The sequence below is a fragment of the Ereboglobus luteus genome, assembly GCF_003096195.1.
Lineage (GTDB): Bacteria > Verrucomicrobiota > Verrucomicrobiia > Opitutales > Opitutaceae > Ereboglobus > Ereboglobus luteus.
In genome coordinates, this window is sequence record NZ_CP023004.1 from 3,947,063 (window position 1) to 4,004,733 (window position 57,671).

The window sequence follows — 57,671 nt, forward strand, 5'->3', positions numbered from 1 at the left end:
CGGCATAATCACACGCTTCACAACGGCAAACGGCCTCACGACAAACCAGGTCACGCAGCTCACTCCGTCCGCAAACGGCGCGCTATGGGTCGCGGCCGGCGCGCTCCAGCAGATTCATTTCAACGACCTTGTAGCTGCCCACGAAAAAAACACCACGGCAACCATTGCGCACACACTCGCAAACGTCCCGGACGAACGCATCCTGGCGTTCACCGAGGATCATGAGGGCAGCCTTTGGTTATGCACTCGGGTCACCGGGCTCATGCGCGCCCGCATCACGCGCCATGAACACATCAACACCGGCAACGGACTTCCCGGCGACAGCGTCAAATCCATCACCACCGACGCCGAGGGCAATCGTTATGCCGCCGTTCGCCGCGCGGGCATCGTGAAAATCACGCCCGATGGCGACATTGAAAAACTTCCCGCGCCGCCCGCGTCGCACGGTTCCCAGGAAATTAATGATCCCGATGTCGTTCTTGCCGCCTCGGACGGCTCCATTTGGAGCATCTGGCAGCGCCGGCTCTACGTTTGGAAAAACAATGCCTACACGTTCATCGACGGCCCCGGCGACGCATTCGGAGTTTTTGAGGACAGCGATGGCATCATGTGGGTCGGCCGCTCCGACCAAGTCCTTCGCTACCGCGGCACCACGCCCATAAACGAAAAGCCCATCCCCATCCGCATCGCCGCAACCTTTGCCGAGGCGGCCGATGGCGCGCTCTACATCGGAAGTTGGGATGACGGCATCTACAAATATCACGAGGGCCGGCTTGCCCTCTTTAACGCCGGCGAAAACGGCGATTCGCCGCTTCCGGGCACGCGCGTGCGCTCGCTCTACATTGACGGCGCCGGGCGCCTCTGGGCGGGGCTCCGCACTCACGGGCTCTTTGTGCACCACGATTGCCGCTGGCACGGTTCCGACGCCCTCTCCCAAGCCGTCGCCGATCAGGTATCCGCCATGGTCGAGGACTCGGCGGGCAACCTCTGGCTCGGCACAGTTGCGGGAGTCATGTGGGCGCCGGTCTCCGACCTGCTCCAATCCGCGCGCACGGGGGAACCCGTGCAAAACCTCCACTCCCTCAGTGTGACGGATGACTTTGAAGCCGCGCCCGTCTGGGTCGGCGCGCAACCGGTTCTTTCGCGCACAGCCGGCGGGCATCTTCATTTCGCCACGCGCCAGGGCATCCTTTCCATAAACCCGGAACGACTGACCATCAATAGCACGCCGCCGCCAATCGTCATCGAACGCGTCACAGTCAATCAACAACCCATCGACACCAAAGCCCCCGGCATCCGTCTCACGCCCGGCACGCGCGACATCACGATTGACTACGCCGCCCTCAGCTACATCCGCCCCGCGCGGATCGCCTACAAACACCGCCTTGCCCCCCACGGCGACTGGGTGGACGCGGGCTCCAATCGCCGCGTCTCATTTGCCGATCTTCACCCGGGGCATTACACATTTGAAGTCACCGCCTGCAATGCCGACGGCGTCTGGAACACTCGCGCCACGGCATTTGCGTTCACCATCCTTCCTTTCTTTTATCAAACCCTGTGGTTTCGCATTGCGCTTCCCTGCGCGATATTCGTGGCGCTCGCCCTCATCGCCTTAACCATATACAAAACCCGCACCCGCCGCCTCAAACGCCGCGCCGCCGAACTTGCGCGTTACAACGCCGAGCTCGAAACCCGCATTCAGGAACGCACGCTTGAACTCACCCTCTCCAACACCGCCAAGTCCGAGTTTCTCGAAAACATCTCCCACGAAATCCGCAATCCCCTCAACGGCATCACCGGCCTCATCGACCAAATCGACGACGACCCGCACCGCCAGCGCACGCCAGCGCAACACGACCACGCCCGCGCGCTCAAGGCCTCCGCACGCCAGCTCAATCGCGTCTTCGAGGAAATCCTCAGCTTCTCCAAGCTCGAATATGGCTACATCGCCACCCACGAAACCCGGTTCTCCCTCGTGGAACTGCTCACGGATGTCCGCGACACCTTCGCCCGCCAAGCCGCCGTCAGCCGCAACACCATCCAGCTCAATCTCTCCGACATCGCCCTCGGCGATCTCTTCATCGGCGACGAGGCGAAAATCCGCACCATCATCGACAACTTCGTCGTCAACGCCATCAAATACGCCCCCGCCACGCCGATCACCATCACGCTCTCCATCACGGACCACGCCGATGCGGCGCCCTCCGACATCTTGATCGAAGTCATCGACCAGGGGCCGGGCGTGTCTCGCGACGAGCAGGAAATCATTTTCAAAAAATTCGCCCGCGGGGCCGCCGCGCGCCAGTCCGGCGTCACCGGCACCGGCATCGGCCTCGCCACATGCGCCGCCACCGCGCGCCACCTCGGCGGCAACGTCGGCATCGAAAGCCACGCCGGACGCGGCGCGACCTTCTTCCTGCGCGTTCCGCTGCGACGGGTTTCAAAGCAAAAAAAATCGGAAACCACCGCCACTGTTCCCAGCGCCAGCACCGATGACGATTCGCATAACCACGCCCTCATCGTCGAAGACCAGCACTATAATCAAATCGTCCTCGCGGGCCTCGTGAGCAAGCACGGCATCCAGCCCGATTGCGCCACCACTGCCACCGAGGCGCTCTCAATAATTGAAAACCGCCCCCCGGCGTGTCCCTTTGACATCATCTTCCTCGACATCGAACTGCCCGGCATGAAAGGCACGGAACTGGCGAGGCTGATTCGTGCCCGCCCCGACGGCGCCCACCCCGTCATCATCGGCACCAGCGCGCACGACAGCAACGAAACCCGCGCACGTTGCATCGACGCCGGAATGGATGACTTTCTGCTCAAACCCCTCCGCGCGCACACGCTCATGGCGACAGTCGAGCACCATCGCGCCAAACGCCAGCCGGGCAACGGCACGCCGAGCTCAAGCACCGCCGCCGTTGACGCTCCCGCGCCACACGCCACCGTCAACGACGCTCCTGACTCCATCGATTTCACGGCGCTTGACCTTTATGCCCGGCACGTCGACGGCGGCATGCCCGCGGCCAAACGCATCTTTGTCGAAAACCTGCGCACGGAGCTCGCCGCGCTTCACGCCGCTCACGCCGCCTGCGACACCGCCGCCACGACCCATGCGGCGCACCGCATCCGCTCGCACACGGCGCTCGTGGGCGCGCCAAACCTCTGTGCTGTCGCCGGCCGTCTCGAACGCGCCGCCCGGCAGGGCAAAACCGGCGACGCTGCCGCCGCGCTCATCGCTGAAATCGACCAACTCGCCGCCGCGCTCATCGCGCAACTCGAATGAGTCCGTCGCCCGAAAGGCGATTGATTGCTCGAACACGCTTGCACAAAAGGCGCGCACACATTCAATTTTTAAATGCAAAATACAGCAAACTCGCCAGTGCATTCACATCCGGCCGCGCACCGGCAAGGTTGTTAATCCCATACCAGAAGCAATCGGTCCGCCCTTGCGGACACCCCACCAAAACTCAATGAAGCATACCCCGTTTTTTCGATACGCCCTGCTGCCCGCATTGGCCGCCTGCGCGACGGTTTGCGCCCAAACGGAACAAGAGCAACAAGCGATCGTTCCGCTGCCCGTCTTGCGGATAACGATTCCCGAGCCGCCCTCGGCGAACACGATCGATTTGAAGGGAAGGGACAGACCGCGAACTCTTGCCGAGCGACGAGAGTTGATCATTGAGCAATCCATCGCGCGGATCGAAAAATACTTTCGCGCGCCGCGCACGGAAGTGGCGTCTATTTCAACAGACGGACGCCATCTGGCCTACTCGCTGCGCGATGCGGACAACATGGCGATCCTCGTGGTCGAGGCCGAGACCCCGTCCACGCTCCTGCTGTCGAGAAATGTGCTAAAGGACGAGGATGCCGTGCCCGAACGCCAGACAGGAAGCCGTTATACGACACCGGCGAAAATCAACCGGCTCGCATGGTTTGGCGAGCGCTTGATGATGGAAACAAATCGCGTGTTTGGAGCGAATCTCACGGGTGAGATTTTAACGCTGGATATCAAAACCGGAAATTCGGAACGGCTTGCGCATCCCAAGAAGATGACAATGGCCTTTTTCACCAATGACCCCAAGGTGCTGGCGCGCGAAACAAAAATGCGAAACGAAGATCGCAAACGCACGAGATCCAACACCTCGATCCCGGCGGAGCGGACGCTGGACGGTAATATCAGATACACCAGAAAAAACGCGCCCAGAGCATCCGCCTACGGACGGTTCCCCAGCGCGCAGGTGATCCCCCCGCAAAACGACTGGCGAATACCGACGAAACACGGCCGCGCGCCTTTGTGACGCATGGATTTTGCCCGGATGATCCCGACTCGATATTGCTGCGCACGACGAGATCCACGCTAACGCATTCCTACGGTTTGTATAAGTTGAACGTGGTGACAGGAAAAATGAAATCGATTTCAGAGGAGTCGCCCGGCGCGCAAACCGAGTGTCTTCCCGACCGTCAGGGGAAGGCCCGCCTCATCATGGAATACGTCCCGGCGGCCGAGCGAAGCAAAAGCCGCGAGCCATACCGGTATGACACGGTCAAAAAAATGCCGCGCTGGCGCGATCTCGATACGTTGGCGGCGGCAAATTCCGGCATCTCGGGCTTTGCCTTGCGCACGATAAAAGACCGGCAAAACTCGATTCCAATCGGCTTTGATACCAATCCCGACATACTGTATTACGCGTCAAATGTGGGTCGTGAAACTTATGGCATTTATGGGTTTAATATAAAAACCGGGGAGCGCATCGACCTTGTCCTGGAAAGCGAGGAAATCGACTTGATAAAACCATTGCCGTTCGGGAAGAATTTCCCCGATGAAGACATATTGATATTCGACCGCCACACGCAAAAGCTGGCCGGATTTCGCGTGGAGGGCCGGGACCGTGTGATCACTCGCTGGCTCTCGCCCGAATGGCAGGCCGTGCAAAAAACACTGGAGCTTTCGCTGCCGGGATGTTCCGTGACAATAATGGAATGGTCGGCAGACGGAACGCGGGTGCTTTTGCACTCAAGCGGCCCCGAGGACACGGGCACATATCATGTCTACCATCGCAATGATAAAAAAATAGTGTCGTTCGCGGAAAAAATGCCCTGGCTTAGCAAGGATGTATTGTATGAACGAAAAAAACTCAATTTCGGCGGCAGGGGCGGCATCATAAACGAGGCCATAATCACGGTGCCGCGGGAGTCGTTTGGCAGTAGCAAATCGTTTCCAGTCATCGTGGTGTTTCCAAAGGGCGCGCAAGACGCCCCACGCTACGAGTTTTGCGCGGAACCGCACGTCTTTGCGTCAATGGGATACGTGGTTCTAGAAATGCAATACCGGCGCCCCCCCGAAAAGGCTTTGATTACCAGCGATGTGATCCCTGCGCTGAACGAACTGGCAAAACACATGCCGGTGAACTTGAAGCGCGTTATTTTATTTGGCGAGGACACCGGCGCGGCCAATGCGCTGACACTTTTGCGCATGCAACCCGAGCGGTTCTGCGGAGCCGTGGGAATCAACGCGCGCGTGCCGGGAGTGAGCTATTTCCCGAAATCCCGAAAAATGGATGGAACTGCCATTCGCAAACGTCCGGGTGATGAGCGCTCAATTACAAAGCCCGTATATATACTCAACAACCGCCCTCGCGGCGGGCGCGTCACGGACTTGCAGCGGGCTGTTTATGAAAAAACAAAAGAATATGTCGGGACTTTGAAAAAGTCAGGCGTGGATGCCGCCTTCGATGATTTACCGGACGAATATTTTGAAAATCACTCGCAGGCAAAGGCTGCGGTTTTTGCAAATATAGAAAACTTTATAAACGCCGCCTCGGTGAACGCAAAGGTGGAGCTTGGCCCGATCAAGGTTGTTAAGACCATGTCCGCGGAGTCAAAATCGAAACGCAAACAATGATTCGTTTTCACATATAAAAATCGCCTAAAAGAGCGTTTACGCGAAACAAACAAAATTGATTGCGGGTTATTTTCGAGCCCGTGGGATTGATGTGCATGTCAGGGGCCAAGGTGCATCTCGGCCCCATGCGCATCATCACCGAGCAACGCGCCCGGCGCATTCCCTTCCGTTGAGCGAAAAAATCTTCATCCCGCCATCTCGCTCAACTTTTCCCCACGCCGCCCTCGGGCACCCGAGTAAAACCCTTCTCAATCGCGTAGCGGATCAACTGCGGCGTGCTGTGGATGCCCAGCTTCGCCATGATGTTCAGCCGGTGGTTCTTCGCCGTGCTCGCGCTGATCTTGAGTTTTTCCGCCACCTCGTCGTTCGACATTCCCTCGCCGATCAGGCGCAACGCCTCCTGCTCGCGATCCGACAAAATCTTGTCGAACGCGTTCGGATCCGCCCGCAACGACGCGCGCAACCGCTGCACCGCCGACGACATATACTGCCCGCCCGCCATCACCGTGTTGATCGCCTCGCCCAGCACCTTGATCGGCTGCTCGTTTTTGTCCAAAATTCCGTGCACACGCGAGCCCAGGGCCCGGTGCAGCGTCACCTCGTCGATGTGCGACGACAGCGCGATCACCTTCACACCCGGCGCGCGCGCGAAAATCTCCGGCAACAGTGCCAGCCCGTCCCCGTCCGGCAGCACCAAATCCAGCAATATCAAATCCGGCGTCCGTTCCGCGCACTCATCCAGCACACCCTTTGCCGAGCCAACCTGGCGCACGTCCGCCTTTGGAGCGACCTGCCTGCACGCGATGGCCAGCAGTTCGCGAACCATCGTTTGATCCTCAACGATCAACAAACCAAGGGTATTCGTATCAAGGGCGCACATACTTGAGCCGCACATTACCCTAAAACCCTCTCATATCCAGTAAACAATCCGCAAAAAATTAGGCCAACATATACAATCCGTCCAACTTGCGAACCGCGTCCGGAATAAGCCAAATTACCTACCACCATGCATTGAGAAACACATGAAAATGAAACATAAAACATCACAGCAATAATACTGGTGCGGACATCGGTTCCGCGCGTCCTCCGAAAGCACTCCTCATTCACAGCGCAATATCCCATGCCCTTCCGCCATCCCCCGTCTTTGCGAAATATCACGCCCAAGCTCGCCATCTATGGCATTTTAATCCTCATGCTTGGCGGCACTAGAGCTTTGTCGTCAACAAAGCTCCCCTCCTCGAAGGATCTTCTTTGGTATGACCGGCCGGCGGAGCAATGGGTCGAGGCGCTCCCGATAGGCAACGGCCGCCTCGCCGCCATGGTCTTCGGCGGCGTTGAACGCGAGCATCTCCAGCTCAACGAGGACACGCTCACCACGGGCGAGCCGCCGCCTGATTATCGCGCGGTGGATATCCGCAAGGATCGCGACCATGTCATTGCGCTCCTGCGTGACGGAAAATACGCCGAGGCCGACGAACACATCCGCGCCCGCTGGCTCGGACGCGGCCAGCCCAACTACCAGCCGATGGGCGATTTGTATTTGGAATTTAAATACACCGGGAGTGCGAAAAAGGAACGCGCCGCGCCGGCTGCCGCGGAGGATTTTCGCCGCTGGCTCGACCTTTCCACCGCCACCGCGGGCGTCTCTTTCACTCGTGATGGAGTGACCTATACGCGCGAGGTTTTTTCCAGCGCCCCCGACCAGGTTATCGTCGTTCGCCTCCACGCCAGCCGTCCGGGCGCGCTTGCATTTCGCGCCACGTTCGAATCGCCCCACCCCACCGCGCATGTCGCCCCCCTCGAGGCCGCCGGCGCCATGCCCGCCCAACTCGTCATGAACGGCCAGGTTCCAGGGTTCGCCTACAAACGCACCCTCGAATGGATCAAGCAACGCGGGGACGAGCACAAATATCCCGAACTCTACGATGCCAACCGCCAGCTCAAGCCGGATGCAAAACTCATCCAATACGCCGACGACGCAGGCAACAACGGCAAGGGAACTTACTTCCAAACCCGGCTCGCCATCAAAACCGACGGCGCCGTCGCGCCCGACGGCACGGCCTTGCGCGTCAGCGGCGCCACCGAGGCGCTCATCATCCTCAGCGCGGGCTCCAGTTACAATGGTTACGACAAAAGCCCTTCGCGCGAAGGCGTCGATCCCTCCATCCGCGCCATGCGCGACCTCTCCGCCGCCGCGAACAAAACCCATGCCATGCTCCGTTCGCGTCATGTCGCCGACCACCAAGCCCTCTACGACCGCGTCACGCTCCGCCTCGGCCCGGACAGCGCCGCTACAAACGCCGGGCAAAAGCCAACCGACGCGCGCATCGCCGCCTTCCGCGAAACAGACGACCCCGCGCTCGCCGCGCTCTGTTTCAAATTCGGACGTTATCTGCTCATCGCCGGTTCGCGCCCGGGAACGCAGCCGCTGAACCTTCAGGGCAAATGGAACGACCTCGTCATCCCCCCGTGGGCGTCGAGCTACACCATCAACATCAACACCGAGATGAATTACTGGCCCGCCGAGACAACCGCGCTCCCCGAGCTTCAAGGACCGCTTTTCGACATGCTCGCCGAACTCGCCGAGGCCGGGCGCCACACCGCCCGCAACATGTATGGCGCGCGCGGCTGGGTCGCGCATCACAACACCTCGCTCTGGCGCGACACTTATCCTGTCGATGGAAACACCCGCGCAGCCTGGTGGAACATGACCGCCGGCTGGTTCAGCTCGCACCTCTGGGAGCATTATCTCTTCAGCGGCGACAAGGAATTCCTCTCCAAAAAAGCATATCCCATCATGCGCGGCGCGGCGGAGTTTTACGCCGACTGGCTCATCGACGCGGGCGACGGCACCGGAGATCTTGTCACCGCGGTCGGCACCTCTCCCGAGAATATTTTCATCAGCGCCGACGGACAAAAAGCCGCCGCCAGCATGGGCCCCACGATGGACATGGCCATTGTCCGCGAACTATTCACCCGCACCATCGAAGCCTCAAAGGCTCTCGGCATTGACACCGAGCTTCGGGCCGAGCTTGAGGACAAGCTCGCCCGCCTCGCCCCCTACCGTGTGGGCGCGCGCGGACAACTCCAGGAATGGCGCGAGGATTTTGGCGAAAACGAGCCCAGGCACCGGCACCTCTCGCACCTCTACGGGCTGCATCCCGGCAATCAAATTGATCCCTACGCAACACCCGCGCTCCACCGCGCCGTGGCGCGCACGCTCGAACTGCGAGGTGACGAAGCCACCGGCTGGTCCATGGGCTGGAAAATAAACATGTGGGCGCGCATGCTTGATGGCGATCACGCATACATGATTATCCGCAACCTCTTCCGTCTCGTTGGCACGACAAAAACCAGCACCCGCGGCGGCGGCCTCTACCCAAACATGTTCGACGCGCATCCGCCCTTCCAAATTGACGGCAATTTCGGCTACACCGCCGGCATTGCGGAAATGCTCGCGCAAAGCCACGCTGGCGCGATCCACCTCCTGCCCGCGCTGCCCTCGGCCTGGCCCGAGGGCAAGGTCACCGGCCTGCGTCTTCGCGGCGGCTTCGAAGTCGACATCGAGTGGAGCGGCGGAAAACTCACCCGTGCCACGCTCCGATCAAAACTCGGTGGCAACTGTCGCCTGCGCACCTACCAATCAGTCACGGTGAAATCAAACAACACCGCCATCGCCGTCAGGCACTCCGAAGGCTCAAATCCAAACCCCTTCTACTCGCGAGTCGATCCCGGCGCGCCAAAGTTCAAAAACACCACCGCTCACCCCGCGCTTCCACCACCTCAGGCACACACCATCGATTTTGAAACCACGCCCGGCGCCGTTTACGAAATTCTTTAAACCCAATGACGAAAATCCCCGTCACGGGGAGACCGCGCCCGTCCGCCAGAAATTATTACGGCGGGTTTAAGAGTTGTGACGCCCTGACAGGACGCATTGGCATGCGGCAAATGATACACCATTTACGAATGGGATTACGGGCGCGACCCTGCCCGTTAAAAACCAAAACTCGATCGCAAATGGCATGACAAACAAGTAGCGCCCGTGCGTGCGCGGACGTCGGGGAAGCGGGGCACAACAAAGGGCGCGTTGTTTGGAACGCGCCCTTGGGTTAATCTCGGCTTGATACCTTGATTACCAGGCCCGGCGGTAGCCGAGCGTCAGCGACCAGGGGCGCTCGTAGTCCGAGGCCTTGTTGTATTCATAGTCAAAATACACCTGGCTGCGCGCGTCGATCAGGTAGCCCACGCCCGCTCCGGTCTCAAACCGCCAGCCGTCGAACCAGGGCTGGTAGCTGCGGCCTTCCACATGGACTTTGCCTCCGTGGCTGTCGGTTTTCACCATCGCCACTTTCACGTAGGGCTGCCACCGGCCGTAGTCCGCCCCTGTGCGCACTTGCCCGCGGTATTGCCACGCGTCCGAGTCGCTGATGCGCACTTCGAGATCCCGGCTCACTCCGTTCGACACGGTGTAGTCCGCCCCGTTTATCCAGGCCACCGCCACTTGCGCGGAGGGTTCCACCCAGTAGATCCCGTTCATGAAGCGCCGGCCGGCCTCCACCGAGATGCTTTGCACGTGGTTCGTGTATTTGCCGCGCGAGATGAAGCCGTCCACTCCGCGCGCGTTGAGTTCGTTGGTCGAGCGGCCGACTCGCAGCGTCGCGTCCACGAACCAGGCGTTGTCGTAGAGCCACAGGCCGTAGAGGCCCAGGCCGAGCGTGTTGGTGTCTCCGTCGCCATACTGGTTGCGCGAGTCGTCGAAGGTGCGCTCCGAGCGGCTCATGCCGAAGAACGCTCCCGCAACGAGCATCGCCTTTTCGCGGCGGAAGATCATGTCGCCGCCCGCCGTGATTCCGTAGCTGTCCTGCTCAAAGCTGCTGCCCGCGAGGTCCGGCGCGCCGTTGAGCCGGTAGTTGTTCACTCGCGCCCACACGTTGCCGCTCGAGGTCGGCAGGTTCACCCGGATTTCTCCGAGGCGCTTGTGCACGTTGTCCAGCCCGTAGTGCCAGTCCGCACCCATCACTCCGGCGGTCAGCAGGATCGCGTCGGCCGCGCGGCTGAGCGCGTCGCCGCCGGTCAGGTAATACGAGTCGCCGTTGGGCATGATCAGCCCGCCGTCGCCTTTGTAGAGTTTGTAGGTGTGCATGCCCGACTCCACTCCGTCGGAGTCAAACTCCGCGGTGCTGCCGACTCCGAGCTTGACGACTTCGAGCGCGTATTTGCGCTGCGGGTCGCTGAGCAGCGAGGGGTCGGTGGTCGGGTCGAAGTAAACGTAGTGCGTGCCGCTCGCCAGGCCGGCCACCGTGAGCGTGTCGCTCTTTTTGCCAACGAGGTCCACGTTCATGTAATGCGTTGTCGTGCCGTCGAGCTCGCCCGCAACCGTGAGGTTGGTGTAGGCCGTCGCCGTGCCGTTGTTCGTGCTGTAGCGGATCACGCCGTTGTCGCCGTAGAGGTTTTTGATGCGCTGGTTGTTGTTGTTCAGGTCCAGCGTGCCGTCGAGGAGAAACACGACGTCACTTTTGCTGATCGCGTTGGTGGTGCCGGTGCGCAGCGTGCTTTGAGCCACGATGGTCACGCCTTCGTAGTCTTGCACTTTTTGGATTGCGAGCGTGCCGCTGCCATAGGTCACCACGTTGCCCGAGCCGCTGATCACGCCGTCGTAGATGACTTCGTCACTGCGGTTGAAGCTGAGCCAAGCACCGTCGTCCACACGGGCGTTGGCCGCGATGGTGGAGGAATACCAGCCAGTGGTGTCGCCGCCGCTGGCAGTGCCGCCGATCACCAGTTCGCCGTTTTCAACGACGAGGCCGCCGTCGATTTTGTTCGCGCCGGTGAGGTGGGTCGTGCCGTCGCCACGCTGGATGAACACGCCGGCGCCGGTCACGGTGCCGCCGTAAACGAGGTCGTCGGCACGGTTGATCGTGAGCGTGCCGGAGTTGGCCACAGCGCTGGCGTCGTCGATCATGCCGGAGAGCCCGCCGCTGCCGAGTTGCAATTGCGCGCCGGTGCCGATCGTGGTCACGCCGGTGTAGGTGTTTTCGCCGGTAAGCGTCCACTCGCTGTCGTCGGTGAGGGTCACGTTGCCGGTGCCGTCGATCTCTCCGGAGAGTTCAAGGCCGGTTTCGGTGTTCGCCACGGTGAGCGTTTTGTCTCCGAGGCGGATGTTGCCCAGGCCGTTGAGGTTTTGCAGGCGTTGGTTGTTGCCGCCGAGGTCGAAGCCGGTGTCGACGGTCGCGAGGGTCACCTTCGTGCTGCTCGCGATCACGTCCGTGACGCCGCCGATAATCCAGGCCGACTCGTTGATGAACGTCGAGCCGGTGTAGTCGTTGCCGGTGTGCGCGAGGGTGATCGCCTCGGCGCCGCGGAATTCGAAGCCCGCGCCCGCGCCGGTGAGTTTCGCGCTGAGTGTCTTGTCCAGCGAGCCGGTCGGGTCGAGGATGATCATTTCGGTGGCGTGCACCGACTCGATCGAGATCAAGCCGTAGTTGAGCACGATGTCGCCGCCGCCGCTGCCGTCGGCTTTGTGGATGGCGTTGTAGCCGTAGCTGTTCACGCCAACCGGATTGAGGCCGTTCTGGCCGAAGCTGATCGTGCTGGTGCCGGAAGGCAATGCGTTGCCGTCGCTGTCAACCATGTCGAAGGTCGCGCCATCGTAAATGCTGCTGGTTGCGCCGTGCACGATGGTGCCGGAGAGCAGCGTGTCGGGAGGGATCACGTCCATGTCGAAGACGTTTTGGTTGAGTCCGTCGCCGGGGGGCAGCGGCGGGTTGATGCCCGAGAGTGTTTCGGTGTCCACGCCGATCTTGCTTCCGCCCGCGCTGCTCATGAGGTTGTCCACGTCGAGCCGGTAGGGCGGCAGGCCCGCGGCGGTCGTGTCGGTCTTGGCGAGGAGGGTGCCGCCGGCAAGGTCGAGCCCGCCGATGATGCGGTTGGCGTCGAGCGTGGTTTCGCTGTTGGCGTTGAGTTTGAGCGTCGCGTTTGTGAGCGCGGGTTCCGAGGTGGCGAGGTCGAAGACCGTCTTGTGGCCGTAGGCGCTGCCCACGCCGACCGTGCCGCTGAAGGCCGTGCCCATCGCGGGGTCGAGCGCGAAGGTGACGTCGGGCGCGTTGACGGTCGCCGTGCCGATCAGGTCGAGCAGGCCGTCGCCGGTGAGCGGGTTGACGAGCGTCGTCGTGCCGCTCGTGTTGGCCGTGCGCACTTCGAGGATGGCGTCGGCCTCAATGTTCACATTCGAGCCGTTGAGCTGGTATTGGTCCCAGTCAACGACGAGCTTGCCGGCGTCCACCGTCGTCATTTGCTGCGCCATGTTCAGGGTGAAGCTCTTGTCGAGTGTCCACGTGCCCGCCCCTTGCTTGACGAGCGTGCCGGTAAAGTCCGTGTTGCCGGTCACCGCGTTCGAGTAGAGTTGCTCCGTGCCCGCGTCGCCGTTGAGCGTCAGTAGCGAGGAGGCGCCCGCGATCCGCAGGTTGCCCGCCAGCGTGCTGCTGTTCCACAGGTTCACTTCGTTCGCCGCGTCGGCGTTGAGGTTGACCGCATAGTTGCCGCCGCTGATCACACCGCCGATGGTGTTGGTGACGACAACGGCAACGGTGTCGGTGACCACGCCGATGGTCGCGCCGGTGATGGCGCCTGCGTTCATGATGGTGCCGCCCGCGTCAAGGGAGATTCCGTAACCACCTTGGATCAGGCCGGTGGACTCATTTGTGATCGTGGCGTTGCCCTCGGCACTGATGCCGGTGCTGTTCGCGCTGATGATCGTGCCGCTGTTCGCAACCGTGCCGCCGCTTCGCAAATCAATCGCTAAGTTTGTCGCGCTGATGAGCGCGCCGGCGGCATTTTCCACCACCGTCGGCGCGTTGAGCCCATCCCCGAAAACGCCGGTGTTGCCCTTAATCGTGCCGGTGTTTTGCACCGTGCCGCCGAAAGCGAGTTGCACGGCGGCGGCGCCTTCGATCAAGCCGTCGTTGGTGACCAGGCCGGAGGCGTTTGCAATACTCACGCCGTCGTTACCAATGCCGAGAATCGTGCCGCTGTTGGTGACCGTGCCGCCAGCGTCAAGAAGCACACCGGTTTGGCCGGAGATCAGGCTGCCGGCGGTCGTGTTTTCTATCAGCGAGGACTTGCCGGCATAGACGCCATAATCGTTCGTGCCGATGATCGTGCCGCTGTTGGTCAGCGCGAGCGTGCCAGCCGTGTAAATGCCGCTCTGCGCGCCCTGAATCAGACCCGTGGATTCGTTGGTGACGACCATTGAGCCAGGCGAGTGGTTGCTGGAAATGCCGTCGCCGAGCAAGCCAAAAGACCGGATCGTGCCGGCATTGGTGACCGTGCCGCCGGCGGCCAATTTCACGCCTTCATTGGCGCCCTCGATCAGGGCGTCGGCGCGGTTGATAATGGTGGCCGGGTTGCCGGAGTAAATGCCGTCGCTGGTGCCACCCGTGCCGCGAATCGTGCCGGTGTTCGTCACCGCGCCGCCGTCGGCCAGCCGCACGCCGCTCTGGCCGCCCTCGACATAACCGCCGGTGTTTTCAACCTCCGCGAGGTCCTTCGAATAGATGCCCGCGCTGCCCGTGCCGATGATCGTGCCGGTGTTGGTGATCGTGCTCGAGCCCGCAATGTGCACGCCGGTGAGGCCGCCCTTGATGTAACCGCCCTCGTTTTTCACTTCGGCGTTGGTGCCGGAATAAATGCCGTAGGTGCCCGTGCCGAGAATCGTGCCGGTGTTGCGCACTTTGCCGCCGCCGCCCAGCCACACGCCGTTCATGCCGCCCTGGATTTGGCCGCCGGTGTTTTCCACCACGGTGATGTCGGCGTCGGCGTAGATGCCGCTGTCGCTGTCGCCAAGGATCGTGCCACTGTTTGTGACCGTGCCGCCTTGCGCGAGCTTCACGCCAGTCTGGCCGCCCTGGATAAGGCTGGAAGCGGTCGTGTTTTCAACCTCCACTGCGGCGTCGGCCTGAATGCCGTAGCTGGTGACGCCAATGATCGTGCCGCTGTTGATGACACTGCCGGTGTCGGTCTGGACACCGATGTCGAAGCCATCGATCATGCCGCTGTTGGTGACCGTGCCGCCCGCTGCGAGATTCACAGCGGTGCTTCCGATAATGTGGCCGCCGGTGTTTTCAACCAATGCCTCGCCACCGGCATCAATGCCGTAGTTGCCGCCATAGATCGTGCCACTGTTGACAACCGTGCCGCCTTGCGCGAGCTGCACGGCAGTGTTGCCGAAGATGTAACCACTGGGATTGTTTTCCACGTAGGCCGAGGGGTCGTCGATATGCACGGCGATGTCGCCAGCGTTGATGTCGCCAGCGTTGATGACGGTGCCGCTTTGCAGCCAGACACCATACTGTCCCACGTCGATCCAGCCGCCTGCGGCATTGGTGACGAGGGTTGAGATAGATCGGTTATCCGTTTGAATGCCGTATGTGTTCCCGCGGATGAAGCCGTTGGCGAGGTTGTCGACAACGACTCCGTCTTGCTCGATATAAATGGCGGCGCCGTTGAAACCTTCAATGGTGCCGGAATTGCTGACTGTGCTGTCCCGCCCAACCATGCCCATATCGGCAAGGACCACGCCATCCACGCCGCCTTTGATGAGACCGCCGGTGTTGTTGGTGATATCCACACGGTGCTCGGCATGGAGGCCCACGCCGTCCACGCCGATGATCGTGCCGGAGTTGGTGATTTCGCTGCCATCGGAGCTCATGCCGAGATACACTCCCGTGCCGGTGCCTTGGATGAGGCCGCGGTTGGCGAGATCCGCCCTGCCGTCGGAATAGATGCCGGTGGATTCATTCGTGGCGCTCGTGTCGATGCCGATGATCGTGCCGTCGTTGGCAAGATCGATCGATCCGGAGTTGTCCGTCTTGATTCCGTATTGGTCGCCTTGAATGAGGCCGCCAGTGAGATTGGTGCCCGTGACCACGCCGCCGGTGGCATGGATGCCTATGCTGTCGGCCCCGGTGCCAATGATCGTGCCGTTGTTTGCGAGGTCGACTCCGGTGGTATGTATGCCGGCTTCATTACCCTGGATGAGGCCGTGGTTGATCACGTTGCCGCCGTTGAATTGCGCGCCGGCTGTCTCGCCCTGAATGAGGCCGCGGGATTCGTTGGTGATGGTAACGGTGCTGCCGTCGACATGCACGCCGTAGCTCGTGGCGGCGTTCGTGCCGAGGATCGTGCCGGAGTTCGCCACCTCGCCGTCGCCGGCGAGGTGCACGCCGGCGTAACCGCCGGTGATGAGGCTTTCGACCGCGGCGTTATTGACGACGGTTTCGCCGCCGACGCCGCCGTAAACACCGATGCCGTTGGCCGTGTCGAGGCCCTCGATGGTGCCGAAGTTGGTGACCGTGCCGCCGGCCTCGAGCGTGACGCCCGTGGTTCCGCCGGTAATGGTGGCGTATTGGTCGTTGCGGATGTCGACCGGGCTGCCTGTCGCATGGATGCCGTGGCTGTCGGCCGCAGTGCCCCGGATGATTGAGTTGTTCGTGTTGTGCACCGTGCCGCCAGCGCCGAGTGTGATTCCCGCGGCGCCGCCCTCGATCAGGGCGTTGTTGGTGATGTCGGCCTCGCCGTAAATCTTAGCACCTTCGTTGGTCGTGCCGATGATTGTGCCGGAGTTGGTCATCGTGAGGTCTCCCTGTGTCAGCAGGCCGGTATCCATGCCGCTGATGAGGCCGCCGGGGTTGTTGGTGAGCACGGTGTCACTGGGGTGTCTTTGGTTATGGATACCATAGCCACTCGTTCCAATGATTGTGCCAGTGTTGGTGATTGTTGCGTCGCCGTCCAGATTGACGCCACCAAGGTCGCCTTGAATGAGGCCTCCGACAGAGTTCGTAACGGTGGCTTGTTCATGGACATCCAATCCGAAATCACCACCAAGGAGCTCCCCGGCATTGGTGACGGTGCCGCCCGTGCTAAGGCAGACGCCAGCGCTCGCACCCTCGATCACGGCGTGCTGCTTGTTGTCGATGGTAACGGGATCGTTGAAGGCAAAAACGCCGTAGCTGCCGTCCGGATCCGTGCCGATGATCGTGCCGCTGTTTGTGACCGTGCCGCCGCCCTCGAGCCAGATGCCGGCACGGTCGCCGCTGATCGAACCGGCATTGGTCACGTTGGCGACTCCCTCAACATACACGCCATGGACGACTCCCTGAATGAGGCTGGTTGCCGCGGTATTTTCAATCACCACGTCGCCGGCGGAATAGACACCCGCGTCGTCGTCGCTAAGGATCGTGCCGGAGTTAAAGACCGTGCCGCCCGCGAGCATCGTCACACCCGTCACGCCGCCCGTGATCAACGCACTGTCCGTATTGCTGATCACCGCCCCGCCGCCGGCGGTCAGGATGCCGTGCCCGGTGACTCCGCCGCTGATCGTGCTGGAATTGGTGACTTCGCCACCGGCGTTGAGTTGGATGCCGGTGGAACCGCCGACGATGAGGGCGCCCGAGGTGTTGACGATTTCCGCGACGCCGGACGCAATGATGCCGGCCCCGGCCACGCCCTGAATGGTGCCGGAGTTGGTGTTGGCAACCGTGCCGCCTTGCGCGAGGTTGATACCGTAGGTGCCGCCTTCTATATAGCCGTTGTTGTTAGTGACGGCGATCACACCATTTTTCGCCTCCACGCCGGTGTCGGCCGTGCCGGTGATGGTGCCGGAGTTGCCGAGCGAGCCGGTGCCGACGAAGGAAATGCCGACGAGGCTGCCAACGGGCGCAAGGGTGTTGGTGTAAACATAACCGTTCGCCAGGGTCAGCGCCGTGCCGGTGACATTGATGCTGCCCGTGCCGGTAAGCGTGGAATTGATTTCGAGGTAAACGCCGCGGTTGCCGGTGATCGCGCCGTCGTTGCGCACGGTGGTGTTGCCGCCCGCGTAAACGCCGCCTTCGATGGTGGCTCCCGCGGTGTTGGAGACAAGGGCCGTGCCCGCGTCGACGCGCACGCCGTAGCCGGTGGCGCCGGAAATGGTGCCGAAGTTGGTGACGGTGCCGCCGGACGTGAGAAGCACGGCATTGTTGGCGCCTTGAATCATGCCGTCCACTTTGTTGTCAACGAGTATGCTGACTCCGCCATAGACGCCGCTGCTACTGGTGCTGTTGCCTGTGATCGTGCCGGAATTGATCACCGTGCCGCCGTTGAGCAGCGAAACGCCGCCGCCGCCCTGAATCACGCCGCCAGTGGAGTTGGATACGAGCGCGGTGGCACCGACAATGCGAACGCCGTAGTTTGTGTTGCCGCTACTACTCATAATGGTGCCGGAGTTGAACACGGTGCCGCCGGACGCGAGATACACGCCCCTGCCGGCGGTGCTTTGAAGCACGCCGCCCGCCTTGTTGTCGACGAGGATGCTGACGGCGCCATGGACGGCGGGGTTGCTGTTGCCTGTGATCGTGCCGGAATTGCGGACCGTGCCGCCGTTGCTCAGTGAAACGCCATAGTCGCCATTGATCACGCCTGAGGTGTTGTCCACGAGCGCGGAACCAACCGCGGAGTAAACGCCGTAGCCCGCGCCGCCGGTAATCGTGCCGGAATTGGTGACGGTGCCGCCGGCGGCGAGTTGCACGCCGTAGGTGCCGCCCGAGATGTCGCCGCCAGTGGCATTGCTCACGAGTGTGACGTTGCTGTTGGAATAAACGCCGGTGATCGCGCCGGTGATACTGCCGGAGTTTGTGACCGTGCCGCCTGCGGCGAGTTGCACGCCGTAGGTGCCGTCGGTGATGAGGCCGCCGGAGAGATTGTTGAGACGCGCGGCCGAATTGTTGAAACCAACGCCAATACTGCCGGCGCGAATCGTGCCGGAATTGGTGATCGTGCCGGTGCTGTAAAGTGCGACACCCGACAAGTTTATGCCTTCAATAAGGCCGCTGTTGGTAAGCTCACCCAATGAACCAAGAATGATCACGCCATTGGCACCACCCAAAATCGTGCCGGAATTGGCGACCGTGCCGCCGCTGTTGAGGTGCACGCCGTAGTTAGCGCCGGTGATGAGTCCACCGGTGGTGTTGCTGACGAGCGTGGCGGCGTTGTTGGTATAAACGCCGACGCCACCGGCGTCGGTGGCGCGGATCGTGCCTGAGTTGGTGACAATGCCGCCATACATGAGCATCACGCCGTAAGTGCCGTTGGTGATGAGGCCAGTCGAGGCATTGTCGATCAGGGTGTTGATGTTATTGGACAGGATGCCGACGCTGCCGGTGCTGGTGATGGCGCCAGCATTGCGCACCGTGCCGCCGCTATTGAGCCACACGGCCCTGTTGGCGCTTTGAATCACACCACCCGCCTTGTTGTCGACGAGTATGCTGTGCAGGCCATAGACGCCGCTGTAACCGGCTGCGCTATCACTACTACTGATAATCGTGCCGGAATTGAGCACCGTGCCGCTGGCGTCAAAGGTGATGCCGCCGGTGCCCGTGATCAAACCGGCGTTGTTTATCAAACTGTTGGTGGCAGATCGCACCGCGTAAGTGGTAGCGCCCCCGTCCGCAAGGGCGCCCGAGCCGATTTGCAACTCCACGCCGGTAGCCGAAATCCTTATAGCAGGCGACCCTGACACCCCGGTAACAGAGCCGGAACTCAGGACATGCGTGCCGGAGGCGTTGGCATCATAGTTGGTGGTTCCACTGGTAATGGAAAATGTCTGCGCCGACAGTTGCACGGCAAGGGTCGCGAGTGTCGCGGACAGGAAAAGCGCGACAATGCCGCGCGCGGGGGGGCGAACAGGTTTGTTCATGTGGTAGTTACGGTTTGTGTTTTGCATGAGAGTGACGGGTCAAGCCGGCGGGGTTGACGGGTGAGTGGATAGTTGAGGGATGGTTGGCGGATGGTTGAACTTGGCGCATGAAGCCAGAGGCATCAGTCGCAAAGTGATTATAAAATCAAAAAAATTTTGTAATGAATGTGCACAAGTATGATTAGACCCCTAATTTCGCGCCCTTGTGTTGTGATACAATTGTCGCGGTTTGTTAAGAATAATTTCGTGAATCACCAAAAAAACAAACTGTTGCAAGCAAGATGCACAGAGGACAGCAAAGTTGCGACGAGCAAGAATTTACACGATGACTGTGAAAATGATTTTAATGCGCAAAACGCCCAAACAAACCAGATTTGGAAGCTGTGGAAATCTCGTGCATTTCCAGCATATTAACGCCCCTCACTCGCGCGGTAAAAGCACTCAAAAACGCGCCTTATTTTACTCCCTGAGACTGACCGTGGATTGTCTGCGAGTCTGCCCCGCGAAAGCCGGCGCGAGGTGTGCCCCCTGCTCTCAAAATTCATATTATTTTCAAACGAATACGTTGCAAACGCCGGAACTGCCGGAACCCGGCCGGGTCGATAGCCGGCAAAACTTATTCATGCCTGACACCCTCACACTGATTTCCCGCTTCGCACTGGCCGCGCCGGGAGTCCGAACGGACTCCCAAAAACAAACGGTCTTCGCGGCGCCGTGCCATCGGGGCACAACCCGGCACACACGCGCGCTGCTTGATTACGTGGCGCGTCCGTCCCGAAAACAAATCACGCGAGGCAAGATGGGAGGGCGTCCGCATATCGCCCGGTCCTGACCGGCGGCCTTTTTGCGAAGACAAAACCGGCGCCGGAGTCCGGCCCGACGCGGCGCGCCGATGAAACCGCCGCGCCAAACGAAAGGATGCCCGGAGTTTTTTCCGCCAAGGAAACCCGGCCTCAACGCAGCAACTCCGCCACGCGCGAACTGGTTTGCGCCCAGTGCGCGTCCGGAATCAGCGGACCCATGTGGCGCACGGTTTCGGCGCCGAGCAGCGAGGCGATCGCGCCGCACACCGGGAGCGGCTTGTCGCGCAGCCAGCCGGACAAAAAGCCCGCGCACCACGCGTCGCCCGCGCCGGTGCTGTCCACCGCGTCGGTCACGCGCACGGGTGCGATTCGGTGCGATTCGACGCCGCCTCCCTTGCCGCGCACAATCCACGCGCCGTCCTTGCCGAGCTTCACCGCGGCCACGCCGCCGAACTCCGCGAGGCGCGCGCCCAGCGCTCGATAATCCTCCTCGCTGTTCGCGTCCGCCGCGTCGGGAAACAGCGCGCGGATTTCATCCTCGTTGGAGGACACCACGTCGATTCCCTTGCGCAATTGTCCGAGCAGCCATTCGCGCGATTCGCGCACGACTTCAAACGACGCCAGGTCGAGGCTGAGCGTGCAGCCCGCCGCGCGCGCGCCGTCGAGAATCGCGTCGGCGAGTTTCGAGTTGAACACGACGTAGCCCTCGATGTGCACATGCCGCGCGCCATCAAAATCCGACGGCAAAATATCCTCCGCCGAAAACGTGCCGTGCGCGCCGAGGCAGGTGCGCATGGTGCGTTGCGCGTCGGGCGTGGTGAGCGCGAGGCAGCGGCCGTTTGGCTCGGCGCCGTGCTTGAAGCGCGACGTGTCCACGCCGGCGGATGCGAAGCTCGCCTTGTAGGCGTCCGCCGCGTCGTCGTTGCCGAGCTTGCCGATGAACGCCGCGCGCAAGCCGAGCCGCGCGGTGTTGAAGGTCGTGTTGGCCGACGAGCCGCCGGTGCTCATTGCGGGCTTGACCGGGAGGAGCGCGACCAGGCGCGCAATTTCGTTCGCGTCGACCATGACCATGCCGCCTTTTTCGCCGCCCGCGTGCGCGAGAAAATCATCGGGCACGCCCGCGAGAATATCCATGATCGGCGCGCCGACGCCGATGAGATCGAGAGGTTTTGAGGAAGTCATAAATAAATTCTTGGAAACTAAATTCGCAGGGACGCGCCTTGCGCGCGCCCTGGTGTGCGAAAAACTGTTTGCGTAATCATCAGTAAAAGCGAGCGCCCGCCCGCAAGAGCGCGCGAAAAATAACGCGCCGCCCGCGGCGTCAGTTCGAAACGGTGATGCTCGTCGCGAGCAACGGCTCGTCGTCAACCTCGATCACGATCGAGTAGTCGCCCGGCTCGTCGAAGTTGAGGTTGTTGATTTCGTTGATGAGATTGATGCGTTGGAGCGGGCCGGCGGATTCGAATTCGCGCTCAATGAGCGGATTCATGTTCATCGGGTCGAGCCCGAGCGTGATGCGGATCATGTGCTTGCCCGCGGGCACGTCGCTGATTGTGAGGAACCAGATCATGCGCGGATGCGTGACGGGGAACTCGCGCGCGCGGATGTTGGAGAAAACGCCTAGTATGGTGTGCTTGCCCGAGCCGGGATCGATGTGCACACCGTCGCACGTGAGCCATGCCAGGACTTGTGGCTTTGATTTCAAGGATGACATGCCGGCATGGTGGCTGCGAACTTGCACAGGGCGCAAGCTAATGCAGTTGGGGTGCCTCTCAAAATTTCGCAGAGTAAAAAAGAACACGCCTGCGCCCGGGAGCGCGGGCGTCCCGCCCGCAAGATTGCGCGCCACACAAACCTCCAACCCTGCGGGCAGGATGCCCGCGCTCCCAGGTGGTCAGCATTTTGAGATGCGGCCAGGTGGTTGTTTACGCGCGTATTCTGCTTTGCAAGTAAACGGGAACACGTATGATTCCGGATTCTTTTTTCCAGATGACAGCCACTCCCAACCACGAGCCATTTATTGTCCGCCCGCGCAACGAACCCGCGCCGCTTTCCCAAATCCAGGAGGAAATCCTCGCGCTCAAACGCGAGCGCAACGCCGTCATCCTCGCGCACAATTACCAGATCGAGTCGATCCAGCGCATCGCCGATTACGTGGGCGACTCGCTCGGGCTCGCCTATCAGGCGCAACAGGCTCAGGCCGACGTTATCCTTTTTTGTGGCGTGCACTTCATGGCCGAGACAGCGAAAATCGTAAACCCGTCGCGCACCGTGCTCCTGCCCGACCTCGACGCCGGTTGCTCGCTCTCCGACTCGTGCCCCGCCGGGCAACTCGCCGCTTACAAGGCAGCGCATCCCGACACCTACGTCGTCGCCTACATCAACTGCTCCGCCGCCGTGAAGGCGCTCAGCGACGTGATCTGCACGAGCGGCAACGCAGCCAAAATCGTCGCGCGCGTGCCCGCCGATAAAAAAATCCTTTTTGTGCCCGACCAGAACCTCGGCCAGTGGGTGCGCCAGCAAACGGGCCGCGACATGCAGCTCTGGCCCGGCAGCTGTTACGCGCACGTGCAGTTCACCGTCGCAGCGATTGAAAAAATCCGCTCGCAATTTCCCGGCGCGCCCGTCGTCGCGCATCCCGAGTGCGTGCAAGCCGTGCGCGACATCGCCGACGAGGTATGCTCGACCGAGCTCATGATCGGCTTTGCCAAAAAAACGCCCGCGCGCGAAATCATCGTCGTGACGGAAAGCGGCATGCTCCACCGCCTCCAGCGCGAGGTGCCTGACAAAACATTCATCGCCGGCCCAACCGACACCTGCGCGTGCAACGACTGCCGTTTCATGAAAATGAACACGATCGAGAAAGTGCGAGACGCGTTGAAAAACATGTCGCCCGCGATCGAAATGCCCGAGGACATCCGCGCCGCCGCGTTTGCCCCGATCCAGCGCATGCTCGACTGGAGCAAGTGAGGGCGCGTTGGAGGGCGGAGCGTCGCCCTCCAAATTGTCACTGCGCGGCTGGCGGCGGGATGACCGGAGGGACGACCGGCGGTGTTGCCGCGGGACTCGGCGGATTGCGTTTCACGATTGCCGCGACGATCAGCGAGGAAACCACGCCGAAAAACATCTGGCTCAGAAAACCCATCGCGGCCAGAGCGCCCGGATGGAAAAACATGCGCGTGATTTTTTCCGCGGCCTCCATTTGCCGGGCGTTCATTCCGGCATCGGCCCATTTCTGTTCGACGAACGTCATCATGTGATCCGCGTAATCGGGATTGATAAATGTGAAGTGGACAAAAGTGTAAACCGCGCCGATGAGCGCCGCTACGAGCACGATCACCACACCCGCGCCGACTCCCTGGCCAAACGTCAGGCACTGGTCATTGTTTTCATCGCGCACCGCGCGCACGCCGAGCCAGATCACAAAAAAGCCCGCGATCACGCCAATCCATTGAAACATCGAGGCCAGCGTCGAGCCGACCCTTTCCGTTTGAAGTCCGAGCAGATAGCCGACCAACGTCAGCGCGATGCCGACTGCGGCGAGGATAAGTCCGTAGGTTGTCTTGGTGCTCATACGTAAGGTGAATCGCACGCTACGAAGATTTTCCCCGTGCGCAAGACACACCTCGCGCACGGCGCGCCGCCGCCGGAGCCGGCCCGCATGACAGTCAGCCTCATTTTTCGCTCGTAGTGCGCCGCGCCGCCGCATAAACACGACCGCTTTCCCAGTCACACCGCCAACAATAACAAACACGATGAAGCACTTCCTCAAAGAAACCGATTTCACACAGAACGAAGCGGCCGAAGTCCTCGCGCTGGCCCGCGACCTTAAGCAGGAACGCGGACGCAACACCCCCGCCGTGCTCAAGCACCAGACCTGGGCGATGATCTTTTCCAAGTCCTCCACCCGCACGCGCGTCTCGTTCGAGGTCGGCATCCACGAGCTCGGAGGCAATCCGCTTTTCCTCAACAAAAACGACATCCAGCTCGGTCGCGGCGAAAGCATCGGCGACACCGCGCGCGTGCTCTCGCGCATGGTGCACGGCCTGATCGTGCGCACCTACGACCACGCCGAGGTCGAGCAACTCGCCGAGCTCGGCAACGTGCCCGTCATCAACGCGCTCACCGACTTCCTGCACCCGTGCCAGATCTACGCCGACGCCTTCACGCTCGCCGAGCGCTGGACCCCGCCCGGCGGCGACCTGCTCGCCTCGCTCAAGGGCCGCAAAATCGCGTTCCTCGGCGACACCGCCTGCAACATGGCCAACTCGTGGATTCTCGGCGCAAACCTCTTCGGCATGGAAATCTCGCTCGCCGGTCCGAAAGGCTTCGAGCCCTCCGCCGAGTTCAACACGCTCCTCGCTGCCGAAAGCAAACGCCTCGGCCTCCCCGGCAAATACCAGTTTACGACCGATCCCTACGAAGCCGTGAAAAACGCCGACGTTGTTTACACCGACGTCTGGGTGAGCATGGGCAAGGAGGACGAGGCCGCCGAGCGCATCAAAACCATGTCGCCCTACAGCGTGACCGCGCAACTCTTCGCCGCCGCCAAACCCGACGCGTGGTTCATGCACTGCCTCCCCGCGTATGTGGGCAAGGAAGTGACGCAAGACGTGCTCGACCACCCGCGCTCGATCATCTTCGACGAGGCCGAAAACCGCCTCCACGCGCAAAAAGCCATCATGGCCGTGCTCGCGCAACAACCGCGAGGCTAGTTTTGATCGCGGAAGCGCGAAAGGGCGGAAACACGAAAAATTCCCCTTAGCCATGCATTCCGCAATCAACGGCCGCTGGTGTTCCAATCCTTCCGCGCTTCCGTTTTTTCGCGTTTTCGCGATTAAAATTGAAGTGCAAGAAAACGAAGTGCATTATTTTAACTTTATTCTCCCATGAAAATCGTCCTCGCATATTCCGGCGGACTCGACACGTCCGTCATCGTCAAATGGCTCAAGGAAACCTATGACGCCGACATCATCACCTTCGCGGCCGACATCGGCCAGGAGGAAGAACTCAAGGGCTTGGACAAAAAAGCCAAAAAGACCGGCGCCTCGAAACACTACACGCTCGACCTCGTCGAGGAATTCGCGCGCGACTACATCTACCCGATGATCCGCGCCAACGCCGTTTACGAAAACCAGTATTACCTCGGCACCTCCATCGCGCGCCCCCTCATCGCCAAGGCGCAGGTCGCCATCGCCCGCAAGGAAAAAGCCGACACCGTCGCGCACGGCGCCACCGGCAAGGGCAACGACCAGTGCCGCTTCGAGCTCACCTACATGGCGCTCGCGCCCGACCTGCAAATCATCGCCCCGTGGAAAATGGACGAATACCGCGATCTCTTCCCCGGCCGCGCCGAGATGATCGCCTACTGCAAAAAGCACAACATCCCCGTCGAAGCCTCGCTCAAAAAACCGTATTCGATGGACCGCAACCTGCTCCACATTTCCTACGAGGCCGGCATTCTCGAAGACCCCTGGTTCGACCCCACGACCAAGGCCAACAAGGACATGTTCAAGCTCTCCGTCTCGCCCGAGGACGCGCCCGACAAACCCGAATACGTCGAACTCGAATTCGTGAAAGGCGATTGCGTCGCCATCAACGGCAAAAAACTCACGCCCGGCAAAGTGCTCAAGGCGCTCAACAAACTCGGCGGCAAGCACGGCATCGGACGCGTTGACCTCGTTGAAAACCGTTTCGTCGGCATGAAGAGCCGCGGCGTTTACGAAACCCCCGGCGGCACGATCCTCATGCACGCGCACAAGCAAATCGAAAGCCTCACCCTCGACCGCGAAGTCGAGCACCTGCGCGACAGCCTCATCCCGAAATACGCCGAGCTCGTTTACAACGGCTTCTGGTTCGCGCCCGAGCGCGAGGCGCTCCAGGCGCTCGTCGACCAAAGCCAGAAATTCGTGACCGGCACCGTGCGCCTGAAACTCTACAAAGGCAACATCATCACCTGCGGCCGCAAGTCGAAGTATTCGCTCTACGACGAAAACATCGCGTCGATGGAAGGCGTGCAAAGCTGGTATAACCAAAACGACGCCACCGGTTTCATCCGCCTGAACGGCCTGCGCCTCCGCGCCCGCAACCTCGCGCAAGGCGGCCCGAAAGTCTGAAACGTCATTTGACGAGAAGCATCCAAAAAGAAATGCGCGGCACACAAAGTCGCGCATTTTTTTTGGTAGGGCGAACCGTCCCGGTGAGCCGCAATTACCATCCGGCTCACCGGGACGGTTCGCCCTACCCTGCCTGACGCTCACGTCCGCTCCACGCGCCGTAAAAGTATCAATCCCGTGCCGATGAAAACCGCGTTCGGCAGCCAGATCAAAATCTCCGGATGCAAGTCGGGCCGCTTGTCGAGCCAGCCGACCGCGACCGACATCACGTAATACACCACAACGAGCAGCATCGCGATGCCGATGTTTGCCGACGACTCCTTGCGCTGCGTGCGGATGCCGAGCGGAATCGCAATGAGCGCGAACGAAAACACCCCGAGCGAAAACGTGAGCTTGTTGTGAATCGTGAGCGTGACCTTCAGCCGGTCGATGTCGGTGGCCTTCGGGTCGTGCGCGAGCTCGGTCCTCCGCTCCAGAAGTTCCGGCAGCGTGAGCCAGTTGAGCTTTTGCCTGAAACCGCGCCTGCCGAGAAAATCGCCGAGCGGAATCTCAACCGCCTGCTCCGTGCCGCCCATTTGCAGGATGTTGTTGTGGTCGGCGCGCTTCTCCGGATCGGCCACCGCGCGCGCCTCGATGTTGCCCTCGAAAGGCAGCACGCGCAGGATTTCCCTGTCCAAATCGAACTCAATGACGGCGGACGCCGCGTGATAAATGTAGGTCGCGCGCTGCTGGTTGTCCAACAGCCACACCCAGAGGTTCTGGTAAGTCTGGCCGTCCTTCTTGTCGAAAAAAATGACCGCTCCCGGAATCTCGCGCATGAAAGTGCGCGGCACAAAAAAGTTCGCCGCCGAATGCCGGAGCGCCTTCTCAAGCTCGACGTGGTAGGACACGCGCGACTTTGGCATGAGATAAAAATTGATGCCGAGCTCAGCGACGACGCCGAACAACGCAATCACAAGAATCGGGCGCGCGATTTGCAAAATGCTACGCCCCGAAGTGCGCATGGCGGTGATCTCGTTGTCCGCCGACATGCGCCCGAGCACGAGCAGCACGCCGATGAGCATGCCGATGGGCACGGCGTAGGTGCCCACGTATTGGGCCATGTCCCAGCACAATTTCAGGAAGAGCCCGAAGGGAATGCGCCCGTCGAGCAGATACACGAGCACATCCTTGAGCAAATTGACCGCGCCAAAAATAAATCCTATGAAAACAATCGCCGCCGCCGCCGAGGAAAGGACGGAGCTGGCGATATAACGATGTAGGATTTTGAACATGTGCGTGATTCGAAAAATGCGCGACGCCGCGCGGACTGCCAAGTCTGCTTTCCGCCAATCATGCGTTTTTCAAACCGGCAGGCGTGGCGGCCCGCGCCACTAAAACAACTCCCCTTGCGCGCCGGGTTTTTCGGCGGCGATTCGCTTGGCCTCGTCTCCCAGGAACGCGCCGTAGCGTTCGAGCCAGTCGTCGAGTTTGTCGTTGTAATACACGGGATCATACGGCGCGAGCCCGGCGTCGTGGGCGCCGAGCGGGCGGGCGCGCTGCCAGTCCGCCGTTTTGCCCTTTTCCCTTGCGGTGATGTAGTAGCTGACGCGCTCGCCCATGCGCGGCCGTGGCGTCATCTGCAACGCCACCTCGGCGGTCGCGCGACGCGGCTTGCCGCCCTCGGCGATGAAGCGCTCGTAGGTCTCGGGGTTCTGCGAGAGGATTTCCGACTTCGCGAGCTCGGCCACCGGCATTTCGCATTTGCCGATGCGGCTGCGGTAATCCTCGAGGAGCGCGAGCGGCGACTCATCCGTCGCGCCGAGCAGGTAGCGGATGAGTGTGTCGCTGAGTTTTTTGAGATACGGCTCGATGCCGCGCGAGCGAAGCGCGGAACCGCGAATGGTGATTTTGCCGCCGGGGCATTTGTCGATGAGCGCGTAGTTTTTCGACTTGTAGCAAAACATCGCCGCGTAGCTGCCGTCGTGCTCGAGTTCGATGCCCTCGGGAAGCACCGTTTGCGCGCTGGCGAGAAGCGCGGAGGGATCGGTAAAATATTTTTTTGACGAGAGGTAAATGCCGTCGGTGTCGGCCTCGAGGATGTCGCAACCCTCCGCGGCGAGCCTGTCGATGAGCGCCTGCAGGAGTTCGCGCCCGCGGCGAGTCACCTCGGCGGCGAGCGCGCCGTCGCCGAAGCGCGCGCCGGAAAATCCGAGGTAGCCGTAGAAGGAGTTGATCAGGATTTTGAAGCTCGCCTGGCGCGCCTGGTATTCGGCGCGAAGAAGTTCGTCGGCCGTGGTGCGCGCGAGTTGTTTGTATTTCAAGCGATACTCGCGCAGGCGGGCCAGCATCGGAATGAAAACGCCGAGCGTGTCGCCGGCGGGGTTTTGCCCGATGGAAAGAAGCAGGCTCGGGTAGAGCGAGGCGACGTCGAAGTGCAGCACGTTTTTGAACACGCCCTCCTTGAACGAGCGCGTGTAGCCGCCGGCGAAGGCGGACATCTCGACCGGCGCGGGGCACGACTGGCGCGCGTGATAATACTCCTCGAGGAAAAGCAGGTCGATCTTAGTCGTGGTGCCGCGCAGCGCGGCGTCCTGAAGCAGGATCGGAAACGTGCGCGTCTGCTCGAAATACGTGGGCAGGAGCAAATCGGCGAGCCCCTTGGTTTCGCGCAAATCGTCGGCGAGATAGGCGAGAAACGCCTCGCGGTTTTCGCGATACGCGTTGCGAAGTTCCGAGCCCTTGATGTAAGTGCGCGCGCCGGTGGCGTCGGCGTCCTCGGCGGTGATGCCGAAAAAGACCGCGCTGTCCTTGAGACCGTAGCTTGTCATTTCGCGCGTGGTGATGTCGTGCAATTGCACGAGCATGTAGGTGTCTATCACGGCGCGGCCGGGGATGTCGCAACGCGGAAAATCGAGCCAGCGCTCGGCGACTTTCAGGCGCGAGTTGCGAAACGCGGCCTTCTGCCCGAAACGTCCCCACGCGCAGGGGACTTTGTGACGCCGCGCGCGCTGGCGCAGGTAGTCGAGGTCGAACTTGAAAATATTATGCCCCTCGATCGTGTCGGGATCCTCGGCGGCGAGAACCGCGTTGAATTGCTCGAGCAGTTTTTTCTCCGCCGCGGCGGTCGGTTCATCAAGGACAAGAAGCTGGCGTCTCGGCGCGGGCGAATCCGCCGATGTGAACTGGAGCCCGATGGCGAGAACATAGTCGGTCGGATTCGAGGGATCGCTAAACGCGCCCCCGCCGGCGGAATCGGTTTCGATGTCGAGCTGGCAGCGCCGAAGCTGGTGAAACCCAAGGTCGCCAAAAAGACGCTGCCGGGTTTGCAGGAGAAATTGATTTTCAAACGGACGAAGCACATCGGTGCCGACACGCGCGCCCGCCGGTGTTTTTTTGGCGGCGGAAATCAGCGCATCGTAGGCGTCGGGCGTGTCGGCGTGCGCAAGCTGCGTGAAAACGCCCCGTCCCTTGAGCGCCTCGATGCGCGCGCCCTCCGGCGAGTCAATCTCCGCCGAGGTGAGCCATGCGAAAGGATGAAACACGGCGGATTGCCCGGCGCGAGTGCCGTCGGCATTCGCAAGCGAAAGGTGCGCGACGCCGTCGCCGTCGATCCAAAGGCCGCAGATGCTCTGCGCTGAGTTTTGAGCGGAGGGAGTTTGCCCGGACATGGACAACTACATGCGCGAGAACCCCGCGCAGGTCAACGCCGCCGAGCAAGGCATCCCCCACCCTAGCGCGCGGAGATCGGCACGGTCGTGAACGCGCTTATTTTTTTGCGCAGGGGCATGGGGTTGGCCTCTATTTTTAATTGGGTGCCGAGCGGGAACGGGCGGCCGATGCCGATGGCCACGCCTTTTTCGTTGGCGAGATAGGGCTCGGCAAATAACTGGCGCGGGACTCCGCGTGTCTTTTTGCCAACATAGGCGTGATAAATCGCCCATTTCGACTCGCCGGTTGGCGAGGGCACATAACAGGCGTTGCCCGTGCCGACGACTTCATCCGAGGCCTTGAAAATGGGCTTGTCCGCCTTTCGCCAGTGGGCGGGATTCATCGGATCGTCGCCGGTCAATTTCATCAGCCCGATCGCGTAATGCGGCGTCCAATAACCGCTGCCCGCGTAAAAGAGATAGAGCGCGCCGTCGTCGCCATAAACCGGCGTGCCGCCCTCGACCACTTCGGGATACATGCCCGCCTTCCCCGGGCCGGCGCCGCGTTTTTCCCACGCGAGCGTCGGTCGGCAGATGATGGAGGGGTTTCCCGCGATGGTCCAGGGATTGAGCAGGCGGTCGATGCAGATGATTTGGTAGCGGTCGCCGGTGTTTTTGGATTGGGCGTCCCCGACTTCGCTCACCCAGATGGCGTAGAGGTTGCCGTTGTGCTTGAGGATTTTCGCGCCGCCGCACCAGGTTTTGTTGAAGGCGCTGTCTTTTGCGGCGGCTGTCACCCGCGTGGCGGTGTGCGGTTTGCGGGCGCCGGTCGCCTCGCCGTAAGGGCCGAGCGGGGTGCCGGAGAGCGAGCGGAGCACAAACATGCGCTGGCCTTGCGAGGGGCGTCCGCTACCGTCGTTGGCGGAGAGGTAAAGATACCAGCCGGCGTTTTCCGCGCCGACTTCGCTTTCGGAAAAGTGATAGATTTTTGGGGACCAGAGGTTGCGAGACCACGGTTTGCCGGCGGAGGGTTTGTAGATGACAACCGACTTGGCGTGCGCCAGGTCGGGGAGGTTGGCGACTTGCCTCATGTTGAGCTGCGAGCCGCCGGTGGCGGTGCTGTAATAAAAACCGTCGTGAAAAAACACCCACGGATCGGCTCCGTCGATAAGCGGATTGGTGAAGGTGAGCGCGCCGGCGTTGCGTTTGTCGAGCAGGCCCGGCGATGCCGCAAGCGTGGAGGTTTTGCCGCCGCGCAGTTCGCTCGCGCCGGTGACGGCGGTGGCGCTGGTGAAATCGCCGCCGTTGATTGTGAGCGCGTAATTGCCGGCAAACTCCGCGCCGTTGTGGCGCGCGGCCGCGATGCTGGCGTGAAAAACACCGTTGTTAATTGTGACGCGGGCGTCGCCTCGAATCGACGCTTTAGCAAAAGCGCCGAGCACGGCGACGCCGCCGTAAAACGTGCCGCCATTAATCGTCATCTCCGCGTCGCCGGTGTGCCGGCCCGAGCCTGCGGCGCACACCGCGCCGTGAAATTGTCCGCCGTTGATCGTCACACGGAGCGTGCCGGTTGTGGACCCGGCATCCTGGAATGTGCCGCCGGCCACGATGTCCCATCGGCCGCTGTCGATGGTGAGATCGGATCCGTCGGGGCCGCCCGCGCCGACGATACTTGGAAAGCCGCATCCTTCCGACGGCTCGCAGGAAACATCGCCGTCGAACACAACCTTGCGGGCGTTGCAATAGATGCGGCTTGTCCTGGCATCCGGCGCGAAGACGAGGCCGGCAAATGTCGCCGGGCCGTTGATGGAATAACTGCCGCCGATGATCAGCCTGGCGCCGTTTTCCTTCCGGTAATCCCTTCCGTCGTGAACACTGGTGATGGTGATGCGCGCATCGTGCGCGGGTGCGAGGAATTTTTCGCCGAGCCGCGTCGGGCCGCGCACGACGATTGTGCCGCCGTCGAGGAGTTGATCGAAGGCCGCTGAAAACTCGGCGGCGCCGGCGGTCGCGTCCGGACCGCCGACAAAGGCGACACGCTCCGTTTGCGTCGCCGCGAAAACTGAAAGCTGAATGCTGAAAAACAGAATCAGGCGCGCGGGGAGTTTCATGTGATGGGCGGTGCGGTGTGTTCGCGACGTCATTCGACGTGATTCGGCTCAAATCGAGTTGTTTCGATTTGTGTCGAGTTGCGTCGAACGGGCGGGCGCTTACTTTTTCTTGTCTTCGTCGATCAAGGTGACTTCCCGCATTAATTTGTAGCCGAGGATGTCGCGAATTTCCACGCGCCCGGTGAAGGTTTCGGTTTGTTTTTTCGCGTCACCTTCGATGCGACGGGCGATGGGATCTATTTTTTCGCGATAGGTGTCGAGGGCGGCGTAGTTTTTGAGCTGCACCATGGACATCACGTTAAAATCGTCCGGCGACGAGGTCTGGCCGTAGAGGATTTTATAATCCATGATGATGCCCTCCTTCTTCGCCTCATCGAAGACTGCCTTGAAGGTCTTGGAGATGCTTTTGAAGTAGGCGTCGTGCATGCCGTGCTTGAGGCGCACGAGGATGATGTCCCAGACGGGACCCTCGGTGTAGGGAGCGTTGCTTTGGGCCGGCGCCGGGAGTGCGGCAAAGATGGCGACGATTGCGGCGAGAATGAGTTTTTTCATGATGGTGTGTGTTACTGGTTGTTGTCTGAGGAAGGAAGGGGCTGACGGTTGCGGGCGTAGTCCGAGGGGAAGAACGCGCGCGCGGTGACAAGGAGCGCGAGACTGCCGAAAACATAAACGATTCCGAGCATCGAAATGCCGATGTTGAGCGCGTAGGATTGCTTGATCACGCCCAAGATGAGCGGGGCGAGCGAACCGACGCCGAAGGAAAATCCGGCCATCATTCCGGTTGCCGAGGAGTGGTGGCGCGGCGAGGTGACGTCGAAGAGCGACGCGTAAATATTGGAGTCGTAGAGACCGCGGAAGAAACCGAATGCGCCGAGCGTCGCGTAAACGAGCCAGAGGCTGTGCGTCGCGCCCATGAGGTAGAGCGTCGGCACGCACAGCAGGAGCGCCAGACCGGACAGCTCAATGCGGAAGGAGGGACGGTTGCCGACAATCTTGTCCGAGACACGTCCGCCGAGGAGCACGCCGACAAAGGAGAAAATCTGGTAATAAAGCATGCTGAACAAACCGGCTTTCGCGGGCGTGAGACTAAACGGCTCCAACTGCAAATACGTGGGCATCCACGCGAGGCAGCCCATGTTGACAAAGGTCGAGCAGCCCAGCGCGAGCGTCAGCACCAACGCGGTCGGCGTGCGGAACAAGGCGCCGAGGACGGCACTGATTGGCTCGCGCACAACGGCGACGGCCGTTTTGGGCGCGTCTTTCAATCGGGACCACATCAACGCGACGAGGACAACACCCGCGCCGCCGAATATCCAAAAGGAGTGCTTCCATCCGTAATTTCCCGCAATCCAGCCGCCCACCCAGCCGCACGACACCGCGCCGAAATACTGCGCGGTCTGGTAAATCGCGAGCGCCTGCCCGCGCGTCTTGACGTGATACTGGCCGATGAGCGCGGTGGCGGCGGGGAGGAAAAACGCCTCGCCCACGGCGGTCGCCAGGCTGCGCACGACGATGAGCGAAACCAAACCGTTGGTGAAGCCGGTCAGCATCGTCGCAACGCTCCACGCCAGTAGGCTCCACAGAATGATGCGGCGTCGGGAAAAACGGTCGCCGACGAAGCCGGCGATGGGCATCATCACCGCCATCGAGGCGATGAGCACGGTGTTCACCAAGCCCGTCTGGATGTCGCTCAAGCCCAGCGCGTCCTGCACTTGTTTTTGGACGACGCTGTAAAGCTGGCGGTCGGCCTGGTTCATGAAGTAGGCGAGCCAGAGCCAGACAACGATCTCCCATGCAAAGGGGATTTTTCTTTTGGTCATGTTTTTTGGGTTCGGTTAATTTTTTCCGGCCGCGCGCGGGGCGGGGTTTTATTTTTCCGCGGCGAGTTTTTTGTAGAGTTCCGCGTCGTAATCAATGAGGTCGTTGATACCGCGCAGGTGGCTGACGGTCACCCAGGGGAGCCAGGCGCGATGACGGCCCTTGCCGCGCGGAAGGTCGAGCCAGCAGTGTTCCTGCTGCCAGCCGGGGCCGCGCGTGCCGCGCAGGTCGCCGGGGCGTCCGGCCATGACCTTGGTGTTGTGCAGGAGGATGGCGGCGACGTCCATGTAGTGCCGGTCATTGCTTTCGCGGGAAAGGCGGGCGTAGCTTTCAACGTCCCATGTCATGTAGGCGTCCGCCCCGGTGTGGCCGGTGGCGACGAGTTGCATGCCGACGGTGGACTGGCCGATGGGCCAGTGGATCTGACTTTGCTTGGCGTCGGAGGGCATCGGCACGTTCCAGATATACATCCAGGTTTCGGCGATGTCGGCGGCGACGCGGGCGCGGTCGAGCCACTTCGGCTCCTTTGTGAGCGCGTGCAGTGCGAGGTAGCCTTCGAGGGAAATCGTCGCGGCCTCCTTGTCGATGACGTCGGGGTTGTCGCTAGTGCCGCCCGCGAAGCGTCCGCGGTCGTGGCCGGACTGCCACGCGAAGTCGCCGGCCTTCAACGCGGCGTCGAGGTAGGGCTTGTGCTTGGTGATGCGATACAGTTGCGCGTAGAAGGGAACGACGTTGTAGGTGCTGGTCGGGGAGCTGTCTTTCAGGTCGCCGCTGAGCGGCTTCCAGGAGCGCGGGTAACCACCGCCGGCCTGCTCCTGCTTGAGAAGCCAGTCGGCGAATTTGCGCGTCCACGCGAGCCATTCGGGATGCTGCCTGCCGGCGCGTTGTTCGCGTTCGTAGGCGCGCATGAGCGATTTCATGTCGTCGCAAAAGCTGCGGAGATAAATCGAATTTTTTTCAGGGTCGATCGGCTTGTGCGCGGCGACCTCGGAGACGGCGTATTCCCCGGTCGAGAGGACAAAACCCTCGGCGACAGGCGGGTCAACGGGCAGGCGAAGGCTGGTGGCGATGATTTTTTCGGCGGCCTGGCGCAGCGTTTTCGAGCGCTCGGACGCGGGGTCGCGGTCGGCCTCGACGAGCATCATTTCCGCGGAGCCGATGGCGTAGCCGAGGAAGCCGATGATCAACTTCGTCTCGGGATTCGACGGCGGCTTGGGATTGGCCTCGGACGCGGCGAGGAAGCGCACGCCGGCGCGGTCGTCCTTCTCGACGTAGTTTTCCATCAGCATGTCGACAAAGTTGCCGCGCAGGACTTCGAGGGGCTGCGGGTTGATTTTCGGGTTGAGCGTCCGCCAGGCCCAGCGCCAGTTGGCGGCGATGAGGTCGTTGGTGTCGCGCGCGGTCGAGAGGCGGAAGGTGACCTCGTAGCGTTGTGTGAAGCCATCCTTCAACGGGCTGAAACGATAGCGCCAGAGCTGGACGGCGGAGGTTTTGTGCGCCTGGCCTTTCGGGCCGTAAGTGAGCGAGCCCTCGGAGCCGGGATAGGCGTAGCCGATGACGGTGGCGTTGGAGCCTTCCTCGGCGATGATGGCGCCGAAGCGAAAATCTTCGCTGGCGATCGGCTTGTGCGTGAAGCTGAGACCGTCGGCGCAGTTGGTGGCGCCGTCGGGCGCGGAGTCGAGGACGGCGACGCTCGCGCCGTTGGGCAGGCGCGTGGCGAGCAAGGGCGCGGGCAGGCGGTCCTCGCGAATCCAGACGGTGTATTTGCCTTTTTTGTAATAATTGGCGGCGCCGAAGGAGTTGTCGCGCAGGTGGTCGGAGCTGCCGTAAATCGCGCCGGGGACGAACCACTCCATCTCCGGCCACGGGCGCGCGCCGCCGACGCGCATACCGATGACGCTGTTGAAGCCGCCGGGCGCGTTGCCGCGCACGCGCACCTCGCGGCGCAGGCGAACCGTGTCGCCGGAGACGGTCCAGCGGTCGGTGAAGTCAAACTCGACGGCGTTGTGCGGCGTCATCTTGCCGGTGTCGGCGGCGTCCGCGCGCAGTGTTCCCGTGCCCAGCCACTCGCCGCGCCCGGTCTCGCGCAACTGCGCGTAACCGGCGCGCGCGGGAGCGAGGCCTTTCTTGGACGCGCCGTTCCAGAAGGAAACGCGCAGCGGGGCGTTTTGCGTGAGGATTGCGGCCCCGGCCTTGGCGGTGAGCCCGAAGCTGCCGTCCCTGTTTTTGATGACGGAGACGGTGGCATCGGCGGCGGAGGCGGAAAGCGCCGCCAAAAAACAAAGAGCGGGGATGATTATGGATGCTGGTTTCATTGGAATTTGGCGGTCGTTTTTCTGCGGTTGTTGCGGTGCTGGGCTGCGCTCGTCAGTCCAGCGTCAGGACGACCTTGCCGGCGCTGACGCCGTCGCGCAGCAGTGCGTGCGCGGCGTTTGCCTCGGTGATCGGCATGATTTTGTAAATCGTCGGGCGCACCTCGCCCGTCTCGATTTTCGGCCAGACGTCCTTCACGAGGTTCGCGAGGATTTGCGCCTTCACCTCCGGGGTTTTGCTGCGGAGTGTGCTGCCGATGAGGCGGATGTTTTTCATGAACATCGTGCGCAGGTTCACCGGGCTGATGTCGCCCGCGAGCGTTGCGATCATGATCCAGCGGCAGGCGTAGGCGACGTGCGGGAAACACTCGCCGACTTTTTCACCGCCGAGGCAGTCGATTGCCAGGTTGAGCGGACGTCCGGCATCCGCCTCGCGTTTCAAAACGTCGGCGATGTTTTCCTTGGATGTGTCGACAACGACGTCGGCTTTCAGGTGGGTGATTTGGGCTGCCTTTTCCGCGTCGATGACGGTCGTGATAACGCGCAATCCGAAGGCGCGCGCCATCGGGATGATGACGCTCGCCAGGCCGCTCGCGCCGGCGTGCATGAGGAAATTATAACCGGGTTTGCAGCCGCCCTCGATGACGAGATTGAGGTAGGCGGTGGCGTAGGCCTCGGGAAGCGCGGAGGCTTCCGCCAGCGAAAGCCCCTTCGGAACGGGCATGAGCATGGAGTGGTGCACCGCGGCGAACTGGGCGTAGCCGCCGCCGCCGAGAAGCGCGCAAACCTGGTCGCCGACTTTCCAGCCGCCGGGTGTGCCGGCGGGGACTTCGGTGATTTCGCCGGCGATCTCGAGGCCGGGCCAATCGGGCGCGCCTGGGGGCGGCGGGTAGTTGCCCTCAACCTGCATGAGGTCGGCGCGATTGACCGCGGCGGCGCGCACTTTGACGAGCACTTCGCCCTCTTTTAAGATCGGGTCGGCAACATCCGACCACAACAGCTTTTTATCTTTGATGATGATAGCTTTCATGGAAAAAAATTTTCTTTCTCATCCGATCCAGTCGAACCGGGGATTTTGTTTTTTGATAACTTCGGCAAGACGGGCTACCTCCAGCGCGTCGGAATTTTTTATGGGAAACGGAACGCCGTCGCGAATGGCCGCGTGGAGGTGGCGGGCGAGTTCGATTTCAACGTGATCCCACATGTTCACGTCCGGCGTGACGGCGCGGGTTTCCTCAATCCACGGGAGCTTTTCGGCGCCTGCGTGCCAGGGGGCGTCCACGGGAAGGTTGCCCGTGCTCGCAGTTGCATCGTCCCAGCGGAAATCCGGCGCGAGGTAGCGAAGCCGAATCTCCTTTTGCTCTTGTCCGCAAACCAGCGTGCCCCTGTCGCCGTAAATCGCGCAGCACGGCGCGGGCAGCGCGACGGAATTGCTGATTTCGATTTCGACAACAACGCCATTTTCCGACTCGAGCATGATGCGCGCATGGTCGTCGGCATCGCCCGGCGTGAGCACGCGCCGCAAATAACTCCACACATTGCGCACCGGCGAGCCGGCGAGAAATTGCAACGCGTGATCGAGCAAATGCGGCCCCCAAACACTGAGCTGTCCGCCGCCGCAATCGAGCCGCATTTGCCAGTCGGTGCGACGCATGAAGGTGTGGTGCTTGGCGAGTTTCACCGCGTAAACATTTCCCAAGATTCCATCGCGGACGATTTCGAGCGCGTTTTGAAACGCCGGCTCAAAGCGGTGGTTGTGTCCGCAATAAAGTTTGCCGGGATACTCGCGGACGAGCCGTTGCAAAATCGCGTAGTCCCGCGCGGTGACGCCAATCGGTTTTTCCAGCAAAACCATTTTGCCGGCGGCGAGCGCCTGCTCGGCATGGCGCGCGTGGTCGAGCGAAAGCGTGGCGATGATCGCCAGCTCCATGTCCGGATCGGCGATAAAATTCGCAAAATCCGTGCAAGGTTTTCCGTGATACTTCGCGGCGGTTTCGCGCGCGCGATTTTCGTCGATGTCGCAAAACGCAACGGGTTGATACCGTTCCCGGTTTTCGGAGAAAAACCGGCAGTGTTGCGCGCCGATGCGGCCAAGGCCGCAGACGCCAAACTTGATGGGTGCCGACGATGCCTTCATTGCGCGACTGGCGTGGTTTGAGGTTTACCAACGGTGTAACCGGAGGCGGCGAGCAGGACTTCCTGCACGAGGCAGTCGTGGTTGCCGTTGAGGAGGATGTCGGGTGAGGCCGGGGCCTTTGTTTCGCCGCGGATGGTTTGCGCGAATTCGAGCAACTGATCCTCGTAGCGGTCGCGGACGGGGCCGAAGTCGAGCGTGTGCGCGCCGGCCTCGCGCTCCTCGTTGCCATCGAGCAGGACAAGGCTCATTTGCAGCGGCTGCCCGTCGAAGCGTTCCAGCGGGCAGAGCTCGACGGAGCCCTTGGTGCCGCAGATTTTCAAGCGGCGTCGCTCAAGGCCGCCCACCTCGCGGCTGCAGGCGCGGAGCGTGACGGTGGCGTTCGGGTAATCCAAAATCGAGACGCAGTTGTTGTGAATGCCGGGCTTGTCGCCGGGCGCGGTTTTTATGAGGGGGAAAACACCCGACGGGCGTCCGAGCAGCGAGACAACGAAATCCACCAAGTGGCAGCCGAGATTGAACATGAGGCCGCCCTGGAACTTCCCGATGTAATCCTCGTAGGACTCGTTGCCGTAGTTGTGGCTCATGCTTGCCTGAACCTCGAAGATTTCGCCGAGCCAGCCGCGTTTCGTCGCGTCGAGAATCCAGCGCATCGCGGGGTTGCCGCGAAACATGTAGCCCATCTGGAACGCGAGACCGCGCGCCTCGTAATCGCGCCGCAGCCGCGCGAAGGGGGCCATCTCGTCGCTGCCGGGCTTGTCCATGTGGATCGGGAGATTGTGCGCAAGGCAGCGATTCGCCGCCGGCACCAGCTCGGAGTTGGGAACCTCGACCGCAACGGCGTCCAGGCCGGGCATCGCAAAAAGCTCATCCTCGGTCAGGCGCGGCAGGCCCTCGTAGGCGGATTCCTCCTTGTCCCAATGGATGTAGTTCGCCGCGCGCGTCGTGGCGCGGTCGTCAACGACGCCGACGATTTCAAATGCGTCCGGCCGCAGGCGCAACGAGCGCATCTTGCCCGCGGCGTGCTCATGGCTCACGCCGAGCTGCGCGATCTTGATCGGTTTCATTTGAGCAACCTCCAGTCGAAGACCGCGCCGATGGGGAAGTCTTGCGGGGTTTGCGCGAGCGACGTGTAAACGGCGGGCGCCTCGAGCGGCGAATGGACGGCGGAGAGAATTTTCGCCATGTCAATCCGCCCGTCGGACATGAAGTTGTGGACGGCGCGTGCGTCGTCACGCCAAGTCCACGCGTGCGGGCGCGACTCCTGTTCGGGGCGCGCTTGCGTGTGCGCGCCGATAAGCTCCACGCCAGGACGGTGCACCTCCTGGTAAAAATCAATCGCCGCGTCCGAAACGCGCGTGCAGCCGAGCAACGCGACGCGACCGAATCTCGCGGCAAATCCGAGCGACTGCTTCAGCGCGACGGATTGCCCCGTCACCTCAATGATCGCGTTCACGCCGCCGCGCGCCGCCGCGCGGACTTTTTCAATATAATCCGCGTCCGCGGGGTTAAACACATGATGCGCGCCGAGCGACAGCGCGAGCTTCCGGCGAGCCTCGCTCAAATCCGACGCGATGCACGGCGCGGCACCGGCGACGCGGCACAGCGCGACCGCGAACACGCCGAGGATTCCCAAGCCGACGACCGCGGCGCTCTCGCCGATTTCGAGCCGCGTCTTGCGCAAGCCGCCGAGCGAAAACCCGCCGATCACGCCGAACACCGCGTGCTCGGAGGGCAGCGCGTCGTCGTCGATTTTCACGAGGTTGTTTTCGGAAATGTAATTAAAACTCGAATGGCAGCTCCCCCAATGCGTCAGCACGCGGTCGCCGGCCTTCACGCCGCGGACATTTTTTCCGACCTCGGCGACGCGCCCCACCCCGCTGTAGCCGAGGCGTTTTGGGAATTGTCCGGGCGCCGCGCCGGGACCGCCGAGGTTTGGCAAATCCATCAAATTGGCGCGCTCTGTGCCCGCGCTGATGGCGGAGATTTCGTTTTCAACGAGCGCCTCGTCATCGGCGATGCCGCGCAGCGGCTCGTCGGTCAGCTCCGCCTTTCCTGCGGAAACAAACTGGATGATTTTTCGTTTCATGAGATTTTGCCTTTGGGTGTAAGTTTAGGGACGAAGTGGGTAGGAGAGGTTTTGCGGGAATTGCGACGGGCGCGAATTCTTCAACGCCGGACATCTTAGCAGAAATGTTTTCACCACCGTCATTGAAAATGATTTTTGTTTTTTGAGTTTTTGAAAAATATTCCAAAAATCCCGTTTTATTTTCACAAAACGAGAAAACAACGTCATCCTGGGAGCGCGGGCATCCTGCCCGCAAGACGGCGCGGCACACCGCGCCGCACAGCACAAGCCGCAAAACCTGCGGGCAGGATGCCCGCGCTCCCGGGTGTCATTCCATTCGGTTATAGCGGAGCTGCCCCAGGCAGTCCGCACCACGCCGGCATACGCGCTATTTTCTTTTTGACGTCACCTGCGGTGTTTGCGGCAGGGCCACGCTTTCGCGCTTGATCAAACCATACGGCAAAATCGTGTGGGCCTGAGGCCGTTCCCCGTCCAGGCACGCTTCGATGACATCGGCGGTGGACGCGGCCATCGCCGCATAGTCGGGCGAAATCGTCGTCAGCGGAGGAACCGTGTAGTTGGAAAATGCCGTCTGCTCCGAGGCGATGAGCGAGATGTCATCCGGCACCCGGCGTTCGTAAAGCGAGAAGGCATAATACGCCATGACCCCGGCGTTGCCCCCCGGGCAAAACAGGGCGTCCACACCGCGCTTCAGGAGCTTCCCGATCAACTCCACATACCGTTCGGAGCCCGGGCCGGAAAACATGACCAGCGAGTCGTCGCAAGGGAACTTTCGCGCGTTCAGCGCGCGAATGATGGCGGCGTGCCGCAGGTCGGCGTTGCCCGTGCCCGGATCGCCATGGACGATGCAGCCGATCTTGCGGCAACCGCGTTCGTGGAGATGCGAGATCGCGATCTTCATGCCCTGCGCCTCGTCCGAGCGAACGTAAAACACATGGGACGGATTGGATTTCCCGTCGCGATCCATGATGACCAGCGGAACGGGAAACCGGTCGGGCCAGTCGGCAAAGTCGGCGGGCTCGGCGCCGATGGCGACCGCGGCGCAAAACTGCATGTCCTCAAGACGGTCGCGATTGTTGACGGGCAGTATTTCCAGGCGAAAGCCGCGCCGCGGCATCTCCTGCGTGAGCGCCATCAGAATCATGTCCACGCAACTCTGCACCGGCCACACCGCGTTGTAGGGAGTGATGATGACCACGTTCTTTTGCTTGAGTGAAAGCCGGGGGTGGTAACCGTGCTCGCGCGCCGCGGCAAACACGCGCTTGCGCAAGTCGGGCCGGATGTTCGGGTGGTGGTTGAACACCCGCGAAATGGTCGCAATCGACACTCCCGTGAGGCGCGCGAATTCCTGAATCTTTATCATGGAGGGCTTGTTCATGGTTTGAAAATAGGGGGTATTTTTCTAAAAATTTTCCAAAGTTTCAAAAAACAAAATCAATTTTCAATGATAATATTGAAATCTTTCTGATAGAATGCCGAGCATGAAACCTCCCGCCCGTCGCCCCTCCCCGCGCATGCTCCCGCTGTCACCGCTCCCCGCGCTCGCCCTGTTTTTCGCACTCGTCGCCATGCCGTTTTCGCAGGCGCAGACCGCGGCGAATGCCGGCACCGTCACCGGGCGGGTGTTCAACCCCGCGACCGAGGAATACGTGCGGGACGCGCAAATCCGCGCCGTGGCAACCGGAGAAACCGTTTTCACCGCAGCCGGCGGCTTTTATCAAATCTCCGGCCTGCCCGCCGGAGAAGTCGCGCTCGTGCTCAGCTACGCCGGCTTGCCCGACATCACGCGCACCGTCACCGTTGCCGCCGGCGCCACCGCCACGCTTGATTTCGACCTGCCCGTCGCCAGGCCCGCCACCACCGGCGGCGACGACGACGTGGTCCAGTTGGAAAAATTTACCGTCACCTCCGAGCGCGAAGGCCAGGCCAAGGTCATCATGCGGCAGCGCGCCTCAATGGACATCGGCCAGTCCATCTCGTCCGACCTTTTCGGCAGCGACCCCGAGGGCAACATCGGCGAGTTCCTCCGCAACGTCCCCGGCATCTTCGTCAACTCCGTTTCCGGCGAAGCCTCCAACGTCAGCATCGGCGGGCTTCCCGCCGAATACACCAACGTCACCGTGGACGGCATGGCCGCCGGCGCCGCCAATCCCCCGGCGGCGATTTTAACGCCGTCACGCGCGCGCCCTCCTTCGAGTTGATTTCGCTCAACAGCATGGAGTCGATCGACATCTCGCGCACCATCAGCGCGGATGTGGACGCCAGCGCCCCCGCCGGCACCATCAACCTCCGCAGCAAGACCGCATTCGACCGTCGCGGCACCCGCTTCGCCGCCCGCCTGGTCGTCAACGCGCACTCCTCCGCGCTCACCCTCGACAAGACGCTCGGCCCCGACGACGACCGCGGCTCGCTCAAGGTCCGCCCCGGTTTCCTCGCCGAGTTCTCCACCGCGGTGCGCAACAAATACGGCCTCATTATCAATATCAGCGAAAGCAACATCTACTCGGTCACACACCGCACCGGCCTCGTCACCGACTATGTCCCCACCGCCGCCGACCCGCGCCCGCAGTTGCCAAACAACTTCTATTTTCAGGAGCAGCCGCGAATGAACCACCGCTTCGCCGCCACCATCCGCGGCGACTGGCGCGTCACTCCCCGCCTCACGCTTGGCGCAACCATCAACTACAACAAGACCGACACCTGGAGCACGCTGCGCAAGGTCGCATTCAGCGCCGGCCTCGGAACCAACCGCGCCTCATCGCTCAACGTCATCGGCAACGCGCCGATGTATTCCTTCGAGACCACCGGCACCACCGCCTACGCCCAAGCCGAGCAACGCGCTTCCGTCCTGAACAGCCGCTACTTCGCGCCGCAAGTCCGCCTCGAATACAAACTCCGCGACCTCACCCTCGACGCCACGGTCGCCTACTCCGACTCGAAAAGCGTCAGTGACGGTTACGGTCAAAAAGGAGCCGCCTACTTCGCCCGTGCCAACGCCAGGGGCATCAACTTCCGCTCCACCCGCACTCCCGGCGCCGCCACATCCGACTTCACCGTCACCCAGCTCTCCGGCGGGGACATCTCCACCGGCGCCTCCTTTAACAGGGACACCACCCTCTTTGTGGAGGACGGCCGAAAAAACACCCGCAAGGATTTCACCGCCCAGGCCAACGCCTCGGCGATCACCCGCTGGCTCCTGCCAATCCACTGGAAGGCCGGCCTGAAAAGCCACCAGCAAAAGCGCACATTCGACCAACCGTATTGGCTGAAGCGAATCGCCTACACCGATACCTCCGCCGCCAATATCTCCGCCCAAAACGCCTCTTTCAAAAGCGCCCGCGACTTCGACTTCGGCGATCTTGGGGGCTCCATCATCACGCCCTCCGGCGGCACCGTTTTTATGTTCGATCCCGCCGCCATAGCCAGGGTTTGGGATGAGGACCAGACTCGCGACGCCGCCGACAGAATCTTCCGCCCCGCCCCCACCGTCGCCGACTACTACAATACCAACGTCCTTTATCACCGTAACTTTCGCGAACGCATAGACGCCGGCTACCTTATGGGCACCACCACATTCCTCGACAAGCGCCTCACCGTGCGCGCCGGCATCCGTTACGAGGACACCAACGTCAAAATCCACGAGCCCAACCCGCGATCCGCCCGCGAAGTCGAGAAAGAGGGCCACACAATCGGCGCCAGCACAGGCTACGCCACCACCACCGAGGGCATCAACTACCAGTTCTTCTCCCTCCCCCAAGCCACCCGCAAATATGATTACGACAATTTCTTCCCCAGCGCGTCGCTGAAATATCTTATCCGCCCGAACCTTGTTTTCCAACTGGGCTACGGCGCGACCATCCGCCGCCCCAACTACGACGACCTCATCGGCGTCATCAACGTCATGAGCAGCCAGAATCGCATCAGCATCCCCAATATCAATCTGCGTCCTGAAAAAGCCAAAACCTTCTCCGCCCGCCTCGCCTGGTATTTAAAGAGAGCCGGCCAGCTCTCCGTCGCCGTTTACCAAAACAACATCGACAGCAAAATCCAAAATGAGGAGGTGCCCGTCGAAAGCTACGACGACGTTCTGGCGGACCAATATCCCGGCTACAACGTATCCACCCGCTTCAACAGCGGCGGCCAGGTGACCACCCGCAGCATGGAGCTTTCCTGGAGCCAAAACCTCGGCTTGATCACCCCCGTTCTCCGTCCCGTCAGTCTCCGCGCCAACTACACGCGCACCTACGCAGACACCATTGTCTCAAACCTCGTCCCCCACACCATCAACGCCGGCATCAGCTACTCCTGGCGCGCGTGGAGTTTCAACGTCAACTGCAACTGGAGCGACGACTTCCCCATCGTCGCCAACGGGGAGAGAATCCGCCGCCATCGCGCCCAGACCGACATCAGCGGCGACTGGCGCATCAGCCCGCGCTACACCATCTCCTTCAGCGTTCGCAACGTCTTCGACGCACGCTACGTCTGGCAGGAAAAAAGAGGCGACAACCCGCTCACCCTGTATCTGACCGACCGCACCGGCTCCGTCATCAGCCTCTCCGTGAAAGGCCAGTGGTAATCTAACTCCGTCAGCCCCGCACCGGTCCCATTCGCCACCCTATTTAATCCCGCCTTTATAATCCCATTTCTCGCCATGAAACCAACGCTCGCCCTCGCAACACTCGTCCTCGCCACCCTCGTGGGCACCCCCGTCCGCGCACAAAACACAATCACCGTAAACACCACCGGCAACGCACCCGCGCAGCTCGTCCTCAGCGCCGGCACCACCACCATCGATGTCGCCGCCGGCGCGCTCTACACCTTCGACAACCTCGCCACCGCCGGCAACAGCGCAATCATCGGCAACACCGCGGGCACTGTTTTCCGCACCACTGGCAGCGGCACCACTGTTTTTATTAACAATGACATCGCGGGACGCGGCCCCGGCCTGAGTCTCCGCGCCTCCGGCACGCTCGACCTGCAAAACGTCCGCTTCGGCGACAAGGACAACCCCGCGCTCGGCAACATCAACCGCCAAAATAGTCTGGGTGGCGGTGCCCTTTCAGTTACCGGTGCTAGTGCCGCCGCTCCTGCTTTCCTTGAACTCCGCAATGGTGAATTTTACTTCAACAAAACCACGCTCACAGGCGCCAGCGGCGGTGCTATCCAAACAGGGAACTTTGCGAGCTCCGTCATTGACGGGGCAATTTTCCACGGCAACTCTGCCGCCAACATCGCCGGCGCCATTCTCTACAACTCCGCCAACCAGTTCCACACCCTCAACAACGCGGTCTTCACCAGCAACACCGCAGCCTCTCGCGGCAGCGCCGTCACCGTCTATGCCGGCACTGTCGCGATGACCGACGTCACCTTCCGCGATAACAAAACCACCAACACCGCCGGCACCAACCCGGGCGGTGCCGTCCACATCGTGGCCGCCGCGCGCGCCACGATCGACGGCGCCGTCTTTGAGCAAAACTCCTCCTCATTTATCGGCGGAGGCGCCATCAGTGTTTACGCCGCCGGCACCACCACCATCACCAGCGCCACATTCGGCAATGCCGCCGACCTCACCCGCGGCAACTCCTCCACCAACGGAGCCGGCGGCGCCATCCTTCAAAGCGGCGGACACCTCGTCCTCAACAACAACGCCTTTTACGGCAACTTCACCTCCACCGGCGTCGGTGGCGCCATTGCCGTCATCGCCGGCGGCACCCTTTCAGTTAACGGCGGCGTCTTCGTATCCAACTCCTCCGGTCCCACCGCCGGCGCCCAAGGCTCGGCCATTCACCTCGCCACGGACGCTGTTGCCACCATCACCAGCGCCACATTCGCCAATAACAACTCCAACTCCCACGCCACCGTTTTGATTATGGGAGGAAACACCAGCTTGAAAACATACACCTTCACCGACGTGCTCTTCGACGGCAACTACGTCGCCAACGAGGGCGGCGGCGTCTTCCTAAACGGCGGAAACAGCCGCTACGAATTCAACCGCGTCCGCTTTACCGGCAACTCCGCCAACATCGGCGGCGCCATCACCACCCGCGCCGGCACAGTCCTCACCCTCACCGACGCCGTCTTCACCAGCAACACCGCGCGCGCCGGCACAGGCGGAGCCATCTCCTTCCACCTGGGAGGTCTCCTCGAATACAACGCCACCACTTCAGCCACCCACTCCGGCAACATCGCCGGCACAAGCGGCGCTTCCGGCGGCTTCCTCTACCTCGGCGCCGGCGGCACCGCCAACTTCAACATCGCCCCCGATGCCACCGTCCAAATCGGCGGCGAATCCGACGCCCACGACACCATTTCCACCGGCACCTTCACCGACACCGTCATCAACATAAACAACGATCCCTCCGCCGTCGGAGCCGCACCCGGTGACGGCGCGGGCACGCTCATCCTCGCCAACGGCGACTCATCCTCACAGCGCGGCGCGCTCAACCTCCACGCCGGACGCCTCCTGCTCGCCAACTCCGCCACACTCGGCGGCACCATCACCGTCGCCAACGGCGCGACCTTTGGCGGCGAAGGCACGATCGACTCCGCCGCCGGAGGCGCGCTCAACCGCTCCGTCGCCATCCAAACAGGCGGCACGCTTCAAGTCGGGCTCGACGACGCGAGCGGAGCCACGCAAACGCTCGCCATCGCCGGCGCCCTCGCGCTCGCAAACAACACCGCCATCATCGGCGACGGCGTGCTTGCCACGCCCGGCACGGGTCGCATCGAACTCGGCTCGGCGGCGGGCGACACCGTTACGGCCAATATCGCGGCGGGCAAACTTGTGTCCATCACAGGCGTCGCCACCGGCGTGGGCGGCCTGCTAAAAACCGGCGACGGCGCGCTCGGCCTCTCCGGCGCGAACACTTTCACCGGTGGCGTCACGCTCGCCTCGGGCACGCTCCTGCTCGGCGGCAACACCGCGCTCGGCACCGGCGCGCTCGCAGTCACCGGCACCGCGACCGTGGGCTTTTCCGCCGACGCCACCGTTACAAACGCCGTCACGCTCGGCGCGAACACCGTGATCGACAGCGGCGCGTTCAACGCCGCGCTCAACGGAGCCATTACCGGCCCCGGCGGCATTATAAAGCAAGGCTCCGGCCTGCTCACCCTCGGCGGCGCGCTCACCGGCGTCCCCTCCGTCGCCATCAACGCGGGCTCCCTCTCCGGCAACATCAACGGCGTCTCCGCCATCAGCATCTCCAACACCGCCGCCTACATTGGCAACCTCGCACGCACGAACGGCCAGACGCTCTCCGTCACCACCGGCTCCATCGGCGGCAACCTCTCCCTCTCGCAAGGAGCCCTCCTCGAATTCGACCTCGCCGACGCCGGCTCCGACGCTGCCCTCAACATCAGCGGCGCCTTCTCCGCCACCGGCACCACCACGCTCAATTTCCTCAACCTCGGCAACGCCACCTACACCATTGTCTCAGCAAACAGCATCACCGCCGGCAACTCCAACTTCGACTACACCGTCAACGGCGGCCCGCTCACCGGGCGCAACAGCCTGGCCCTCACCGTCGGCGCAAACGACATCACCGTCGCCGCCTCCTACCGCAACCTGCGCATGGCCTGGGACGGCGCAAACGGCGGCATATGGGACACCACCGCCTCAAACTGGAACGACAACGGCACGTCCGATTTTGGCGAGACACGCTTCGTCACCGGCGACAGCATCCGCTTCGCCTCCACCGCCGCCGGCACCGTCGTCGTCGCGACGGAAGGCGTGACCGCGGGCGATGTCGAAGTGGCGTCAACCGGCGACCTCACCTTCACCGGCGGCACCATCACAACCAGCGCCGCCTCCGCCTCGGTGGACGGCGTCGCGGGCGGCATCTCGCTCGGAGCCTCCGGCACTGTCGCGGCAACAGGCAAGTTTGTCAAAAAAGGCGCGGGCACGCTCACGCTCGACAACGCCGCGGGCGTCTTCACGGGCGGACTCGAAATCGAGGACGGCGTGCTCGCGTTCAATCGCGCCGCCCAGCTCGGCGACGCCTCCGGCACCGTCAGCCTCACCGGCCCCGCCACCCTCCGCGCCAACGCCGACATCCTCGGCTCCACCGGCACGCTCGCCGGCGCCATCGCGATCACCGCCGCCAGCGGCACGCTCGACACGCAAGCCCACACCGTCGAGTCCGCCGCCACGCTCGCCGGCTCCGGCACGCTCGTCAAAATCGGCGACGGCAAACTCATCCTCCGCGCAACCAACAACGCCTCCTTCGCCGCCCCCACCCTCGTCTCCGCCGGTTCGCTCCTCCTCGCCGACGGCGCGAAACTTGGCGGCGCGCTCACCATCGCATCCGGCGCGACCGCCGGCGGCATCGGCGCGTTCACCGGCGACGTCACCGTCAACAACGGCACGCTCCTCGTCGGCGACGCCGGCGGGACCGGCGCCGGCGCGCTCTCCATCGGCGGCGCGCTCACCCTCTCCGGCACCGCCCGCGTCGAGTTCGGCATCCACGCCGGCGGCATTGCCGACACCCTCGACGTCACCGACGCCATAAACACCGCCGCCGCCACAAACATCGTCTCGATCAGCATCTCCGGCGGCATCGCCTCCGGCACCTACACCCTCGGCAACGCCGGCGCGCTCGCCTCCGTGCAAAACCTTGAGGTCAACGGCGTCCTCATCGACAACTCGCTGCGCATCGTCAGCGAACTCGCCGCCTCCTCCGGCACACTCCTCTACATCTACGGCATGGACGACTCGCGCTACATGGAATGGACCGGCGCGAGCGGCACGAGCACATGGAACATCGGCCTCGCCAACTGGCAGGGCTACAACGGCGACATCGCCGGCAAATCCAAATTCCAGGACGGCGACACCGTGCGCTTCACCGGCGCCACGTCCGCAAGCATCGCCATCGAATCCGCCGCGACCGTGTCCGACATGGTCGTGGACAACACCGGCACGCTCACCTTCACCGGCGCCGCCCTCGCCACAAACATCGCGACAACCGGCACGCTCATCACAAACGCCGCCGGCAAACTCGTGAAATCCGGCGAAGGCGCGCTCGTGTTTGACAACGCCGCCAACACCTTCACCGGCGGCATCGAACTCGACTCGGGCCTCCTCGCCTTCTCCACCAACGCGCAAATCGGCACCGCCGGCGCCGGCATCACCCTCTCATCCGGCACCCTCCGCGCCCTCGCCGGCCTCGCGCTCTCCGACACGCTCACGCTCACGGGCGGCTCCGCCGCGCTCGACACGGGCGCGAACGCAATCACGCTCACCGGCGGCATCGCCGGCTCCGGCACGCTCTCCAAACTCGGAGAGGGCGCGCTCACGCTCTCCGCCGCCACCGCCGGCGCAAGCCTCCTCTCCGCCGACGCCGTCACGCGCATCGTGGAAGGGGCCGTCCTGCTCCGCGATTTCTCCGCCGCTGACGCGACCGCGACGACGCACACCTTCGTCCTCGAAGGCGGCTGGCTCGACCTCTCCGACACCCCCGGCTTCAATCCCTCCACCGGCGCGGGCGCGAACGACTGGGCGGGCCTCACAATCACCGGCACCGGCGGCGCCGTCATCGGCTCCAACGACAAAATCACTCTCAGCGACGGCTCCGTCCTCGCATCCGTCGGCGGCGCCACCACCGCCGAACAAGGCATCTTTGTTGTCGTTGACGCCGGGGCCGATGGAGTCGCCACCCTCGCCGGCGCCAACAACTACGCCGGGCGCACGCTCCTTCAAAGCGGCACGCTCCGCATCGCCGCCGACGACCGCCTCGGCCTCGTCTCCCTCAATCGCGAAGTCCGTTTCACCGGCTCCGGCGCGGCGCTCGAAATCACGGCGGACGGTTTCCTATCCAACCGCACCCTCGGCCTCGACGCCGACGGCATCCTCTCCGTCGCCGCCGGCGCAAGCGGCACCTGGGCCGGCGCCATCACCGGCATCGGCAAAACGCTCACCAAGGCCGGCGACGGCGAACTCGTCATAACCAACACCGCCAACTCCGCCTCTATCTCCTACCATGTCGCCGCGGGCGTCCTCGAAGGCCGCGCGGAAAACCTCGCCGGCACCATCACGCTCGACGCCGCCGGCACCGTTGCCGTCAACCAGGCCGACGACGCGGACTACACCCCGAAAATCACCGGCGCGGGCGCCTTTGAAAAACGCGGCGCGGGCGTGCTCACGCTCCTCTCCGCGCTCGGCAACACCGGTGCCGTGCGCGTTTCCGCCGGCACCCTCAAGACCCGCGACGACAACCAGTTCTCCGCCGCCTCGCCGCTCGTCATTTCCCAAGGCGCCACGCTCGATTTGCGCGGCACGCGCCAGACCGTCTCGTCGCTCTCCCTCGACGGCGCGCTCCTCGTCTCCGCCACCGTCAACTCCAACCTCGGCGTCATCCTTGCGTCGGATTACCTGAAGGCGACGGACTTCTTCACCGGCACCGGCTCCATCGCCCTTTCCCTCGACGAAACCGACGAGGACGGCTACTCCCCGCTCAACGGCAACGCGCCATCCTCGGTGATATTAATCGAATCCGGCAGCAACACCGCCGACCTCTCCATCAGCATCACCGGCAACCCCGACGACACCATCTACGCCTGGGATGTGACGAGCGACGGCAACAACTGGCGCCTCTCCCGCGAAAACCTCATCCCCGTCATCCCGGCCGTCACCGGCATCAACGCCGCCATTCACATCGGCACGCAGACCGCCTTCGACACGCTCGCGCAACGCATCAGCCTGCTGCGCCTCGCCAACGACGGCGAGCACCGCATCGGCACCGACTTGTGGGTGGCCGGCGCCTACCGCCACGACAAGATAAAAGGCACGCTCTACGACGGCGCCAAGGCCGACACCAGATCCGTGCAAACCGGCGTGAACCTCGTCAAGGCGCCCAAGGCCACGCGAGGAAAACGCAAAGGCGGACTCAAATACGCTGCGGGCGTGTTCCTCGATTTCACCGACACAGACATCGACATGAACGACGCCGACACCACGACCCGGACCGGCGGCGGCGGATTTTATCTCACCTACCAGCCCAACGACGCGTTCCATGCCGAAGGCATCGCGCGTCTGGCCAAAGGCAAGCACGACACCCGCGTGAACGGCATGGACGACATGCGGCTCGGCACAAACGGCTTCGGCCTCTCGCTTTCGCTCGGCCACACCTTCCGCACCAAGTCCGGCTGGATGGTGGACGTGAGCGAGCGCGTCCTTTACAGCATCACCAACGTGGAGGAGGACATCGACAGCGCGCACCGCCTGTTCAAGGTGAGCGACGTGGATTCGTTCCGCGGCCTCGTGGGCGTGCAATTCTCGCGAAACGTCCGGCTGTTTGGAAAGTGGGATCTGCGCCCCGCGTTTCGCGTGGCCTACGACCACGAATTCAAGGGCAAAAACGGCACGACGGTTCTCCGCTACCATGATGCGGGCCGCACCCGCCTGCGCGACCGGTATGATTACGCCGACGATTTCAGCGGCGGCTCGTTCGACATCGGCGCCGGTGCGACACTGCGCTTCAACGCGCACTTCGAACTCTACGCCGACATCTCCGGCAGCCTCGGCGGCGAACTCGAAAACTACACCGCCAACCTCGGCATAAGCTGCCACTGGTAAGCCTCCGTTAACAGCGGCGCGCCCAAAGACACCCGCTCCGCTTTCCCCGAAGTTTCCCAATCGCTAGCGCGGCGCGCAGATTTCGCCCGCGCCTGCGATCCCCCTCCATAAATACGCGAAGTTTATTTGGGAAGTGACGTCGTTGCAGCCCCTGAACGGCTTGATATTAAATATCCCCGGAACAAGCACCGGGGATATTGATGAAATAGCGAGCGACGGATTCCGTTGCTAAAACACAAAAAAATGAAGCAAACTTCGATGAGTTGAACCCGAAGAAATTAAACCCAAAGAGAATAAAACCAGCCCCGTGAAAAAACATATCCTGTCATCACTCATTGCGATTCTTTTGCTTGCTGGCTCCGCCGCGGTCGCATCCGAAAAACCCAAAGTCGAAATCGATGCCGGCTTTCCGGGTGGCAACATCATCGTCGTCGACATCGGCAAGGACGTCATCCAACTGAAACAAGATTTGCGCGACACCAAGGGCAGATGGTTCTACTGGTCCTTCCGCGTCCGGGGCGCGCAGGGCAAAACGCTGGAGTTCCAGTTCGACGACAAAATCATCAGCTACCTCGGCCCGGCGATCAGCAAGGACGGCGGAAAAACATGGGCATGGCTTTACAACAAAACCGGCAACCTCCCCTACTCCGACGTCTCCTCCTCCTTCAAATACACATTCGGCAAGGATGACGCGGAGGTGTTTTTCAGCCTCAGCCCCAGTTACACCGGGAAGGAACTCAATGCCTTCCTCGAAAAACACAAAACAAACCCCGTGTTGAAAACCGGCACGCTCTGCAAAACAACCAAGGGCAGAAACGCCGAGTTGTTCCGCATCACCGGACAAAACCCAAAGAGCGGCTTCAAAGTTGTCCTCACCGCAAGGCACCACGCCTGCGAGTCGATGGCAAACTATGCCCTCGAAGGCATTATTGAAACCATCCTTTCCGACACGCCCGACGGACGCTGGCTGCGCGAACACGCCGACTTTCTCATCGTGCCCTTCATGGACAAGGACGGCGTCGAGGACGGCGACCAGGGCAAGAATCGCAAACCCCACGATCACAACCGCGACTACGCCAAGGAAATTCACCCAACTGTCCGCGCATTCAAGAAACAAGTCACCGAATGGATCGACGGCCGCCCCGCGGTTCTCTTCGACATGCACTGCCCCAGCGAAAAAGGAAAAACTCTCTTCTTCTTCACCGAGGCTGCCGAATTAAACAGAAAGATTTCGGACAATGTGAACCGCTATTGCTCCATACTTGAGGCGGAAAGAAAAAGCCCGCTCTACTACAAAAAATCCCACAACCGGATAGCCAAAAACTCAAAGACCCCCGCATTGTTGAAATGCAACACATGGTTCATGACCCTCCCCGAAACAATCGCAGCCATGACATTGGAAATACCCTACGCCTTCGCCGCGGACATCGGCACAACAAACGGCGTCGCCGTGACGGTGGACCACGCGCGCCTGTTCGGCAAGGACATGGCAAGGTCTCTTCGCGCCCTCCTGGAAACCCAGCCCTGATTAGGCGAACCCGCGCGGCACGGGCCTGAGTGATTCTCCCTCGATCCAGACACTCTCCACCATTTCAAAACGCGGATGCCGGGGGATTCCGAAATCGCCGTTGATGATGCGCGACACAAGCATCTCGACGGCCCACTCCCCCATGAGGCGCTGGTTTTCCTGAAACCCCGAAAACGGCGTGCCCTCCAGCACCTGGCTCAACGCAAGCGTCCCCACGTCCTCCGGCACTTTTACGCCAATCTTCGCGAGCGCGCGGGAAAAATCGGCCAGCACATCATACAAATGCGCGATGATAATGGCGTCGGGAGCGTGGCAGCGCAGCCACTGGCGCAACGGCTTTTCATCGATACGATTCATGCGCAGGATGGGCACGCCGCCCGGGACGCCCAGCCTGCGCTCGCACCAGCCCAGATACGCGCTCGCGTTTGCCATGCCTCCGCGCTCGTCCTCGTATTCGCCAAGCAGCAGACCGGGACGGCGGTAGCCCATTTCATGCAGACGGTCGAGCGCGCGGATCGTGTCGTTGTAAGCATGGTTGATCACGCGGTGCAGCGGCGTCCGGATGCTCAGGCCCTGTGTCACGATGGCGTAATGATCAAGCTCGCGCGGCAGCTCGGCATCAAGCCGCGGACTGCCAAAGCAAAGAAGCCCGTTGATTCCTCGCGCATCAAGCACGCCGCGAAAACGCCTCATGCTCATGCCGGGCGCGCGCATCCAGAGCGGCTCCAGCCGATAGCCGAGCGCCCCGGCGCGGGCGGACATGCCCTCATGCAGACGGGCGAGGTGAAGCGATTTTTCCCAAGGGCGCGGCGTGTCGTAAAGTGAAATGACACCAAAGCAGGCACCGTCGCCCGGCTTCGAGGCATGACGTATCCGGCTCATGAGCTCGGCCACCTTTGCATCGGGTCTGTAACCGATTTGCCGCGCCGCGCCCGCCACGCGCGCGCGGGTGGCAGCGGATATTTTTGCGCTGTTTTGCAGCGCCAGCGAAACGGTCGCTGTGGAAAGTTTCGTGATGGCTGCGATTTTGCGGATGCTCATGGGGTAATGCCGGGATTTATTGCATCACAAAGAACATCGGCGGAGTCGCACCGGGTCGAGCCTTTCCCTTCGCCACAGTGCGACCGTTATTGGCAGGGCGGTTGGCAGACCGTCGCTAACGCTCGAAACCGTCGCGTTTGTCGCCCCTCCGGCGGGGATACGCAACTCTCGCCTCCAACTTCGACGGTGAGTTGGGCAAGCGTGCCAATGGGATTGCGAAAGTTGCCTCACAATCACGGCATGATGCAATTCCGCGCAAACCCGTCGGCACGTGATGATGCCGTCCCGCCCTTACTTTACTATTTTGCGGAAAATCCCGAGCACAATGAGCAAGATGATCGCGCCGACCATGGCATAAATGACAAGATCGACGAGCGGGGAAACGATATTTTGAATTTTGAGAACGTTGGCAAAAAGCCATGTGCCGATGAACGCGCCAACGACACCGACAATGATATTGCCGATAATGCCGAATCCGAAGCCGCGCATGATAACGCCCGCAAGCCATCCGACAAACGCGCCGACTATGATGAAGATGATGAGAGAAGTGGTGTCCATGAGTTTGCCAGTAAACAGGGAAGCCCCATTAAATCAAGCGGCACGGCGCCTTATTGCACGCCTACTGCCGGAATATCACCCGTCGAAATCAGGGCCGAAATGACATTCAAAAACCTCTTGTGCCGCCCTAAAATTTCAAAACCCGAAACTTTCTGCTTCCGTTTTGCGAATCAACCCGTAGCGTCGCGTGTTTCGTCATAAAGTCACGGAGAGGTGGCAGAGTGGTCGAATGCGCCTGACTCGAAATCAGGTGAGCCGGCAACGGTTCCGGGGGTTCGAATCCCTCCCTCTCCGCCAGTTTAACCGTTGGGATACAATAGGTTAGACTGGACGAATCCTAGATTTGACAGGTTTACGTGGCAAATCTAGCGATGAAAACAAAATCCTCCACGTTCAAGATACGCCCGTTCAAAAATCCATCGGGCCAAGTCGTCTATCAAGTCGACGGCTTCATTAACGGAAAACGCATTCGCAAAAATTTCCAAAGCCGCAAGGATGCGGTAGCGGAGAAGGACGCTCAGGCTCTCGAAGCAATCAAGGCTGCCGATTCGAATTTGCGACTCGTCAGCACCTTTCTTGCCGATGCCGAGTTGCGCGAAGCCGAGTCTGTGTTCCTGAAAATCAGGGACGACAAACGCTCGCTTTCGCACTTGGTCGATTTTGCCCTGACGAATTGCCCGAAGCCGGACAAGGACATCACGTTGGTTGATGCGTTGAAAAGCTATCGGAAACAGCGCGACGCTGACCTGGCAAGCGGCCTGATCTCCGCCCCGCAGCACACCACGATTCGCCGAACGCTTGCCTCGTTCACAAAACACACGTCCTGCACGAATGTCTCTGGCGTGACGCCCGCCTTGATCCGCGATTATTGCAGCCGACAGAATGCGTCCCTCAAAACGTTCAACAATCGGCGGGGCGTTCTCTCGACGTTTTTCAAATTCGCGTTGGTAAACGAGTGGATTGCAAGCAACCCCATGGTGAAGATTCCCCAGTATCGCATCGCCCACAAACGAGGCACGGCGGCCACGCTCACCGCAGCGCAGGCCGCCGCCTTGATGGAATTTGTCGAAAGTTACGAGCAAGGCTGCATGGCACCGTTTTTCGCACTCTGCTTGTTTGCGGGAATACGCCCCTGCCTGCGCACAGGCGAGATTTCCAAACTCACCGCTGAAAACGTGAATCTGGAGACGGGCGTCATCCACATTGAGCCGGAGGTATCCAAGGTTGATATGAAGCGCAACATAACCATTCAGCCAAACCTTGCCGCATGGCTCGCCGCCTATCCACTCACAGAGCACCCGATCATCATCCCGAACATGCAGCATCTGCGCGCATTCGTGGCGAAGCGGTTCGGACTTTCGCATGACGTGATGCGACACACGTTCATTTCGATGCACGTGGCGAAGTTCCGCTCAATGGGCGACACCGCCTTGCAGGCGGGCAACTCCGAGGCGATCATCCGCCGCCATTACCTCGACGTGAAAAGCCCCGCCGAGACGGAAGCCTTTTTCAATATTTTGCCGAGGAAAGTTCCAGTTGAAAGCCCCGCCAAGGTTGCAACTGTTTCCGTTGCCGAATCCGCCGAGCCTGCCGAGGCGCGCCAGCTTGCGGCATAGATTGCCAACCGTGCTCATGCAGCACGGTGCAAGCAGCCCTGCCCAAGGTGGCTTGCGCCGGCTTACGAGGTGCCGGGTGTATGCAAACTATGGATACACACACCGACACCACCATACACATGAGCACAGTCACGCCCGCCATGACCTCACCTCACTCATCGACATCAACGGGCTGCGTTTCAGCGGCATTTTTCCGCAGGGACGCAGGCCTTCCATTCGCACGCTGCGCACTTGGACGCAGGAGCGCCGGATTCCGCATCACCGTCTCGGGCATTTTGTCTATTATGATTTGTCCGAGGTCGCCGCGCATATCCGTACCAAGTTGATCGTGCCGCCTCGCAACTGAAAATCCCCCCGAAAATCAAATTTCCCACGCGTGGGAAATTTCCCTCCGAACATGCACGAAAAAACTACCCACGGGCTTTGCATTCCAGAAAGCATATTCCGTTTTTCAGACATGCATTCCACACACACATCTCTTACCTACGCTTATCATTAAAGTTGATCTTTTTCTCTGATCTTTTTCTCGACGGTGGTTTGCACCAAAGCAGAGGGTATTGCGAATAATTAGCGCTGAAGTTTTAACACGCAGCGGGCGATGGCCTTGATGTCGACTTGCGTTAGCGTCTGTCCGGTGGAAAGTTGTACAGCTACCGCGAAATCTTCGCCACGTATTTCACGAATCAATTCATTGATTAGTTTGGAAATGT

The 57,671-nt window shown here is 61.6% G+C and carries 31 protein-coding genes and 1 tRNA gene (2 of these 32 running past the window's edge); 14 read left to right on the top strand and 18 right to left on the bottom strand.

Annotated features, from left to right (window positions below; genetic code table 11):
• The 3 genes from CKA38_RS14360 to CKA38_RS14370 form a co-directional block, all read left to right on the top strand.
• Positions 1-3,286, top strand: the 3' portion of a protein-coding gene (locus CKA38_RS14360; protein WP_161554937.1) for a hybrid sensor histidine kinase/response regulator. The gene continues 725 nt to the left of window position 1, outside the view; the window shows 3,286 of its 4,011 coding nt (coding positions 726-4,011); the start codon falls outside the window, past its left edge; the stop codon is at positions 3,284-3,286.
• Positions 3,287-3,473: 187 nt separating this feature from the next.
• Entirely contained in the window at positions 3,474-4,301 is an 828-nt protein-coding gene (locus tag CKA38_RS14365) for a hypothetical protein (protein WP_108826182.1), read from the top strand.
• Positions 4,302-4,408: 107 nt separating this feature from the next.
• Positions 4,409-5,905 (top strand): alpha/beta hydrolase family protein, encoded by a 1,497-nt coding sequence (locus tag CKA38_RS14370; RefSeq protein WP_152032886.1) that lies wholly within the window; start codon positions 4,409-4,411, stop codon positions 5,903-5,905.
• A gap of 202 nt (positions 5,906-6,107) precedes the next feature.
• On the opposite strand, the gene CKA38_RS14375 is transcribed toward CKA38_RS14370, so the two are convergent.
• The gene (locus CKA38_RS14375; protein ID WP_338031088.1) at positions 6,108-6,800 is read right to left on the bottom strand and encodes a response regulator; all 693 of its coding nucleotides are present in this window, start codon (positions 6,798-6,800) and stop codon (positions 6,108-6,110) included.
• Positions 6,801-7,025: 225 nt separating this feature from the next.
• Between CKA38_RS14375 and CKA38_RS14380 the strand changes: the two genes are divergently transcribed.
• A complete protein-coding gene (locus CKA38_RS14380; protein ID WP_202863923.1) occupies positions 7,026-9,746 on the top strand; it encodes a glycoside hydrolase family 95 protein in 2,721 nt (906 codons plus the stop codon).
• Positions 9,747-10,040: 294 nt separating this feature from the next.
• On the opposite strand, the gene CKA38_RS14385 is transcribed toward CKA38_RS14380, so the two are convergent.
• The 3 genes from CKA38_RS14385 to CKA38_RS14395 form a co-directional block, all read right to left on the bottom strand.
• Positions 10,041-19,637 carry a hypothetical protein gene (locus CKA38_RS14385; RefSeq protein ID WP_152032887.1) on the bottom strand — a complete coding sequence of 3,199 codons (9,597 nt, stop codon included), beginning with the start codon at positions 19,635-19,637 and terminating at the stop codon, positions 10,041-10,043.
• Positions 19,638-20,590: 953 nt separating this feature from the next.
• Positions 20,591-21,622: an adenosine kinase gene (locus tag CKA38_RS14390; RefSeq protein ID WP_108826186.1), complete on the bottom strand. Its 1,032-nt coding sequence runs from the start codon at positions 21,620-21,622 to the stop codon at positions 20,591-20,593.
• Between the two features lie 139 nt (positions 21,623-21,761).
• A complete protein-coding gene (locus tag CKA38_RS14395) occupies positions 21,762-22,145 on the bottom strand; it encodes a DUF6941 family protein (RefSeq protein ID WP_108826618.1) in 384 nt (127 codons plus the stop codon).
• Positions 22,146-22,429: 284 nt separating this feature from the next.
• Here CKA38_RS14395 and nadA point away from each other — a divergent pair, with 284 nt between their 5' ends.
• Entirely contained in the window at positions 22,430-23,410 is a 981-nt protein-coding gene (nadA, locus tag CKA38_RS14400) for a quinolinate synthase NadA (protein WP_108826619.1), read from the top strand.
• Positions 23,411-23,447: 37 nt separating this feature from the next.
• Here nadA and CKA38_RS14405 read toward each other — a convergent pair whose 3' ends face one another.
• Positions 23,448-24,014, bottom strand: a complete 567-nt coding sequence (locus CKA38_RS14405) for a DUF4199 domain-containing protein (protein WP_161554938.1) — start codon at positions 24,012-24,014, stop codon at positions 23,448-23,450.
• Between the two features lie 181 nt (positions 24,015-24,195).
• Between CKA38_RS14405 and argF the strand changes: the two genes are divergently transcribed.
• A complete protein-coding gene (gene argF, locus CKA38_RS14410) occupies positions 24,196-25,155 on the top strand; it encodes an ornithine carbamoyltransferase (protein WP_108826188.1) in 960 nt (319 codons plus the stop codon).
• Positions 25,156-25,329: 174 nt separating this feature from the next.
• Positions 25,330-26,556: an argininosuccinate synthase gene (locus CKA38_RS14415; protein WP_108826189.1), complete on the top strand. Its 1,227-nt coding sequence runs from the start codon at positions 25,330-25,332 to the stop codon at positions 26,554-26,556.
• Between the two features lie 140 nt (positions 26,557-26,696).
• On the opposite strand, the gene CKA38_RS14420 is transcribed toward CKA38_RS14415, so the two are convergent.
• The 11 genes from CKA38_RS14420 to CKA38_RS14470 all read right to left on the bottom strand — a co-directional run bounded on the left by CKA38_RS14420 (position 26,697) and on the right by CKA38_RS14470 (position 42,027).
• On the bottom strand, positions 26,697-27,830 hold the full coding sequence (locus tag CKA38_RS14420; RefSeq protein WP_108826190.1) for an LptF/LptG family permease: 1,134 nt from the start codon (positions 27,828-27,830) through the stop codon (positions 26,697-26,699).
• A 99-nt stretch (positions 27,831-27,929) separates the two neighbouring features.
• Entirely contained in the window at positions 27,930-30,206 is a 2,277-nt protein-coding gene (locus CKA38_RS14425) for a DNA polymerase domain-containing protein (RefSeq protein WP_108826191.1), read from the bottom strand.
• 62 nt (positions 30,207-30,268) lie between these two features.
• Entirely contained in the window at positions 30,269-32,296 is a 2,028-nt protein-coding gene (locus tag CKA38_RS14430) for a family 43 glycosylhydrolase (protein WP_161554939.1), read from the bottom strand.
• Positions 32,297-32,395: 99 nt separating this feature from the next.
• On the bottom strand, positions 32,396-32,848 hold the full coding sequence (locus CKA38_RS14435; RefSeq protein WP_108826193.1) for a hypothetical protein: 453 nt from the start codon (positions 32,846-32,848) through the stop codon (positions 32,396-32,398).
• A gap of 11 nt (positions 32,849-32,859) precedes the next feature.
• Positions 32,860-34,116: an MFS transporter gene (locus tag CKA38_RS14440; protein WP_108826194.1), complete on the bottom strand. Its 1,257-nt coding sequence runs from the start codon at positions 34,114-34,116 to the stop codon at positions 32,860-32,862.
• A 48-nt stretch (positions 34,117-34,164) separates the two neighbouring features.
• Positions 34,165-36,429: a glycoside hydrolase family 76 protein gene (locus tag CKA38_RS14445; RefSeq protein ID WP_108826195.1), complete on the bottom strand. Its 2,265-nt coding sequence runs from the start codon at positions 36,427-36,429 to the stop codon at positions 34,165-34,167.
• Between the two features lie 52 nt (positions 36,430-36,481).
• Positions 36,482-37,456: an NAD(P)H-quinone oxidoreductase gene (locus CKA38_RS14450; RefSeq protein WP_108826196.1), complete on the bottom strand. Its 975-nt coding sequence runs from the start codon at positions 37,454-37,456 to the stop codon at positions 36,482-36,484.
• Positions 37,457-37,474: 18 nt separating this feature from the next.
• Entirely contained in the window at positions 37,475-38,563 is a 1,089-nt protein-coding gene (locus CKA38_RS14455; RefSeq protein WP_108826197.1) for a Gfo/Idh/MocA family protein, read from the bottom strand.
• Positions 38,560-39,627 (bottom strand): Gfo/Idh/MocA family protein, encoded by a 1,068-nt coding sequence (locus tag CKA38_RS14460; protein ID WP_108826198.1) that lies wholly within the window; start codon positions 39,625-39,627, stop codon positions 38,560-38,562. Before CKA38_RS14460 ends, CKA38_RS14455 begins: the two co-directional genes overlap by 4 nt.
• Positions 39,624-40,649: a zinc-dependent alcohol dehydrogenase gene (locus CKA38_RS14465; protein WP_108826199.1), complete on the bottom strand. Its 1,026-nt coding sequence runs from the start codon at positions 40,647-40,649 to the stop codon at positions 39,624-39,626. Before CKA38_RS14465 ends, CKA38_RS14460 begins: the two co-directional genes overlap by 4 nt.
• Before the next feature lie 367 nt (positions 40,650-41,016).
• Entirely contained in the window at positions 41,017-42,027 is a 1,011-nt protein-coding gene (locus tag CKA38_RS14470) for a LacI family DNA-binding transcriptional regulator (RefSeq protein WP_108826200.1), read from the bottom strand.
• A 103-nt stretch (positions 42,028-42,130) separates the two neighbouring features.
• On the opposite strand from CKA38_RS14470, the gene CKA38_RS14475 reads away from it, so the two are divergent.
• From CKA38_RS14475 to CKA38_RS14490, 4 genes are all read left to right on the top strand, one after another.
• Positions 42,131-42,850, top strand: a complete 720-nt coding sequence (locus CKA38_RS14475; RefSeq protein ID WP_161554940.1) for a carboxypeptidase-like regulatory domain-containing protein — start codon at positions 42,131-42,133, stop codon at positions 42,848-42,850.
• Positions 42,847-45,225 (top strand): TonB-dependent receptor domain-containing protein, encoded by a 2,379-nt coding sequence (locus CKA38_RS14480; protein WP_108826202.1) that lies wholly within the window; start codon positions 42,847-42,849, stop codon positions 45,223-45,225. Before CKA38_RS14475 ends, CKA38_RS14480 begins: the two co-directional genes overlap by 4 nt.
• Before the next feature lie 75 nt (positions 45,226-45,300).
• On the top strand, positions 45,301-52,218 hold the full coding sequence (locus CKA38_RS14485; protein WP_108826203.1) for an autotransporter-associated beta strand repeat-containing protein: 6,918 nt from the start codon (positions 45,301-45,303) through the stop codon (positions 52,216-52,218).
• Between the two features lie 307 nt (positions 52,219-52,525).
• Positions 52,526-53,746 carry a M14 family zinc carboxypeptidase gene (locus CKA38_RS14490; RefSeq protein ID WP_161554942.1) on the top strand — a complete coding sequence of 407 codons (1,221 nt, stop codon included), beginning with the start codon at positions 52,526-52,528 and terminating at the stop codon, positions 53,744-53,746.
• Here CKA38_RS14490 and CKA38_RS14495 read toward each other — a convergent pair whose 3' ends face one another.
• Positions 53,747-54,787: a LacI family DNA-binding transcriptional regulator gene (locus CKA38_RS14495; RefSeq protein ID WP_108826205.1), complete on the bottom strand. Its 1,041-nt coding sequence runs from the start codon at positions 54,785-54,787 to the stop codon at positions 53,747-53,749.
• A 240-nt stretch (positions 54,788-55,027) separates the two neighbouring features.
• On the opposite strand from CKA38_RS14495, the gene CKA38_RS17010 reads away from it, so the two are divergent.
• The 3 genes from CKA38_RS17010 to CKA38_RS14510 all read left to right on the top strand — a co-directional run bounded on the left by CKA38_RS17010 (position 55,028) and on the right by CKA38_RS14510 (position 56,961).
• Positions 55,028-55,546 (top strand): hypothetical protein, encoded by a 519-nt coding sequence (locus tag CKA38_RS17010; RefSeq protein WP_236919059.1) that lies wholly within the window; start codon positions 55,028-55,030, stop codon positions 55,544-55,546.
• 6 nt (positions 55,547-55,552) lie between these two features.
• A tRNA-Ser gene (locus CKA38_RS14505) sits at positions 55,553-55,642 on the top strand.
• A gap of 74 nt (positions 55,643-55,716) precedes the next feature.
• Positions 55,717-56,961, top strand: a complete 1,245-nt coding sequence (locus CKA38_RS14510) for a site-specific integrase (RefSeq protein ID WP_108826207.1) — start codon at positions 55,717-55,719, stop codon at positions 56,959-56,961.
• A 567-nt stretch (positions 56,962-57,528) separates the two neighbouring features.
• Here the strand turns inward: CKA38_RS14510 and CKA38_RS14515 are convergent.
• A protein-coding gene (locus tag CKA38_RS14515) for a hypothetical protein (protein WP_108826208.1) crosses the window boundary here: on the bottom strand, positions 57,529-57,671 show its 3' portion. The gene runs 97 nt beyond the window's last position; 143 of the gene's 240 nt are visible here — the last part of the coding sequence; the start codon falls outside the window, past its right edge; its stop codon occupies positions 57,529-57,531.

What these genes read in the sequence shown, in the direction of transcription:
- CKA38_RS14365 (WP_108826182.1), top strand. Translation starts at nt 3,474, where the DNA reads ATGAAGCATACCCCGTTTTTTCGATACGCCCTGCTGCCCGCATTGGCC.
- CKA38_RS14370 (WP_152032886.1), top strand. Translation starts at nt 4,409, where the DNA reads ATGAAATCGATTTCAGAGGAGTCGCCCGGCGCGCAAACCGAGTGTCTT.
- CKA38_RS14375 (WP_338031088.1), bottom strand. Translation starts at nt 6,800, where the DNA reads ATGTGCGGCTCAAGTATGTGCGCCCTTGATACGAATACCCTTGGTTTG.
- CKA38_RS14380 (WP_202863923.1), top strand. Translation starts at nt 7,026, where the DNA reads ATGCCCTTCCGCCATCCCCCGTCTTTGCGAAATATCACGCCCAAGCTC.
- CKA38_RS14385 (WP_152032887.1), bottom strand. Translation starts at nt 19,637, where the DNA reads ATGAACAAACCTGTTCGCCCCCCCGCGCGCGGCATTGTCGCGCTTTTC.
- CKA38_RS14390 (WP_108826186.1), bottom strand. Translation starts at nt 21,622, where the DNA reads ATGACTTCCTCAAAACCTCTCGATCTCATCGGCGTCGGCGCGCCGATC.
- nadA (WP_108826619.1), top strand. Translation starts at nt 22,430, where the DNA reads ATGACAGCCACTCCCAACCACGAGCCATTTATTGTCCGCCCGCGCAAC.
- CKA38_RS14405 (WP_161554938.1), bottom strand. Translation starts at nt 24,014, where the DNA reads ATGAGCACCAAGACAACCTACGGACTTATCCTCGCCGCAGTCGGCATC.
- argF (WP_108826188.1), top strand. Translation starts at nt 24,196, where the DNA reads ATGAAGCACTTCCTCAAAGAAACCGATTTCACACAGAACGAAGCGGCC.
- CKA38_RS14415 (WP_108826189.1), top strand. Translation starts at nt 25,330, where the DNA reads ATGAAAATCGTCCTCGCATATTCCGGCGGACTCGACACGTCCGTCATC.
- CKA38_RS14420 (WP_108826190.1), bottom strand. Translation starts at nt 27,830, where the DNA reads ATGTTCAAAATCCTACATCGTTATATCGCCAGCTCCGTCCTTTCCTCG.
- CKA38_RS14425 (WP_108826191.1), bottom strand. Translation starts at nt 30,206, where the DNA reads ATGTCCGGGCAAACTCCCTCCGCTCAAAACTCAGCGCAGAGCATCTGC.
- CKA38_RS14430 (WP_161554939.1), bottom strand. Translation starts at nt 32,296, where the DNA reads ATGAAACTCCCCGCGCGCCTGATTCTGTTTTTCAGCATTCAGCTTTCA.
- CKA38_RS14435 (WP_108826193.1), bottom strand. Translation starts at nt 32,848, where the DNA reads ATGAAAAAACTCATTCTCGCCGCAATCGTCGCCATCTTTGCCGCACTC.
- CKA38_RS14440 (WP_108826194.1), bottom strand. Translation starts at nt 34,116, where the DNA reads ATGACCAAAAGAAAAATCCCCTTTGCATGGGAGATCGTTGTCTGGCTC.
- CKA38_RS14445 (WP_108826195.1), bottom strand. Translation starts at nt 36,429, where the DNA reads ATGAAACCAGCATCCATAATCATCCCCGCTCTTTGTTTTTTGGCGGCG.
- CKA38_RS14450 (WP_108826196.1), bottom strand. Translation starts at nt 37,456, where the DNA reads ATGAAAGCTATCATCATCAAAGATAAAAAGCTGTTGTGGTCGGATGTT.
- CKA38_RS14455 (WP_108826197.1), bottom strand. Translation starts at nt 38,563, where the DNA reads ATGAAGGCATCGTCGGCACCCATCAAGTTTGGCGTCTGCGGCCTTGGC.
- CKA38_RS14460 (WP_108826198.1), bottom strand. Translation starts at nt 39,627, where the DNA reads ATGAAACCGATCAAGATCGCGCAGCTCGGCGTGAGCCATGAGCACGCC.
- CKA38_RS14465 (WP_108826199.1), bottom strand. Translation starts at nt 40,649, where the DNA reads ATGAAACGAAAAATCATCCAGTTTGTTTCCGCAGGAAAGGCGGAGCTG.
- CKA38_RS14470 (WP_108826200.1), bottom strand. Translation starts at nt 42,027, where the DNA reads ATGAACAAGCCCTCCATGATAAAGATTCAGGAATTCGCGCGCCTCACG.
- CKA38_RS14475 (WP_161554940.1), top strand. Translation starts at nt 42,131, where the DNA reads ATGAAACCTCCCGCCCGTCGCCCCTCCCCGCGCATGCTCCCGCTGTCA.
- CKA38_RS14485 (WP_108826203.1), top strand. Translation starts at nt 45,301, where the DNA reads ATGAAACCAACGCTCGCCCTCGCAACACTCGTCCTCGCCACCCTCGTG.
- CKA38_RS14495 (WP_108826205.1), bottom strand. Translation starts at nt 54,787, where the DNA reads ATGAGCATCCGCAAAATCGCAGCCATCACGAAACTTTCCACAGCGACC.
- CKA38_RS17010 (WP_236919059.1), top strand. Translation starts at nt 55,028, where the DNA reads ATGATGCAATTCCGCGCAAACCCGTCGGCACGTGATGATGCCGTCCCG.
- CKA38_RS14510 (WP_108826207.1), top strand. Translation starts at nt 55,717, where the DNA reads ATGAAAACAAAATCCTCCACGTTCAAGATACGCCCGTTCAAAAATCCA.